A 57,671-nucleotide genomic window follows, 5' to 3' on the forward strand; every position below is an offset into this window, starting at 1 on the left:
GGGCAGGCTTCCCATGGCATGAAAGAGAAAGTCAGCGCCTTGAGGCGCGGCCTAGTAGGGCGGGCTTAGAGCCCGCGTCCCGAGCCACCCGTTTTACGGGTGGAGGCGACTTTTTAGACTTTAGAAGAGGTGCGTCTTTTTTTATACTCAATGTAACAAATAAAGCAGTGCTTTAAGAGAGGAAGGGAAAGTATGAGAAAGAAGATTGTAAGTGCACTTTTATGTCTGGCTATGGTAGCAGGCCTGGTGACAGGATGCAGTGGAGGGAATAGTTCCTCTTCATCCGACAACAAGAAGGATTCCGGTGGAAAAGAAGAGGTAGTTATCTGGGATTACTTTGAAACAGATGCACAGAAAAAAATGATGGAAGATATACTGGAAGGGTTCAACAGCTCCCAGGATGAGTACGAGGCATCTCATGTATATGTTCCATTTGCAGATTATGAAAAGCAGTTGACACTCGGAATGGCATCCGGTGAGCTGCCAGACCTGGTAATCCTGGACGGATGTGGAATGGCATCCTTCATACAGATGGATCTGTTCGGAGATGTATCAGACGCTGACATTGCATGGGATGAATATCTGGAAGGACCTATGGCATCTACCATGGCTGACGGCAAGCATTATGGAATTCCATTTGCAACGAACTGTACTGCCTTATTCTACAACAAGGATATGTTTGATGCGGCAGGCATAGAGTATCCAAATACAGATACTACATGGGAAGAGTTCCGTGAGATGGCAAAAGCGCTGACGAAAGATGGGGTCGCAGGGTTTGGTAACGCAGCGACTGGAACAGATGAGGGGACATTCCAGTGTCTGCAGTGGTTATATACAGCAGGGGGAGACTACCAGAACATCGGAGACGGAATCGATGCCTACAAGTTAATGCAGGAAATGGTGTCAGAAGGCTCCTGGTCAAAGGACTGCGTAAACTGGACACAATCAGATGTCAACAATAACTTTGTGGCAGGCAACCTGGCTATGCAGCAGAACGGCCCATGGCAGATTCCTGGAATCGAGAAAGATGCACCGGATTTGAACTATGGTGTAACAGTCCTTCCTAAAAAAGATGCCAATTCAGAACAGGCAACATCCATTCTCGGCGGTGAGAACATGGGTGCAGTTAAGAAAGACAACATGGACGGAGCAATTGCATTCATGAAATATTATGATCAGACAGATGTCATGGTAAATGCTATGAAAGAGTATGGCTCCTTCCCTCCAAAGACAGAGGCAGCACAGGATTCCTATTGGACAGATGATCCGATTCAGAAAGAATTTATCCAGCAGCTCACAACTTCTATCCCGAGAGGACCAAGTGCATCCTGGCCGGAATATTCAGATGCGATTCAGACAGGCTTCCAGGAAGTTATGACTTCCGCTAAGACACCTGAGAAGGCAGCAGAGGATACCCAGGCAGCAGTAGATAAGGTGAAAGCATCCGAAAAGTAGTATCAGAAAGGGACAGGCCAACCCCTGTCTCTTTTCTTTCATAAACGGTTGTGGCAGGAAGAAGCCACAGGCGCAGACTTTATTAAACAGAGATTCAGAAAGGATGGGATGAGATGAAAAAGGGGAATGACTCTGGAAGAAGAGCCGGATTTATCTTTGCGCTCCCTGCAGCACTTTATATGCTGGTATTTGTGGGCTGGCCTATGATACAGAACTTTATCTTGAGCTTTAAGAATGTAGATGTATATACATTCTCAGATGCTTCAAAACAGGCGTTTGTAGGATTTGCGAATTATAAAGAGCTGTTCGAAGGAAAAGATGCTATATTGACAGCGGCAATCGGAAATACACTGATTTTTACAGTAGCCTCTATTTTCTTCCAGTTTTTTATTGGATTTGGATTGGCACTGCTGTTCAGCAAAAAATTTAAGGGAAGTTCATTCTTTAGGGGTGTAACTATGATTTCCTGGCTGCTGCCTGTTACGGTCGCAGGGCTTCTGTTCAAGTTTATGTTTGCAAGCAAGGGCGGTATCATTAACCAGATGTTTATGTCACTTCATCTGATCGATGCCCCTTTAGAGTGGCTGTTAGACCCGAAGCTTGCGATGATTGCGATTGTAGTGGCAAATATCTGGATCGGGATTCCGTTTAACATGATGCTTCTGATTACGGGACTGACAACGATACCGGAGGAAATCTATGAAAGTTCGAAACTGGATGGGGCAAATAAGTTCCAGACTTTGTTCCGCATAACAATCCCGATGATCCGCCCGGCAATCATGTCTGTGCTGACACTTGGATTTGTCTATACATTCAAGGTATTCGACCTCGTATGGGTCATGACAAAGGGCGGCCCTGTCAATGCCACAGAGCTGGTATCTACATACGCTTATAAATTATCCTTTGAACAGTTCCAGTTCAGCAAGGGTGCCGCAGCGGCGAATATACTGTTCCTGATATTGTTCGTAGTAGGGATTTTCTATATTAAATTGATTAATGATGAGGAAGAGGTGATGTAAGATGAAAAATGAGAAAGGAAATTGGAAGTTTTTTATAATTGGAGCACTTGTTTTTATCATCTTCATTTTCCCATTGTACTGGATGGTCGTCACGGCATTGAAAACACAGGTGGAAATCTTTCAGATTCCGACGCCGTTGTGGCCGAAAGATCTTACACTGGATGCGTTTGCGGCACAGTTGTCCGCCTCCAGCGATACACTGCGCGGATTTAAGAACAGCCTCATCATCGGATGCGGTGCGACGTTAATTTCAACGATTCTCTCCATCCCGGCGGCTTACGGACTTGCAAGATTTAAGTTCAGCGGCAGGAAAGTACTTATCTTATACTTTCTGATGACCCAGATGCTTCCGTCCACTTTGATTCTGACCTCTTTGTATATCATGTTTTCAAACATGGGGCTGCTCAATACTTACCTGGCACCGATTCTGGCAGATGCGACTTTGGGAATCCCATTTAGTATTATCATTCTGAGAACCTATTTCTTGTCCATTCCAAAGGAGCTGGATGAGGCGGCTAAGATTGACGGATGTAACAGCATCACTTCCTTTACCAAGGTCATGCTTCCAATCGCAAAGCCGGGTGTCGTGGTAGCAGCGGTATTTTCCTTTGTGTATGCATGGGGAGATTTGATTTATGGAATCACATTTATGACAGATCCGAATAAGAGGCCGATTACGTCTAGTATCTATAATTACGTACAGCAGTATCAGACCTTGTGGAATGCGACAATGGCATTCGGTATCATTGCGATTCTGCCGGTAGTCCTGATTTTCATCTTTATGCAGAAATATATCGTCAGCGGCCTGACAAATGGAGCAGTGAAGGCATAGGCGCAAAGGAGGAGCAGTACAATGAAATTACATTCTGTAAATTTGCAGAAAATCAAGATTACGGATGAGTTTTGGTCAAAACATGTGAACCTGGTGAAGGACGCGATTATCCCGTACCAGTGGGACGCGATGAATGACAGGATACCGGATGCCGAACCATCCCACTGTCTGGAAAATTTTGCGATTGCTGCGGGTAGGAAAGAAGGGGAATTTTATGGTGCAGTCTTCCAGGATACGGATATTGCAAAATGGCTGGAAGCGGTAGGGTTTACTCTTGCAGCAAATAAAGATCCTGAGTTGGAAAAGACGGCGGATGAGGTAATCGACCTGATTGCCGAGGCACAGCAGGAGGACGGATATCTGGACACATATTTTATTGTTAAGGAACCGGAACGCAGATGGAAAAATTTATGTGAGGGACATGAACTTTATACGGCCGGACATATGATGGAGGCGGCGGTAGCTTACTATCAGGGGACCGGAAAAAAGAAGTTCTTAGAGGTGGTGCTGAAACTGGCAGATCTGCTGTGTGATACGTTTGGAACAGAAGAGGGAAAAATTCACGGCTACCCGGGACATCAGGAGGTAGAGATCGGGCTGATCAAGCTGTATCAGGTGACGGGCGAACAAAAATACCTGAATCTGGCAAAGTATTTTATTGATGCCAGAGGAATCGGGGAAAATTATTTTCTGCAGGAAATGAGTGCTCCCGATTACAAGAATATTTTTCCTGAATTTGCAGGCTATCAGCCGGCCTATTCCCAGTCTGACAGACCGGTCAGAGAGCAGGAGGCGGCAGAGGGCCATGCAGTGCGGGCAGTGTATATGTACAGTGCCATGGCAGATCTGGCATACGAATATAAGGATGAAGAACTGATGGAAAGCTGTGAACGGCTTTGGAAGAATATTGTGCAGAAACAGATGTATATTACGGGGGGGATCGGAGCTTCGGGAATCCTGGAGAGATTCACCACGGACTATGATCTGCCGAATGATTGTAATTATGCGGAATCCTGCGCATCTATCGGTCTTGCGATGTTTGGAATCAGAATGGCAAATATTACAAAGGATGCTTCATATATTGATACGGTAGAAAGAGCCCTTTATAACACCGTGTTAGCGGGAATTGCTTTAGATGGGAAGAGTTTCTTTTATGTAAATCCGCTGGAAGTATGGCCGGATAACTGTATGGACCATACCTCAAAAGAGCATGTGAAGCCTGTCAGGCAGAAATGGTTTGGAGTAGCATGCTGTCCTCCGAATATCGCAAGGACACTTGCTTCTCTGGGGCAGTATATTTACTCTGTCGGAGAAGAGGCAGTGTATGTTAATCTTTTCGTTTCCAATGAAACAGAAATAGAGATTGGTAGAGAGGAAGTTCATGTTTCCATGGAAACAAAATTCCCATTTGACAGTCGGATTTGTATTAAGGTGAAAAATGTCCCTGCAGCCGGAATCAAGCTGGCACTTCGGATACCTGCGTATGCCCAGAGTTATCAGGTCTGCGCTAATGGACAGCAGGTAGAATATCAGGTGGAAAAAGGTTATGCCTACCTGACATTGACAGAGGAGATAGAGGTCACAGTCACATTTGAGGCACCGGCGAAGTTTGTCCGTGCCAATCCAAATGTACGTGCTGACTGCGGAAAGACGGCCATTGTAAAGGGTCCTTTAGTATACTGTCTGGAAGAGGCTGACAATGGGAAGAACCTGTCAGAATTATTTATTCCTACAGATCAGAAGATCGAGGAGGTTCAATCCACGCTATTTGGTGGGATCATACAGCTTGTTCTGAAAGGAAAACGGATGCAGGAGACTGCCTGGAAGGAAGAGGAACTATATGCAGAACATCCTGTCACTCTGTCAGATGTGATACTAAAAGCGGTTCCTTATGCATATTGGAATAACCGGGGGATGGGAGAGATGACAGTATGGGTAAAAGAACTGATATAAAAACCAAAGATGCTGCATTATTACTTTGATTTTAAATAAAATGTATGACCGGACAACAGTTCCTGAACAGCGAATGGAAATTTAATTGACAGTGCCCAGAAGAGTAAGCGAAAGATGATACTATCTGCTGCTTACTCTTCTGGGCATATGTTTTATTCTACAGATCATCCACCAATGCACTGCTCTTCGCATACGCGGTGCTGCGTGCCTCGAAGAAGTCTGTCTTGATCATGTTTGCATTGGAATACTGGCTGACCCATTCCATGCTTTCCGGTTCTTTTTCATGTCCCTCATAAATGGGCGCAAGTCCAAGCCCCCTGCATCTAAGGTTCCCAAGATACTGGATGTAATCGGTGATCATCTCCCGGTTCAGCCCCTGGACCTCATCCCCGATCACGTAATGTCCCCAGCGGATTTCCTGTTCACACCCTTCGCGGATCATCTCTCTGTATTTTTCCTTTTTCTCAAAGGTAAATAATGACGGCTCTTCCTTTTCAAGTTCGTTTAAAATGCTTCGAAACAGCCAGAGGTGAGTGTTCTCATCCCGGTTAATATAGCGGATTTCCTGCACAGACCCTGGCATCCGTCGATTTCTGCCGAGATTATAGAAGAACATAAATCCACTGTAGAAATAGATTCCTTCCAGGATATAATTCGCTACTAAGGTCTGCACCAGCATTTCAGGTGTCTTTTCCTTCTGGAATTCATTGTATAGATTTCCGATAAACTCGTTCCTCTCCAAAAGGTGGGAATCATCTTTCCATTGATACAGGACCAGATTTCGTTCCTGTGGTTCACAGATCGTATCCAGCATATAACTGTAGCTCTGGCTGTGGACCGCTTCCTGGAAAGCCTGAATGGACAGACAGAGATTGATTTCATTTGCCGTAATATACTCGCCGATATTGGGCAGGTTGGCAGTCTGGATGCTGTCCAGGAAAATCAAAAAGGACAGGATCTTATCATATGCTCTGCGCTCCGCCATAGGAAGGAGCTTATAGTCCTTGATATCTACGGTCAGATTGATTTCCTCGGGCACCCAGAAATTATTCATTGCCTGGCGGTACCAGCCGCTGACCCAGTTATATTTCATATGGTTAAAATCGTTCAGATTGGTGGTATTTCCTCCGATCATCCTTCTTTTGGCGGCTTCGGTATCGCCGTTGGGGTTGAATAAAGGCTTCTTTTTTAATTCAGTCATTGCACTTTCTCCTGCTATATAAATTTCTTTCGTTTCAAAAAGTCGGTGGACAATTGAAAAGAGTGAATATGGACTACCAATATCCGCCTTCACTTTCTATGAAGAACACACTTCACATTCCTCAACTTCAAGGCTTCTGGACCTCACATAGTAAATGGTCTTAACGCCCTCCTCCCATGCCAGAAGGTACAGATTCAGTACACCGCGGAAGGTATACTCATTGGTAATGTACAGATTCAAGCTCTGCGCTTGGTCAATATGGCGCTGCCTGATTCCGCAGGCGCGCACAGACCAGGTCTGGTCAATCAGATGTGCGTTCTTATAATACCAGAAGTTCTCCATGGAAAGCTCGGGCGCAACTCTCGGCATCAGCCCATTTTTCTTTTCTTCCAGGAAGTAGCGGTTCATGATAGGGTCAAGCCCTGCGGTCGTTCCTGCGATAATACTGGTACTGCTCGTCGGCGCCACTGCCAGCAGATAACCGTTGCGCAGCCCCTGGGATGCTATCTTTTTAGCAAGCCTGGCCCAGCGGCCCTCCGTCAGCTCTCTTTGCCGGAAATATTCTCCGGTCTGCCAGTCACTTCCATCAAAATAGTCATAGCTGCCTTTTTCCCCTGCAATATTGCTGCTGGCCTCCACGGCGGCGTAATGGATATCGGAAAATACTTTTCCGACAAAATCCAGGTGCTCCTGGCTTTCCCAGCGGATACCGCGCTTTGCGAGCATATGGTGGTACCCACTGACGCCCAGTCCAATGGGTCTGTATTTCTGATTGTTGACCTTAGCATAAGGCACCGGGAAAAAGTTCAGGTCGATCACATTATCCAGTGCGCGCACCGCACTTTCCGTCAGATAAGAAAGCTCCTCGAAATTCTCAACTTGAATATTTCCAAGGCTCAGACTAGCCAGATTACATACAACGAATTCTCCTGGTTTCGTGACTGTGACGACAACCGTCTCACCATCGACTGTTTGGACGGTCTGTTCCACCATCTCAATTTCTTTCATATTCTGTGCAATTTCCGTACAAAGATTACTGCAGTAGATCATGCCCTTGTGCTTGTTCGGATTCGCCCGGTTCACATGGTCTCGGTTGAATACAAAGGGAGTCCCCGTCTCCACGGCGCTGCGGATAATCAGGCGGAGAATGTCCTTGATAGGAATAATACGTTTCTGAATCCGTTCATCCTGGATACAGTCCAGATATTTTTTCTTCCATTCCTCACCAAAAGAATCCTCCAGAGCGTATCCTTTTACCGTCAAAATCTCATGAGGGCACATCAGATACCAGTCGCCCTCGATATTGCTTTGTGCCTGTTCCCAAAAATAATCGGGATAACATACCGCTGGAAACACATCATGGGCTTTCATTCGTTCATCCCCGTTATTGGTCCTTAAGTTTAAAAATTCTGGCAGGTCCCGATGCCATACATCCAGATAAACGGCGATGGCACCCTGACGGACTCCAAGCTGGTCCACTGCCACTGCTGTATCATTTGCCAGGCGGATCCAGCGGATGACGCCTCCGGCAGCTCCTTCGAATCCCCGGATCGCACTGCCGCTTGCCCTTACCTTTCCGAAATACATGCCCATACCGCCGCCGAACTTGCTGACCTTGGAAAAATTATCGATGCTGCGGTAGATTCCGTCCAGACTGTCAGGCACAGTGTCGATAAAGCAGGAAGAAAGCTGATGGTAGGGCTTCCTTGCATTGGACAGCGTGGGAGTAGCCATCGTGACTTTCAGGGTGCTCATCATATCATAGAAGCGCTTTACCCATCCGCTGCGGTCCGTCTTTTCCTTCATGGCGAGATGCATGGCGATTCCCATGAACATCTCCTGCGGCGTCTCCAGAGGTTCCCCCTTTCTGCTGCGGATGACATAGCGGTTGAGCAGCAGATCCAGACCTGAATATGGAAAGAGGTCGTTTCGTTCCATGCAGATCCAGGATTCAAATTTATCAATCTCCTCCTTGGAGTAATTGCCTAAAATATAGTCTCCATACAGGCCAAGATCTGTCAGCCAGCGGATTTTTTCATAAAAGCTTTTGATACCGAATGCTTCCATGGTGTTTTTTACGGAGAGTTCAAATTGGAGCATTCGGAAACGGGAAGCGATCATCTCCCACTTTGGAGCTTCCTGGGTAGTCAATTCCATGGCTGCCTTTATCAGAAATTCCAACTTTTCCGTGGCAGAAAGACCGGGTGTCAGGAAACTATGAAAACGGGAATGCAAGATGTCCATCTTGTATTCCTCCTCAGGAAAATCATGCTGGATCTTTAACAGGACTTCTTGAAGTTTGGGAAGGCCGGGAAATGAAATAGTCTTTGGGTCTGTCATATTCTATATACACCTTTCTGTTATCAATTTTTCTTATTTTATCATAGAGCACTGATTATAAAATACTTATCATAGAACACAGGGAAGAATTATGGGGGCGATTCCTACGGCCCGTGTTCACCGACCAGCGACGGTGTGGATTGTTAATATCTGCTATATCATACAATTTGTAGTGCGATGGAAATATATTAACACAATATGTTGATATATTCAATAATAACAATTCCACCATCATTTTATCTGGGCGTATAGATGTCTATTTGAATACTAGGATATTTCTCTTTCTATCAAGTAAAAACATATTCTGGCTATTCTAACCATAAATATTGACAAGAATGGTTAGAATGGTTAAAATATGGTTAGAATAATACAAAAAAGGAGGAGCATTTATGGTTTTTCGGGAGAGTGAGACGGTCGAATTAAAAGCTGTTGTTGTAGAGGATATTAAAAAGGAAATCATAGCCTTTGCAAATGGACAGGGTGGAAAGCTCTATATAGGTGTTCAGGATAACGGCGAGGTAATTGGCTTGGACGATCCAGATGGCACGGCTCTGCAGATCAGCAATATGGTCCGCGATGCCATTAAGCCAGATCTGACAATGTTCCTTCATTATGAAACTCTGGAAATTGGAGGAAAATGTATAGTTTTCGTGGAGATTCAGCGTGGAACAGAACGTCCTTACTATATTGCTAAAAAAGGGCTGCGTCCAGAAGGTGTCTATGTACGTCAGGGCTATTCATCTGTTCCGGCTACAGATACATTAATTCGAAGAATGATTAAAGAGACAGATGGAGATAGCTTTGAAGAAATGCGTTCCCTGGAGCAGGAATTGACTTTTGATTCAGCACAAAAGGAATTTTCAGATAGAAATCTTCCTTTTGGTCTGGTTCAGATGAAGTCATTGGGGATTTTAAGCCAGGATGATATTTATACAAATCTCGGTCTGCTTCTTTCTGAACAATGTATGCATACTATTAAGACCGCTGTTTTTGAGGGAACAAATCAGAATATATTTAAGGATCGTAAAGAGTTCTCAGGCTCCTTGTTCAGACAAATGAGAGAAGTGTATGATTATATTGATTTTCATAACCAGACACGTTCTACTTTTGATAAACTTCTTCGTATAGATTCGAGAGACTACCCGGAGGCGGCTATTAGAGAGGCACTACTGAATACACTTGTGCATCGGGAATATTCTTTCAGAGCCAGTACACTGATTAGTATTTATGAGGACAGGATTGAATTTACATCAATCGGAGGGCTTGTCCAAGGTGTGACACTGGACGATGTGATGATTGGAATTTCCGTGTGTCGTAACGCAAAGCTTGCAAATATATTTTATCGGCTGGAGCTGATAGAAGCTTATGGCACGGGAATAAGGAAGATTATGGATGCATATGAGGAAAGTGGAAAGAAACCTCAGATTATAACCTCAGATAATGCATTTAAGATTATTTTGCCGAATCTTAATTATCAGGAATCTCAGTATCAAAAACAGCAGGTCATGTCGGAAGAAAATGATAGTGAAAGAATTGTAATTGAACTGGCAAAAGAACAGGGAGCAGTCACCCGAAAGCAGGTGGAGAGACTTCTGGGGATTGGACAGACAACGAGTGGACGTCTTCTTAGAAGGATGACAGAAAGAGGAGAACTTATTCAGGAGGGAAAAGGGAAGAATACACATTATCGATTTCTGTAGTGATTTTAACACCACCATTCTAATTGCCCGACTATAAAAACCAAGGAAGTCATGCTATACTTGATATAAGTAAACATTTACGACAGACAACAGTCAGGGAGGGCGCATTATGTTTGACAGTAAGGAGCAGCTTCGGACATTAAAGCAGATTTTTGTAGAAGAGTTTGAAGCCAAAGAGGATGGTCTGCGGGGCGGAGGTTATTCTACGCTGTTTGAGGTGACATCCATTGATGGGGTAGAGATACCCAGTGACCTTAAGGTAGTGGTTAACTTTGATGACGGCATAAAGCCTGTGTGGTCCAGCGTAGATAACATGCACCGTGTGGATGAGAATTTTAAGGGGAATTTGAATGCATTTGTGTTGCGGAAAAAGAAGGTGCTCAGGAGAGTACATATTACACTTAATCAGAAAACTTATAAAAAAAGGTGGGATATGTGCAGTCTGCGGGGGATTCTGGAGAGTGTTGAGTAGGAATGAGAATAAGACTGCCGGGAGGAGCATAAATGGAAAATATCATATTGTCTTTTAACGTCATCGCCCCGCTATTTTTCCTGATGGTGATAGGATATGTGATAGCTAATTATACGGCCCTTGCTGACAAGTCCCTTCTGAAAAAAGCGAATTCCTTAGTATTTAAAGTATTTCTGCCCTGTATGCTGTTTCGGAATATATACCAGAGCAACATCAGGGAACAGATGCAGGGCGGCTTATGCTTTTTTGCGGCAGGCAGCCTGCTTCTTTTGTTCGTGCTGCTGTGTCTCATTGTACCAAGAGTGGTGAAAAAGGAGAACCAGCAGGGGGTGGTGATCCAGGGGATTTTCAGGAGCAATTACGTTATATTCGGGGTCGCGGTGGTGGAGAATATGTATGGTTCCGCCAATACGGTCACCGCTGCTATCTTGAGTGCGGTCCTGGTACCGATGTATAATTTCCTTGCGGTTATTGCACTTTCTTTTTTCGGTGGGAAGAGGGAACGGGATTTTAAGAAAGTACTTGTAGGGATTCTGAAGAATCCGTTGATTATCGCATCCGTGCTGGGAATTATCGCGTCTCTTCTGGGAGTAAAGCTTCCGCAGGCGGCGGATACGACTCTGAATGATCTGGCAAAACTGGCGACACCCATTGCGTTTCTGATTTTGGGAGGGGATTTTGATTTTTCTAAGGTAAGAGGAAACCTGAAAATCGCAGGAGCCGTGGTTGCGGTCAAGATGGTCATCCTTCCCCTGATCTTTATTCCGATGGTGGTCGCGATGGGATACCGGGATTCCGATCTTCTGGCGGCATTACTGGCTTATCAGACACCGGTCGCAGTGTCCAGTTATGTGATGGCTCAGCAGGCAGAAGCGGACGAACAGCTTGCCGGGCAGCTGGTGGTATTCAGCAGCGTTGTTTCTATATTTACACTGTTTGTTACGATACTGATACTGAGACAGATGGGACTGCTCAGTTGAGGAAAATAATTCACTAAAAATCAAACAAAAAAAGCAATATCTTAACGCACAGTTTTAGTTCGTGTTATACAATAGGCTTAATCGTTGGCAGTATGGTCAATGATTAAGTCTATTTTAATGTGAGGAAAGATTCTACTGACAGAAAGAAGAACACAGGGCAGTTTATTCAAGATGATAGAAGAGGACGATACCATGCAAGAATTAAGAGAGAAATTTATCACAACAGAAGGGGAATACAAGGAAGGCGAAGTGGCAGTCCTTCGGCAGCGGTTCTCATTGGAGAATAAGGGGAGCAGGGTAACCAGAGCGATTTTGACCAGTACGGCCCAGGGAATGTACGAGGCAGACGTGAATGGGATCAAAGTCGGAAAACAGATGTATGCACCAGGATATACGTATTATCCAAGGAGGCTCTTATATCAGGAGAACGACATTACTTCACTATTAAAGGCAGGGGAGAATGAGCTGCGGATCTATCTCGGGCAGGGCTGGTACTGTGGACGTTTCTTGTGTGAGAACAAGACACAGATCTACGGACAAAAACCGGGAGCAGCCTGGATTCTGTGCGTGATCTACGAAGACGGAAGGCAGGAGCAGATCTGTTCCGATATGGATGTGGAAGTACTGGAATCGCCCTATGAATATGCAGGAGAATACGATGGGGAAATTTATCATGCGGGCTTGGAGAACAGTGAAAAGGTAATCGGCCATGTAGTCCTTTACACAGAAAAAATCCCGGATTCTCTGGAGAAAACGCTCATGGAGGTACAGGTACAGGAAGAGATGCCGGTCCAGGTAGTCAGCACTTTAGAAGACGGCAGGACAATTCTGGATTTCGGGCAGAATTTTGCCGGGATTGTGGAGATCGATCCGCAGTACTTTTCCGGGGAGGTTGTGACAATCAGGCATGGAGAAATTTTAAATCCTGATGGGAGTGTATATACCAATAATCTGCGAAAAGCAAAAGCAACGATTGTTTATCATTCTGCGGCCAGAATCAGTGCAGATACAGAATCTAACTTAGATACACAAGTAACCCCGGTAGTTGAGAACCGCGTATCTCACAACATAGGAAAATACCGTCCGCGTTTTACCTATATGGGATTCCGTTACATGGAGCTAAGCGGTGCAGTCTATGTACCAGGGATGATTACCGCCTATGCGGTATATTCCGATATGAAACGGACCGGAGATTTTCACTGCGCGCACCCGATGGTTCAGAAGCTGTACGAGAATCAGGTATGGGGACAAAAGTCGAATTATGTCGAAGTCCCGACCGACTGTCCGCAGAGAGATGAGCGGATGGGTTATACCGGGGACGGTCATGTGTTTGCACTGACAGGAGCCTATAACTTTGATACCCATGATTTCTGGAAGAACTTTCTGACCGACCTGCGCTTAGGACAGTTGGACAATACGGAGGGCTATGTCGGTGCGACTGTACCCGCAACAGGTTCGGCAGGAATTGGATTCATCAGTATGCTTGGCTGGGGCAATGCGGTGACGATTCTGCCGGAAATGATGTACCGGCAGTTCGGTGACGAGGAGGCACTGCCCGGGCAGTATGAGAGTATGAAGCTTTTCGTGGAGGCGGAGATCCGCAAAATGGGGAGAAAAAATCTGTGGATTGGTGCATCCTTAGGCGACTGGCTGGCACCGGGGAGAGATATGGCTTGGCAGGCCATGCATAACAATCCGGTATCCAACTCCTTTATCGTACACGATCTGGAGGTCATCTCCCAGACTGCGGAAAAGCTGGGAAAGAATGAGGACGCATTGAGATACCGTGAGCAGCTTGAGAAGACACGAGCTGCCTATATTAAAAAGTTTGTAAAAAAGGACGGAACGGTTGCAAAAGACTACCAGTCTGCCTATATCATGGCTTTGAAATTTGTGATTCCAAAAGGAGAGCTCCGTGACAAGGTTCTGCAGAAATATGTGGAGAATGTAAAAAAGAACGGTATGGAGACTGGATTTTTCGCTACCGAGCATTTCCTGCCGCTGCTGGTTGAGGCAGGGGAGACACGTCTGGCATATGATATGCTGCTCCAGGAAGGCTGTCCGGGATGGATGTACCAGATCAAAAACGGTGCGACGACTACCTGGGAGCGCTGGGATGCGTTGAAACCGGATGGTACCGTGAACGAGGAAAAGGTACAGACCTCCGGGGAAAACATGGTATCCTTTAACCACTATGCATTTGGAAGTGTGGGGGAATTTTACTACCAGTACATTCTGGGTATCAGACCTTTAGAGCCAGGATTTGCGAAGGTACACTTTGAGCCGTATCCGGATGAGCGGCTGGGGAGTGTGAAGGGGAGCTATGTTTCCCGGCATGGTGAAATTCGGTCAGAGTGGAGCTATGGGGAAGATGGGACCCTGCATATCGTGTTAGAAACACCTGTAGAAACAGAGGTTGTCCTTCCGGATGGACGGAAGGACAACGTGGAGGCAGGAAGATACGAGTATCATATTTTTAGTTAATATGTGTTGTATCAGAGGTATGGGCTCTATTTCGATACTCCATAGGCGTACACCCATATTTTTTACGGAACAGCTGGAAGAAAAAGCTGGTATTCTGATATCCGACAGCAAGGCTGATATCATTTGTTGAAAGCGCCGTGCTCCGGAGAAGTTTTGCTGCCTGTGAGAGCCGCTGCGTCTGGACAAGTTCTTTGTAAGTGGTTCCGGTATGCTGCCGGATGTATGCGGAGAGATAGTTTGGGTGCATGTTAAAAAACTCAGCAGTAGAAGAAAGAGTACAGTGTGCGGAGTTTGTTTCAATATATCGAAGTATGGTGTAAATCTGATCCACAGAAGAGTGATCCAGAACCATGTCATGCTGGAACAGATTTATCATCTCGCAGGTTATAAGTGTAAAGAGGCTGTCTAAAAAAGGACCGGATGTTATGGACGGAGAATAAAATTCACAGAGAAACTGGTTGGCAAGATCTGCCAGCCGGTTTTGTTTTTCCGGGGAAAAGATAATGTATCTGCTGGTCTGCATTGTTGTGTTCAGAGCCTCAATGAAAAAGTGCGTAAGGTAATTCTCCTGAGACAGCCGTTCAAAAAAAGTTCCATTCAGGTATTCGCGCGACAGCAGGAAATTGATAATAATATCATTTTTTGAACATCTCTTAACAGAGTGAGGAGCATTCTGGCTGATCAGGATCATTTGTCCTGCTTTTAGTTCAAAGGTATTGTTATTTATAGTCATTGTGCAGGAACCAGAATAGACATATCCCAGTTCCAGCCACTCATGAATATGTAGAGGCACATTTTCAAAACGATCCTGCTTTACAACGGCAAAATTGTAATAGCTTGGCAGGACTTTTTTTGAAAGAAATAAGGAACGGAGATCTTCAAGATCTGTATCAAAACGGTAACATGGAGCATCAAATTTGCCTTTCACAAGAGAAAATTTAGAATAGTCTTTTTTGATACCGTTAAGGCGCTGTGTTTCTTCGTGAGTATACTGCTTCAGATATTGGTCCAGTGCGGATAAGGTCATCATGAGTTGTTTCCTCTTTTCACTTTTATGAATGAACTGTGGCTGAAAGCGCTGCTGGTTCATTTATTCTATGCCTAAAATATATCATATTTGTTGTAAATATGTATAGGTTAATCTTAAAATCCACCTTAAGTTTCGTCGGTAAATCACTTATGTTTCGTTGATGCAATCTCAAACCCGGTAAAGTAGAATATTAGCTAAGAAAAATGATTGAAGACTACAAGGAGGATTTCATAATGGGCAGAGACATCAAGGGCAAGATTTATGCAGCAAAAATAAATCATATCACAAATCCTGTAGGGTTTTATCTGAAATCGCTGGTGTTTTCCTGGAAAGTGAAAGGGTGCAGGGGGCAGGAGCAGAAGCATGCAAGGATTGTGATCAGTAAGAATAAAACCTTTACAGAGATTTGTCATGATACGGGAGAAGCAAAGCTGGACAGCCTTGCCGCGAGAGTAGAATTTGAAGTAGAACCGTATACAAGATACTACTGGAAAGTTATTGTAACAACAGATGCAGATGAGGTAATCACATCAGAGACACAGTATTTTGAAACCGCAAAAATGGGGGAATCATGGGTAGGAAAATGGATTACCTGTGACAGTAAAGAAGAACGTCATCCAATCTTTTCTAAGGAGATCTGCGTAGAAAAAAAGGTGGAAAAGGCAAGACTGTATATCTGCGGGCTGGGTCTGCATGAAGTATATTTTACCTTAAAGCAGGAGGAAACCCCCGTAAAGATCGGCAATGAGTATCTGGCTCCATACTGCAATAATTATGACCAGTGGATTCAGTATCAGATGTATGATATTACGGAACAGATTGGAAAAGGCGGAGTGTTGTCCGTTCTTCTTGGCAACGGATGGTATAAGGGGCGGTTCGGATTCAGTAACCCAGATCAGAAAGCGTACTACGGAGATACGTGGAAGCTGATCGCAGAGGTACACATAGATTATAAAGACGGAACGAAAGAAGTGATTGGTTCCGACGAGACCTGGACAGTGACAAGAAGTAATATCTTTTTTTCCAATATCTATGACGGCGAGAAAAGAGATGATACATTACCGCCTGTGCCGGAGTCTGCGGCATTGATTGCAGAGGCGCCGAAAGGGAGGATTATGGAACGGCTGTCCCTTCCGGTTACGGCACATGAGCAGATGAAACCGGTGGAACTGATCCATACTCCGGCAGGAGAAAAGGTATTGGATATGGGGCAGGAGATAACGGGAATTTTTCGTCTGCGTGTAAATGAACCAGCGGGAACAACGATCCGGATACAGACAGGAGAGATTCTTCAGGATGGGAACTTCTATAATGAGAACTTAAGGACTGCTCTTTCTGAGTATGTCTATGTTTCCGATGGTACGGAAAAGGTGATCGTTCCGCATTTTACTTATTATGGATACCGCTATGTCAAGGTCAGTGGAGTTACGGATCTGTCATGCGAGGACTTTACGGCAGTTGTACTGCACAGTGATTATGAGAGTATCGGAACAGTCGAAACAGGCAGCAAACTTGTGAATAAACTAATCTCTAATATTGAATGGGGAATGAAGGGAAACTTTCTGGATGTCCCTACAGACTGTCCGCAAAGGGATGAACGGATGGGCTGGACGGGAGATACCCAGGTATTTTCTGCCACTGCAAGTTATCTGGCAGATACATATGCGTTTTATCAGAAGTATTTATATGATCTGTATCAGGAGCAACTTCTGGCAGACGGAATGGTTCCGGAAACCGTACCTACATTTGGACCTGCAAAATGTTCCTGTGTGTGGGGAGATGCTGCCTGTATTATTCCATGGAATGTGTATCTGTTCAGCGGAGACAAGACGATCCTGGAAAACCAGATTGAAAGCATGAAGGCCTGGGTTGACTATATCCGGAGGATTGACGGAGACTGCCATGGATGGAGGCAGGTATTCCATTATGGAGACTGGCTGGCACTTGACCGTGCAGGTACTGCTGCGGACTGTGTGTACGGAGCGACAGATGAAGCATATATTGCAGATATCTACTATGCAGCGAGTGCGCAGATTGTTGCAAAAGCTGCAGGAGTGCTGGGGTTGGAGAAAACAAGACTGGAATATCAGAAAATTGCAGACCATCAATGGCAGGTGGTGAAAGATGAATATTTCACTGCAACAGGCAGATGTGCGGTGAAGACACAGACGGGACTTGTCCTTGCCTTGAAGTATCACCTGTCTAAAGATGAAAAACTGACAAAGCAGATGTTGAAAAAGCTTCTCCGGGACAATAAAAACAAATTAAATACCGGGTTTGTAGGAACACCGCTTTTGTGTAATGTTCTGACTGATCATGGAATGACGGATGCAGCATACAGGCTCCTTCTCAACGAAGAATATCCGGGCTGGCTCCATGAAGTGAGGCTGGGAGCAACAACGGTGTGGGAACGCTGGAATTCACTGGATGAGAATGGACATGTCTCCAGTACAGGGATGAACAGTCTGAATCATTATTCATACGGAGCCATACTGGAATGGATTTTCCGCCATGCAGCCGGGATTGATCTGATGGAGCAGAGTCCGGGAGGCAGAGTGATGCGAATCTCTCCGAAAGTAAATAATGAACTGAAATATGTAAAAGCTGTGTATGATTCAGCAAGCGGATGCTATCAGTGCAGCTGGGTGATATCAGAGGATAATAAAATCACAATATCTATTACGGTTCCATTCGGAGGTAAGGCAGAAGTCATTCTACCCTATGCGTCGGAATCAATATATGAAGATACGGGAAATCCATTATTTGAAACTGTAGAAAATGGAATCTGCTATGTGAACTCCGGGGAATATGAAGTTGCCTATGAAGCATCAGAGCCTTTAAAAAAGAGATACAGCATAGACTCGACTATGGAAGAACTGTTGAATAATCCACATATCCGCACTTTTCTTTCCAAAATGATGGAGGTGGATATGATTCCAGATGCGGCATATGGCCTCTCTCTCAGAAATGTTGCAAAAACATTTGCAGGAGAGATTAAGAATGATGAAGCGCAGATGCTGAATATGGCATTAGCGCAGTTTTGATAAGGAGTAGAGGGATGAAGAATAAAAATCAAAAAGTAAAATTATCCGAAAAAATGGGACTGTTTATGGTATGTGCAGGAAATATCCCGTTTATGTCACTGTTGTCCGCGTATTTTATGATCTATTATACGACTGTGGTGGGACTGGATCCCAAGGCGCTGGCAACATTGTTTTTAGTATCTAAAGTAATGGACGGTATCAGTGATCCGGTCATGGGATTTATCCTAGACAGATTTCCTGTAATGAAGATGGGAAAGTTTCGTCCGATGATCATTCTGGGGACTGTTATCTGTTCCATAAATTACATTCTGCTGTGGTTTGGCGCTGTCTGGAGCCCTGTAGGAAAGTACGCAATCGTTTATATTACCTATTTGCTGCTGGGATGGACATTTGATATCATGGATATATCCAAGAACAGTCTGATACCTGTTATGAGTACAAATGATAAAGAGCGAAACAGCCTGTCTCTTTTCAACGCATTGGGAACATTGGCCGGAGGAGCGGTGATTGGTGTATTAGGACCTGTCATTGTAGCAGATGGGAAATTGGAAAGTTATTATGTATTGATCTTCGGTTCTATGGCAATGACGCTTGGCCTTTCTGTTTTGGGAGCATTATGTGTCAGGGAACGCGTGGGATTTGAGGGGAATGACGAGGAAAAGTATTCCTTGAAAGAGATGCTTCGTTTTCTGAGATATAAGCCTGTATGGGCAGCGTTTGTATCTACTTTGGTCGTGGGTGCAGGAAGTTCAGTGGCTGGTGGAGCCGGTGCATATTTTTATACATATGTTTTAGGAGATATGAAACTTATGTCAGGAGTTTCCATCATAAGTTTGATCACAGCGCCATTTGGAATTGTAATAGGACCGTATCTTGCCAACCGTTTTGGTAAAAAAAAGGTTTATCTGTCAGCGATCATTATATCAACAGCACTTAATCTCCTTCGTTTGATAGATGTGACTTCTATGGTTTTGATATATATCAGCGCCTTTATCGGAGGCGTGGCCGGAGGCTGGATGGTACCTGTCAGCACCAGTATACAGGCAGACAATACCACTTATGTGCAGTACAAAACAGGAAGACGTGTAGAAGCAGCCATTGCTTCGCTTACATCTTTTGTCAGTAAGGTTGCACAAGGGCTTGGAGGAGCCATTCCGGGTTATGTAATCGCAGCATGTGGTTTTGTTACCGGGGCGGCTGTTCAGCCAGAGAGTATCAATTCAGGCATTATTCTTTGCGTACTTGTTCTGCCAACGATATTAGGTGTATTAGGCATCATTATCTTTGGTACACAGTATACGCTGGATCAAAAAGCGGTGGCAGAGATGGATGCAAAAGTTGCTGAAAAAAATAGTAATAACTAATACAGTCAGGGAGGTTGCTATGGAGCTTACAAGACTTAAAGTAAACAGCCAAAACAGACCATGTGTGGACGAAACACCGTATTTTTCATGGGTAATCACCAGTAATAAAAGAAATGTGATGCAGACATCTTATCATATTACGGTGACAGGTCCGGAAGAAGTGATGTGGGATTCAGGAGTGGTAGAAAGCGATAAAAGCATTTTTGTAGAGTATAGTGGTAAGCCGTTGAAAAGTCTCTGTGATTATATCTGGACTGTGGAGGTGACAGACAACACCGGGGAAAGGGCGGCTGCATCCTCATCCTTTGAGACAGGTTTCGTAAATAAAGAGTGGACGGCAGAGTGGGTAAAGTCTCCGATTCCAATGAAAAAGGTGAAGCCCGGAACCGGAGGACAGAATCCGGCAGAGTATTTCCGTAAAGAATTTAGAGTACAGCCTGGTGTCAAACGGGCACGTGTCTATGCAACATGCCATGGAGCTTATCAGCTTAGCATGAATGGAATACGTCCGGATGATAGAGAGTTTGCACCGGAATTTACTGTCTATTCCAAGTATCTGTGTTATCAGACATATGATGTGACCCCGCTTTTGCAGGAGGGAGACAATGCCATAGGAATGCTGGTGGGAGATGGTTGGTATAACAGTGAAAACTTTAAGCCGCGCGACAAGAAGTTCAAAGCAGAGCATGCAGTCTTATTCCAGATAAAGATTGACTATGAAGACGGAACGAGTGAAATGGTACGGTCTGATGGGAAGGTAAAAGTTTCGGAAAGCCCGGTACGGTCTTCTGACTTATTTGCAGGCGAACTTTACGATGCACAGATGGAGCAGGAGGGATGGAATTGTCCTGGATTTGATGACAGCAGGTGGAAAGCCGCTATCCCGTCCGGGAAAACTTATGCAAATCTGGTAGCTCAGTACGGGGAACCGGTACGGCCTGTAAAAGAAGTTCCGGCAGTGGGGATGACAGTCAGTCCAAAAGGTGAGACGATCATTGATTTTGGGCAGAATTTAGCCGGTGTGCTGCGTGTGAAAACAGAGCTGCCAGCCGGAGCAAAGATTGTACTGGATCATTTTGAGACGCTGGATCAATATGGAAATTATTTTAATAATATTTTTCATGCTGAAAAAACAGGACATAAACAAAGTGATATTTATATTTCAAATGGGAAGACTGCGGAGTATATACCGCACTTTACATATCATGGATTCCGCTATGTGAGGGTGACCTGTGATGTTCCAGTGCAGCCGGGGGATTTTACGGCAATCGTTCTGTCCTCAGATAATGAGGATTTGGGTTTTTTTGAAACATCTCATGGAGATATAAACCGACTCTATGAAAATACCAGATGGTCTCAGCGTTCTAACATGCTCTCTATCCCGACAGACTGTCCTCAAAGAGAAAAAGGCGGATGGACCGGGGATATTCAGATTTATGCAAGAACGGCCATGCTCAACGAAAACGTAACACCGTTTCTGACAAGATGGCTGCGAAACATGACCTGTAGTCAACAAAAAAACGGAGCAATACCAAATGTGATACCACTTACCGGCATATATGAACTCTTGGAGAAGTTGAATAGATTTATATATCATAATTATGAACCGGTCGGAGAAGCGGGATGGGGAGATGCGGCCTGTATTATTCCATGGAGCATGTATCAGCTGACAGGAAATATCAGGATATTGAAAGAACAGTATGACACAATGAAAAGATGGTGTGATTATATTATTACTACTGCAGAGAAACGCAGGGGTAAAATGAAACATCCGAAAGAGATTGACCGGTATCTGTGGAATACAGGGCATCAGTATGGAGAATGGCTGATACCAAGCCAGATGGTAAATGGAATGGACCGCAGTTCTGTAAAACGTATCAATACTTCTGTTTACTGTGCTCCGATTTTCGGATGGAATTCCTGCCGGATTATGGAGGAGACGGCGGCGCTTCTGGGACATACTGCAGAGGAACTGTATTATGGTGATATTGCCTCCAGAATGAAATCTGCCATTCAAAAAGGGCTGATTGACGAGGATGGCAGGATGCCCTTGGATATGATGGGAAGTTACGTACTGGCGCTTGCATTTGATCTGGCACCTGAAAAGAAAAAAGAAAGCATAGCCGGACATTTGATCCGCAAGATAGAGGAGAACGGGGACTGCCTTGATACCGGGTTCCTGACGACTCCGTATCTTCTGGATGCGCTTTGTAAGATTGGCAGGATCGACAAAGCGTATAAGATTTTGCTCCAGACAAAATGTCCTTCCTGGCTCTATGAAGTGAAACAGGGAGCGACAACTATCTGGGAAAACTACATTTCTTACAATGAGGATGGTTCACCTATCATAACGAGCCTGAACCATTATGCCTTTGGCTGTGTGGATGACTGGATGTTCCGTAAGATAGGCGGCATTGATATGGCGGCTCCCGGATTTAAGAAAATCGTGATTGCACCGGAACCGGACAATGCGTTTACCAGTGTGAAGCGTACCTATATGAGCGAGTACGGAACAATCGGGGCGCAGTGGAGTATGACGGACGGAAACTTTAAGATAAAAGCAGAGATTCCCTGTAACACAACTGCAGTCGTCCGGCTGCCGGATGGTAGCTCGCATGAGGTAGGAAGCGGGGTATATAACTTTGAATGTCGGGTATAAATGCCGGGAAGCGGCTAAAAAACAGGAAGAAAGAGAAAAAATGAAAACAACAGATCAAAAGCAGGCGGAGATAACTTCAGGTGTAATGGACCTGCAAAGTTTTACTTTAGAATAACATATGTTTACATTTTCAGGAGGTATGATATGGGGAAGTATAAAGGAATCTTCTGGCCGGCTCTGATCGGGCTTGGGCATATTCCAAAAGTAAAAAAAGATCAGTTTTATGATCAGGGTGGAAGATATAAGAGAGCTACCGGTGATGAAAAAATGTCATTTTATTTGAGACATCCGGTATTCCGGAATAATCTGTCGTTATTCTTCAATATGGATGAAAAAACACTCAAGCTGATATCGAGAATGACCTACAGAGAATTCTGCACTTTTTACGGAGACCTCTTTAAGACAGGCAAAAGTACCCGGGTTGACGAAGTGGCAGATGCTTTTAATTACCTGCTTGAACAGGATGAGAAAGGAAATATCAGGATACTATCTGGATTTTATTCTGCAGAGGAAGTTTCAAGGGATCCGGACAAGGCAAGACCGAGGGCTATATTCTATAAAGGCAGTTCTGTTAAACCTGCTGCTATTGTGATACCGGGAGGCGGATTCGATTCAAACGTAAATGAATATGAGGGTTTTCCCTATGCTATGGAACTCCATAAGGCAGGCTATTCTGTCTTTATTTACAATCACAGAGTAGGAGAACAGCTCCATGTGAAAGATTCTCAGAAAAAGGGGGAAGAAGCGGTTAGGGATACAGTGGTATTTTTAGAATGGCTCTTGGAGCATGAAAAAGAACTGGGTATTTCTATGAAAGGTTATGCAGTTTTTGGAAGTTCGGCAGGCGGTTTGATAGCGACTGCACTTACGTTCAGCAATTATGGGGACTGCAGCAGCAAGCGTGGGTTCCCAAGACCATGTATGATCGCCCCCATTTACGGATTGGACTGGAATATCGAGGTCCGACCGGAGGATGCGGGCGTAGTGGTATTTACAAGAGTCGGAGAAGGGGATGCTTTTGGATTTGATGGAGCAGCAGGAAAATTTCAGGAGATAAAAGCCGTACTCGGAGAAGAAAATTTTGATGCAAAACTGCTCTCAAATTTTCCTCATGGTTCCGGGCTTGGACTGCACACAGACGGAGAGGGATGGATGAAAGAAGCGATAGAGTTTTGGGAAACTCATCAAAAGAAATAAAAAGACAGTATTGAAAAAAACTGACCGGGAATTATGGCTGGTCAGTTTTTGTTTGGTTTAATGGTACCGTTATCGGAACTATTATTATATCTTCATATTCTTTTTCCGATATCCCCCCGGCGATTGTCCGGTAATCTTCTGAAAGGTATCTGAAAAGTAACTCCTTGAACTGAAAGAAAGTTCATTGCTGATCTCCAGAATGCTCATATTGGTACTGCTTAAAAGCGTCTGTGCTTTCCGTATTTTTTCACGCTTGATATACTCACTGATGCTATACCCGGTTTCCTGTTTGAATTTTCGTGAGAAATAGTATTCCGTATACCCCGCACGCTGTGAAAGAAACTCAATCGAAAGTTTTTCGTTTACATGTACAGAAATATAATCACAGCAGTTCTGGACAGTCTTTGAAATCGCAGAGTTCACTCTGGCCTGGCGGACGCGCTGCATGTAATCCTCAAGCATGGTGCGGCACAGGTTCGTGGTCTCGGAGATTGTTCCCGCATCTTCGCATCTCTGTGTATAGTAATCGCACAGTGTATAGGAGATGGAAGGGGAGAGACCTCCTTCAATAGCGGCCCGGGAGCACAGGGTCAAAAGTACAATCAGATTATTCTTGGAATGGCGCAGGGAATCTCCTGCGTCAAATTTGACTCCGCTGCTTAAAGAACTCGATTTTTCCAGGGCATCTTTATAATTGGGATTTCCTTCGCGGAACATCTGGACGAGCATCTGCTCTGAGGCCCAGATTCCCCGGTGTTCGTCAGAAATATTGCGGATATCCTCAGGGCTGTCTTCCTCCTGAAGCATTGCCGGATATTGCAGGTCCTGGGAGGAAATCTTTTCCCCGGTAATGCAGTAATGCAGCATGATTGCGTACTGGAAAAGCAGATTGGTCGGCAGGATGGGGATTTCGTCAAGCTGTTTCAGGACAGCGAGTTTTGCCTGTACGGACAGGTTATGCTGATCCAGCTTTTCCTTTAACTTTTGGTAGGAATTACGTCCTGAAAAGGTCGGCCCGATGATATGGATCTTCTGCAGTCTGTCCTCCTCCCATTCAAAATCGGCAATCCATAGTATATTGAGGAAACTATCCATGACAAACGGGTGGTGTCCGTTCTGGGCATACTTAAGAAGTTGTTCCGACTGGTTGATCATGAAAAAGCTGTTTCCGTCAATCATTTCTTCCGGGCAGTTGGTGTGAAGGAGCGTAAGGTCCGGCGTATAGCTCCAGAGATACAGCTTATGGCTGCAGCTGATCAGTTCCTGGAATAATTTAAGATTCGTCTGGATATCCATTATTCATCACCTTCGTAAAGATATTCTGTAAGGAGTGCGTAATCCTCATCAAGTTCGCAGCGTACGACTCCCGTATTCCAATAATGCGGCTGTCTGGCAATTGAGCAGAAAACATACTGGCTCAGTGCGGAGGAAAGATTTAAGACATCCCCTTCAATCGTTTCGTAGTAAACTTCTCCGTGACATTTCTTTATCTGCATCAGAAATTTCGTGATTTCAATATCTGTTCTTAAGTGTTTCACTTTTCATTCCCTCCTCTCGGGGTTTGTATCCATGTCCTTATAAGAATCGTGTTACATTCCTATATTATATTATACAAGAGGAAAGAAGTGTCCAGAAATTAGCGATTTTATTTGAAAAATAGTCTGCAGAGAAATAGAAAACTAATTTTAAAATAAAATAGCAAATTTACGAACACAATGCAAAAATAAAACCAGTATAATCAAAATCAGCAGGAATTCAGAGAGACTTTGTTGTATTTCTGGTGAAATGGGAGTCACGTTCTGAATCCAACAGGCTGAATTACAGGATATCTCTTACAGGTATCGACCATTTTATAAAGAATAAGTGAGGATACGAGAAATGAAAAAGTTTGCAAAGAATTTTATGCTTGGTGCGGCCACAGCGGCGCATCAGGTGGAAGGCAACAATATCCACAGTGATTACTGGGCACAGGAGCAGCTTCCGCACTCTATGTTCAATGAGCCATCACTGGATGCGGTGGATCATTACAACCGATATACGGAAGATATCCGCCTTCTGGCAGAGGCAGGGCTGAATGCATACCGTTTTTCCATCGAGTGGGCGCGAATTCAGCCAAAGCCGGATGCGTGGGATGAGAAGGAAGTAGAGCATTATAGAGCGGTTTTAAAGTGCTGTCATGAGAATGGAGTGAAGCCGATCGTTACCATGCATCATTTTTCTTCCCCTAAATGGCTGATTTCCCAGGGAGGCTGGGAGAATCCGGAGACGGTGAAGAAGTTCGCAGCATATTGTAAGCGGCTGGTTAGTGAGCTGGGGGATCAGATGGAATATGTCTGTACGATCAATGAGGCAAATATGAGACTGCAGCTGGCGGCTCTGATGCAGGATATGATGAAGCGGATGCAGGCACACAGTGATCAGGAGGGTACAGGCGGCAAAAAATCAGAGAGTGACGTGCAGGTCGGAATCAATATGAATCAGGAAAATATGATGCTCAGTATGATGGAAACAGCACAGGCATTTGGAATCCAGGACCCGCGGAAAGTACATACCTTTGTTTCGCAGTGCACCCCAGAGGGTGACCTTCTGGTCATGCGCGCCCATGAGGCGGCCAGAGATGCCATGAAAGAGGCCTGTCCTCATCTGAAAATCGGCCTGACCTTATCTCTTCATGACATGCAGCCGTATCCGGGGGGAGAGACATTTGCCGGGAAGGAATGGGATGATGAGTTTCTTCATTATCTTCCTTTTATTAAAAATGATGATTTCCTCGGTGTACAGTGCTACACGAGAAAACATTTTGACAAGGATGGAGTGACACAGCCTGCAGCTGACGTGAGGCGGACGCAGATGGGATATGAAGATTATCCTTCTGCAATCGCGAATGTGGTCAGAAAAGTGGCAGAGGATTTCAAAGGAGATCTGATTGTAACGGAAAATGGGATCGCCACAGAGGATGATGCCAGACGCTGTGAATTTGTGAAAGAGGCCGCAGAGGGAATCCAGGCATGCATCGAAGACGGAATTCCGGTGAAAGGGTATATGTACTGGTTACTTCTGGATAATTTCGAATGGCAGAAGGGATATGGTATGACATTCGGGCTGATCGCGGTAGACAGAAGCACGCAGACACGTACAGCGAAGGAAAGCCTGTCGGTACTGGGGTGCTTGATTGAGAGATAAGTAATATCTGTAATTACCTGGTTTATATCACGGTCAGGAAATAAGAGCAGAGAGTAAAGATAAAGGGAACTCATAGGAGTGGAGGAAGAGTCATGGGAAAGAAAAAGAAATTGACACAGAGTGAAATTGATGGTGTACAGTACCGTCACGTGAAGACCTGGCGGATCGCACTTGCGCAGCTGAACGCCGGGGCCAGTATGTGTTTTTATGTTTTAATGGGAATGGCGAGCTATGTTGCCAATGCAGGATATGGAATCGCAGTTGCCGTGGCAGGCGTTATTTTAACGGCAACCCGGGTATTTGACGGAATCACTGACCCAATTATTGCGCTGGTGATTGATAAGGTGAATACAAAGTTTGGAAAACTGAGAATTTTCCTGCTTATCGGGTGGCTGATCGAAAGTCTGGCGGTCCTGATGATGTTCAGCTGGGGCAGCGGGAAGAATCATGGAATCGTGTTTTTTGTCCTGACCTATATGGTCTATGTCATCGGCTATACGATCAACAGCGTAACCGGAAATATCATCCCGCCTGTTATGGTCAATGATCCGAAGCAGCGTCCGATGTTCGGGGTATGGGGAACGGTGTACAATTATCTGGTGCCGATGATGATGTCTCTGGTCGTCACCATGGTGATTCTTCCGAAATTCGGCAACCAGTACAGCGTGCCGATGCTGCGGGTGAACAGTATTTTCTGCGTGGCAGTGTCCTTCGTGCTTGTCCTTTTGTGCTGTATTGGAGTGTCCAGCGCAGATAAGCCGGAAAATTTCCAGGGAATTTCCGTGAAAGGAAAAGAAGAACGTGTAACCCTGCGTGATATGGCAAGACTTTTAAAGGGAAACCGTGCGATGCAGATGTATATTGTGTCTGCAGCATCCGATAAACTGGCCCAGCAGACCGGAAGCCAGGCGGTTGTCAGCACGATGCTGTTCGGTATCCTGATCGGAAATATGCAGCTGGGGACATTGATCAGTGTCATTGCAATGCTGCCGTCTATTATATTTGCAATCCTCGGGGCCAAATATGCAGGAAAACATGGGAACAAGGAGTCCATGGTCACATGGACGCGGGTAGCTCTGGTTGTAGCAGTGATCAGTGTCTTGTTCTGTAGTTTTGCGGATTTAAAGAAAGTAACAGTAGCCGCTGTGCCGACAATTCTGTTTTTCCTCTTAACTTTTGCACTGAATGGGTCTAAAATGTGTATAACTACAGCGACAGGAGCGATGTGTGCGGATATCATTGATTTTGAACTGGACCGCTCCGGAAAATTCCTTCCGGCAGCAGTGACTGCGACCTACAGTTTCATCGATAAATGTATTTCCTCACTCGGCTCAACGATCGCAGCAGGATGTGTGGCCCTGATCGGTTTCAGGACCGTGATGCCTCAGCCGACAGATGAGGCGACCATACCGATTCTTGTGATGACCATGTTCTTATATTATGGACTGCCGATCATCGGATGGATCTGTACACTTGTGGCAATGAAGTTCAGCCCGCTTTCAAAGGAAAAGATGGTGGAGGTGCAGAAAAATATCCAGGCGAAGAAACAGGCTGCACAGGAAGAGTTTATAGAAAAATATGAAAAAGCATAGCCTCTGGCTGCGGCAGGAGGTAGAAGATATATTTTGCAGCAGAAAAAGCAGACAGCATGAACGTGTTCTGCCTCAGAATCTGCTGCAGGAGAATATCTGGAAAGGAAAATAATGAGGAAAACAATTTTACTGGATACAGGATGGAAGTTTGTTAAAACTGCTTCTGATGTGGAGGCAGCGGTAAATTCATGCGGGGAGGATATCTCACTCCCCCATACATGGAATGCGGTGGACGGTCAGGACGGCGGAAACGATTATTACCGCGGCACCTGCTGGTATACCCGGAAACTGGAAGTGCCGGCACGAAAGGACGATCAGGAAGTATGGCTGGAATTCAATGGAGCGGCAATGACGGCACAGGTCTGGTTGAATGGGGAACTGCTTGCCAGGCATGAGGGCGGATATTCTACATTCCGTGTCAATATCACAGAACATCTTCAGGAAGAAAATGTACTGGCAGTATCTGTGGACAATTCCGATAATGACAGCGTATATCCGCAGAAAGCAGATTTTACCTTTTACGGCGGACTGTACAGAGAGGTAAATCTTCTGATCGTACCGAAAGCACACTTTGCGCTTGGGTACGCGGGCGGTCCGGGTATGAAAGTGACAACGGCGGTAAAACTGGGCGGCGGTGAGAGCTGCGGGTGTGATGGAAAAGATGGAAATAAACTACAGTTTGGCGGCTGCGAGGAATCGGATCGGGAGCTGAAACCCGGCAGTGCCAGGATCACGGTGGAAGCATGGACAGAAGGTCCGGCAGAGTCCGTAGAGTTCACGATTGATGGACAGTCTAAGAGTGCAGTAGTTACAGACGGATATGCCAAAGCCGTATTTATCATAGAAAATGTACATCTCTGGGATGGTACGAACGACCCGTATCTCTACACTGCGCAGGCAAAACTGGACAGCGGGGATGAAATTTCTACAAGGTTCGGATGTCGTGTGATACGGTTCGACCCGCAGGAGGGATTTTTCCTGAACGGGCGCAGTTATCCCCTGCGCGGAGTATCCCGCCATCAGGACCGTGCAGGCGCAGGCAACGCCCTGACACCAGAGATGCACCGGGAGGATATGGAGATTATTAAGGAAATCGGAGCGAATACGCTTCGCCTTGCCCATTACCAGCACAGCCAGTATTTCTATGACCTGTGTGATGAAGCAGGAATGATTGTGTGGGCTGAGATCCCATATATTACGTTGCATATGGAAAATGGGGTAGAAAACACCCTGAGCCAGATGAAGGAGCTGATCATTCAGAATTATAATCACCCCTCTATTGTCTGCTGGGGATTGTCAAATGAAATCACAGCCAGCGGCGGAGTGACGGAATCTTTGATGGAAAATCACAGAAAACTGAATGATCTGTGCCACTCTTTAGATTTCACCAGACCGACGACCATGGCTCATGTATTTATGCTGGAAACGGACAGCCCGCTGCTGGCAATACCGGATATCGGAAGCTACAACCTGTATTTTGGCTGGTATCTGGGAGAATTGTCACAGAACGACAGCTTTTTTGATGCCTATCATCAGACCTACCCGGACCGCTGCATCGGATTTTCCGAGTATGGTGCTGATGCGAATCCGGCGTTCCAGTCTGCGCAGCCGGAAAGAGGGGATTACACGGAGAGCTATCAGTGCGTTTACCATGAGCATATCCTGGATATGATCGAAAAGAGGCCGTATCTGTGGGCAACCCATGTGTGGAATCTCTTTGATTTCGCGGCAGATGGACGTGACGAGGGTGGAAAGAATGGCGTGAACCAGAAAGGTCTTGTCACGATGGACCGCCAGCTGAAAAAGGATGCCTTTTATCTGTATAAAGCACACTGGAGCAGCGATCCGTTCGTACACATCTGTGGCAGACGGTATGCAGACAGGGCAGAAGAGACAACAGAGATCAAAGTATATTCCAATCAGCCGCAAGTGACTTTATATGTAGATGGAAAACTGGTTGAAACACAGAATGGAAACTATATCTTTAGATTCCAGGTGCCCATTTCCGGGGAGCACTGCGTGGAAGCAAAAGCCGGGCAGACAGAAGGTGGTATGGAGACGGCTAGTATAGAGACAACTAGTATAGAGACGACGGGGATGAAGACGACTAGTAAAGAGACGGCCAGCATAGAGACAACGGGTATGAAGATGGCAGATAAAGTGATGATGGATGACATCCGCATCAGAAAGGTTGATAAACCGAATCCGGAGTACTGTTTTATTCAGGACGGTGGAATTGTGAACTGGTTTGATAAGGAAGATTTTAAGGAGGGGTATTTTTCCATCAAGGATACACTGGCAGCCTTACAGAGCAATCCGCAGACAGGTGCGATTGTCGGTCAGATGATGGCCGGTGCGGCAGCCAGCCGTGGAGACGTGGCGGAGAGTGTGAAAGACAATCCGAATCTGCTCAAAATGATGGGAAGTATGACTCTGGAAAGTATGTTAAAGCAGGCGCAGGATGCGGTGACACCGGAACAGATCCGCGGCCTGAACAGTGCACTGCAGCAGATTAAGAAGCCAGAATAGTAACAACAAGTTGGATAAGCCAGAGCAGGTAAGGCGCAGCAAAGCAGATAGGAGTGAATAATATGCCAGTCAGAGCAGTACAGCAGTTTCAGCTCCGCACCGTGATGGGGACGGAGAAAAGGCAGCAGAGACAATGCAGTTGATGAAAGCAGCAGGTTACAATGGAATCGAGCTGAACGGATTTATGATCAAGAAGATGCCGATGATTGTCCGGGTCCTGACCAGGATGGCAGGGATGCCCATGGGCAAGAGCGGCAATCTGGACTGGAAAAAACTGATTGCGCAGTCCGGTCTTGAGGTAGTCAGTATCCATGAAGACCTGGGCAGTATCCTGCGGGCACCTGAGGAGATCATAGAGGAAACCAAAACATTTCATACGAAATATATTGTGATCACAGGGATGCATCAGTTTGACTATTCAGATAAAAATGCGGTTCTGGAATTGACGGAAAAGCTGAATAAAGCTGGAAAGCTCCTGAAAGAAGGAGGTGTTTCTCTGCTGTACCATAATCATAATTGCGAATTTCGCAAGGTGGAGCCCGGGAAGACGGCGTATGACCTGATCCTGGAAAAGACAGACCCGGAATATGTAAACTTTGAATTCGACTCCTACTGGCCGACAGAAGCCGGGGTAGATGCACTGGAGATGATGGAGCGTCTGGGGGAGAGGATGAAGCTGTACCATATCAATGACCGCGGAACAAGAATCAAAGGAAAGACGGGATCAATCCTGAAATCAGACAGCATGGAGCTGGGATATGGAAATATGAATCTGAAGGCTATGGTGGAGACGGCGAAGAAGTATGGGGTAGAAGCGGTCATACTGGAAAGCCATAAGAACTGGATTGAGAAGTCACCGGTGAAGTCCTTCCAGGTGAGCGCGGAATTTATGAATAAGTATGTATAAAAGATGAGAAAATAAAGACGATAATAATAAATACCCACAGGACATCCCTTAACACATGTCCTGTGGGTATTTTGGGATACTAATGGTAATACGGTCTACATTTAGCAGGAAAAGTGTGATATACTTTTCATACAAATAACTGATTGAAAGGAAGTGATAACATGGCATTTAAACCGTTGCCCATCGGTATAGATAACTTTCAGGAAATGATAGAAAAAGGTTATTATTACGTAGATAAGACTCTGTTTATTAAGGAACTGTTGGACATGAAAGGAAAGGTAAATCTGTTTACCCGTCCGAGAAGATTTGGCAAGACCCTTAATATGAATATGCTCCAATGCTTTTTTGAAAGAGGATATTGCGATGCAGAACGTATTTTTCAGGGGCTTAAGATTATGGGAGAAGGTGAGAACTATACCAGGCAGATGTCACAATATCCTGTGATTGCGCTTTCACTCAAATCTATGAAACAGGCTACGTATGAGTTATCTTATATACAAATGAAGAAAATCATCGCTGGGGAGTTTAGAAGGCATGATGCTGTCCTGCAATCAGATAAATTAACAGAATCAGAAAAGAAGCGGTTTCAGGATATCCGGGATGTTCGGGGAGAAGAGGCAGATTATTTGGATGCACTGGAATTTTTATCTGGGTGCATGTTCAAATGCTACGATCAGAAATGTTTAATTTTGATAGATGAATATGATGTGCCATTGGAAAGTTCTTATTTCGGCGGTTTTTATGACCGAATGGTCCCGGTAATCCGGTCTTTGTTCGAATCGGCATTAAAGACCAATGAAAATCTGGAATTTGCAGTGATTACAGGGTGTCTCAGAATTTCCAAAGAGAGCATATTTACCGGATTGAATAACCTTAAGATTGTCTCAATTACGAATCCAGTCTATGCGGAACATTTTGGTTTTACGGAAAAAGAAGTGATGGACATGCTGAAGTTCTATGACCGTACATGCTGCATGGATATTGCTAAAAAGTGGTACGACGGTTATCTTTTTGGAAAGACAGAGGTCTACAACCCATGGAGTGTCGTTAATTATGTTGAGCAGGCGTGGGTAGATGTAAATACATTTCCGCAGCCGTTCTGGTCAAATACCAGCTCTAACAGTATTGTGCGCACCTTGGTAGAACGGGCGGACATACGGGTAAGACAGGAGCTGGAGTCTCTGATTCAGGGAGACAGTATAGAGAAACCAATACATGAAGATATAACGTATGAGGATATCGGGGCAGATAAGACGCAGGATAATCTGTGGAACTTTTTGTTTTTTACAGGATATCTGAAAAAAACGCAGGAGCGGGTGGAAGGAAATGTCCGTTATATTTCCATGGCAATTCCGAATGAAGAAGTAAAGTATATTTATAAGAATACGATATTGGGCTGGTTTGATCAAACAATCAGGAAGAAGGATCTGTCACCATTTTATAAGAGTATCATAAAAGGTGACGCAGCGGGCGTAGAGAAGACGGTCACAGAGATTCTCCGGGAGGGTATTAGTTTTTATGATACTAGGGAGAGTTTTTATCATGGATTTATACTTGGGCTTTTGAAGGGGATGAAGGACTATTATGTCTATTCCAACAGGGAGGCTGGAGACGGCAGATATGATATCTGTCTGAAGAGCCTGGATGTAATGAGACCTGCTGTGATTCTGGAGTTGAAATCAGCATCCAGTTTTGGAGAGATGGAAGCAAAGAGCTTAGAGGCTATCAGCCAGATTGAGATGAAACATTACGAACAGGAGCTGGTACAGGACGGATATCAGAAGGTATTATGCTACGGAATTGCATTTTATAAAAAGAACTGTAGGGTGGCAGTGACAGAAGTTTGTAGTCTAAATTTCAGATAGTGTTGCCACAAAATAAAGAAGAGCTTGCTGATTTTTATGAAATAGCAATCTCTTCTCTATTTACAACATTATTATTTCAATCCACAGGTGTTATCCTGACAAATTTATTATAGCATATTAAATTTAAAAGTTCAATAAAGTTGTTAATAGAATTGACAGGATAGGGGAATTATGCTATATTTATTTCAAGGGACAATCGTGTTACAGGGTGGATTTGAACCCATTCTACATAGGAAAGAGGTGGTGCGTATGAAGAACAAATTCAGCTTTTCGGACCTGATGCAGTTCGGATTATTTTTAATAGCGCTACTGACTTTCATTTACTTGATTAGTCATTAGTAACGTATAGAAAAACCACCCTTGAACTGAACTTTGGCAGGTCAGGGTGGTGTTTTCGACTTCTTTCACAGGTCAAATCACTCGTGGTGGTGATTCCTTTTTTATATTTGTATCATAGCTGATTTAAGGATATTATTCAAGTTTTTTCAATGTATCAGTGGTCAACAAATAAAACAATGAATCGCTATAGGAATTCAATATAATTCTCCGCCTAAGTCCTCCAACTTAGTAATAAATTTCCTTAGCCAATATCTGGCAGATATTTCAAAAAGTATTTAGATAATAGTATATTGTCCATTTTAGTCAATCCCCTTCAACAGATAATCTATAGAATTCCCAACAACTTAGGAAAAATTTGTATATTTACGAAACAAAAAACAACGAAAGTGTGATTTTGTCCATATATAACCAAATTTTATCTATAGAATCGCTTAGAGCTAAGTTGATATAATCTGTCTATCGAAACGCGAAGGAGAGTCCAATATGAGATTAAAAAATTATTACGAAGATCCTGATATTCTGCATGTGGGAACTACCAAAGAAAGGGCGTATTATATCCCGCAGAAACCAGAGAATCTGCCTTCAAAAATGTTATTAAATGGGGACTGGCGCTTTTATTATGGAGAGGATCCAGAGGAGATTCCGGAGGGATTTTATGAAAAGGGATATCCCTCAGAGGAGTGGCATACCATTCCAGTTCCAGGCTGTTGGCAGAATTACGGGTATGACACACATCAGTATGTATGTAACTACTACCCGTTTCCTTACCGCCCGCCTTATGTGCCAAAGCAAAATCCCTGCGGAGCTTACATACGGGAATTTGTCCTGGAAGCTTCCTCAATAGGAAAAAGGCAGTATCTTAACTTTGAGGGAGTAGATTCTTGCTTTTATGTCTGGGTAAATGGAGAATTTGCAGGATATAGCCAGGTATCACATTCAACAAGTGAATTCGAAATTACAGACTTGGTAACAGAAGGGTCTAATACGCTGGCTGTCCTTGTCTTGAAATGGTGCGATGGAAGCTACCTCGAAGATCAGGACAAATTCAGGATGTCAGGTATATTCCGGGATGTTTACCTGTTAGAAAGACCGCAGAACCATATACAGGATATCTTCATACAGGCAAAATTAGATGACAGTTTAAAAACAGGAGTGCTGGAAGCCAATTGGGAGAGTACAGAAGGGGACCTGGAGATAAACGCCGTACTCCAGGCGTCAGACGGAAATATACTGGCGGAGGAAAAAGTGAATGCAGGCTGCTTGAGGTTTCCAGTGGATGATCCGGTCCTATGGAACGCAGAACAGCCCAGGCTGTACACACTTACGCTGGATTCAGGAGAAGAGCGTATTGTTCAGCAGATCGGATTCCGGAAAATTGAGATCATTGATTCCGTTGTCTATCTGAATAAGGTTCCTGTTAAGATGCGCGGAGTCAACCATCATGATTCAGACCCGGTAACAGGATTTGTCATGGACCGGGAACAGGTCTTAAAAGATCTGGCCCTGATGAAGCAGCATAATATCAATGCAATACGGACGAGCCATTATCCGAGTTCTCCATGGTTTATGGAAATGTGTGACCAGTATGGTTTTTATGTACTGGATGAGGCAGACCTGGAATCACACGGGGCGGCAGAGTTTTATGGAGGCTCCCGTGAGGAAACATATGGCGATGTAATCCAGAACCCTATCTTTTACCAGGCTGTCCAGGACCGTGTCAGACGCTGTGTACACCGGGATAAAAACCGGACAAGCGTAATCATCTGGTCTCTGGGAAATGAGTCAGGCTATGGTGTCAGCATGGAAGACGCAGGCCGCTGGGTAAAAGAATTTGATCCGGACAGGCTTTTGCAGTATGAGGGCAGTATATGGGAGACCGGCGGCCACAAAAATGATACGTCCATGCTGGATCTTTACACAACAATGTATGACTCCACTTTTGATATTGAAAAATATCTGAATAATCCTGACTGGAAGAAACCATATATGATGATCGAATATGCACATGCTATGGGAAATGGGCCTGGAGATTTAGAGGATTATCAGAAGATATTTGATGGAAATCCAAGGGTATTCGGAGGATTTGTGTGGGAATGGTGTGACCATGGAGTCTATATGGGAACAGCAGATAACGGAAAGGCAAAATATTATTACGGCGGAGATTTTCAAGAAGAGCTCCATGATGATAACTTCTGTATGGACGGGCTGGTTTACCCGGACCGCACACCACATACGGGATTAAAGGAACTTAAGAATGTACTTCGCCCGATCAGGGCATTCCTGAAAGACAAAGAGAACAAAGAAGTAGAGCTTGAAAATAAGATGGATTTTACTGCTCTGGAGGATCGGTTATATATACACTATACCGTAGAACAGGATGGTGCAGTTATATGCGAAAAGGATTTATATCCTTTGAACCACCCGGCTCATGAAAAGAGAAGCTATCACTTAGATTATACGGTTCCGTCATCAGGTATCTGTACATTAACTTTAGAATATAAAACTCTCAAAAAAGAGGACTTTATAGAAAAAGATACAGTAGTTGGATTTGATCAGTTTTTTCTGCAGAAAGGAGGACACAAAATTAAGACAACGGATTCAGGCAGTATACGGACAGAAGAACTGAAGCATTACATCTACGTGGAAGGAGATGATTTTACCTATCGTTTTGACAAATATGCAGGGGCATTTGACCAGATCATCTGCAGCGGGTGCATCTATACAACGAAACCGATACAGTACAATGTATGGAGGGCTCCGACCGATAATGACAGGCTGGCAAAACTGGAATGGCAGAAAGCCGGATATGACAGGATTCAGGCATGTGTAAAAGAAACGGAAGTAAAACAGTTGGAAAATGCCGTACAGATCTGTGTTTCCCTGGAGCTGGCAGCAGCACATATACAGCCATGTGTAGAGGCACAAGTGCAATGGAACGTATATGCAGATGGGACAATCAGTACGGATATCAAGGCAGAACGTAATATGGAAATGCCGTTTCTGCCAAGATTTGGAATCCGTATGTTCCTGCCAAAGAGCTTTTCAGAGGCATCTTATCTGGGATATGGACCAATGGAATCCTATCTAGATAAGCACCAGGCATCCAGATTCGGGCGTTTTTCTGCAAAGGTAAAGGATCTGCATGAGGATTACATCAAACCACAGGAAAACGGAAGCCACTACCATACATACGAGGTATCATTATCAAATGGTACGGGAGACCAGATCGAAGTATATTCCGAAGATACTTTTTCTATGCAGGTACTTCCTTATACTCAGGAAGAGCTGTCTGCAAAGAAGCACAATTTTGAACTGGAGGAACATACAGAGACGGTTCTGTGCCTCGATTATAAAATGAGCGGTGTTGGTTCTCAAAGCTGTGGACCAGAACTGAAAGAGGAATATCGATTAAAGGAAGAGAGAATGAATTATCAGTTAATGATACGTTTTAAGTCACTGAGGAGGAAATAATATGAAGATTAAAAGCTTTTTCACAAAGGAAAATATTTGTTTCACCATTATACAGACGGCATATTGGGCAGGCTTCTGCATTCTGTTTGCGTACCTCAGCCCATATATTCTGAGTCTGGGATGCTCCAATACTCAGCTGGGTGTGATCATATCCGCGAATTCCCTGGCAAGTATTATTGGACAGCCGGTTTTCGGTTATATTTGTGACCGGTCAGGTTCTATTAAAAAAGTAATGATAGGCAGTCTGCTTGGAGGCAGTGTACTTGCAGCCATTTTCTATCTGACTGGCAGCAGCTATCTGGCTATTTTATTCTTTTCAACCGTGATCTCCTTTATTATCCAGGCAGTGTATCCGTTGATCGATAACTGGACTGTTCTGGATGCACAGGTGAATCCGACAACAAACTATGGTATCACACGAGGAATTGCATCCTTAGGATATGCTGCGACATCAGCGATCGTAGGTGGATTTTTCGATAAGCACGGATTTCAGTGGATGTTCATACTTTTTATTGCTATGATGGTGATAGCAGCTCTTGGCTGTATGGGTCCTAAAGATACAAATAATTCTGTAGAGAAAGAAAAAGTGAAATTTACAGATTTGAAGTTACTGGCAACAAATTATGGATATGTAGCATTTGTAGTTGTAGCAACTCTTTTATATGTAGCATTCCGGTCAGCACACGGTTTCCTGGCAACCTTGATGACACAGGTCGGAGGCAGCACAGAGCAGCTGGGATATGCCTGGTCAGTACTGGGATTAAGTGAGGTGCCTGCATTATTCCTGGCAGGAATCATTCTGAGAAAGATGAAAGATTCACATTTGCTGTTTGTCTCCATGTGCTTCTTTGTATTGAGAGTCTTACTTCCATCTTTCGCAGTAACACCGACACAGCTGATCTGGATGACTGCTCTGCAGGGACTTTCTTATGGATTATTCCTTCCGGCATCTGTATCATTTATTGCCCGGATCACGAAGAGAGAACTGTCCAGTACAGCACAGACCTTCGCCGTTGCCATGTATGCAGGTGTAGGAAATACAGTTGCCGGAGTCGTAGGTGGTGTATTAGTAGATTCCATTGGTGTAGTGAATGTATACCGAATCGCAGAAATCATTATTGCAGTACTTGCAGTTGTTTTCGGGATGGTTGTAGTATCACTGGATAAAAAGGAAAAAGCAGCACAGGCTGCAGCGGAGTAAAAAATGTAACGTCTGCGAAAAATAAAGAAATCCATAGGCACAAGAAAGAGTAGAGGAGAGAGTGATGTCTGTTATCGATTTTATCATTGTGATAGTTTATTTGGGGATACTTCTGGGACTTGGCGTCAGGCTGAGCAGAGGGAATGAGACACAGGATGATTATTTTATTGCGGGACGTTCTATGGCATGGCTGCCGGTAGCTTTATCGGTGGCCGCCACTACAATAAGCGGTAACGGCTTTATTGGAGGACCGGGCTGGTCATACCAGTCCGGTCTTAGGGCATTTATGATGAACGCCAGCATACCGTTGGTCCTGGCGCTTGCCTGCAGCTGTTTTCTTCCATTTTTGTACCACATTCGAATTACATCATGTTATGAATATCTGCAGAAACGTTTTGGGGCTGCCAGCAGAACGCTTGGGGCAGTCGGGTTTTTAGCAACCGCCTTGATTCAGGTCAGCTCCATGGTATATATCCCATCGCTGATCATCAGCCAGTTGACAGGCTGGAATATTAAAGTAGTTTTAATCGTCATCGTGATTGTATCTACAGTTTATACCCTGCTGGGAGGGATCAAAGCTGTAATCTGGACGGATGTCATTCAGATGGTGATTGTATGGGGCGGATTGTTTGCGGTCATTTTTCTGGCACTTAAGAATTTGGATATCGGTTTCATGGAGACGATCCAGGTGGCACGGGAAGCCGGAAAATTAAATGCGCTGGATTTTTCCATGGATCTGAACCTGGAAAATGGATTCTGGGTTACACTACTGGGCGGCGGAATTCTGTGGATGCAGTATTATATATCAGATCAATCACAGGTACAGAGGCTTTTTTCAGCAAAATCCGTAACAGAGGTAAAACGGTCTCTTTTGACAAGCGGTATTCTGATGAATGTCATGTATTTCGTATTCATGATCATTGGGCTTATTATGTTCTCTGTATTCCAGGGAAGGACTTTTGATAATACAAACCAGATCATGATCCAATTTATAGCGGACAGGGTACCGGCCGGTGTGATGGGATGCATTATAGCAGGTATCTTTGCCGCTGCGATGTCGAGCGTGGATTCTCTTTTGAACTCCATGGCAACCGTCTTTATAAAAGATATTTATGAAAAATGGGTGCTGAAAGGTAAGAAGACTGCATCCTTGACAGTATCCCGGAATTTTACCCTGGTCATGGCCGTATTCGTTGTTTTATTTGCTACGCTGGGATTCTTGAATACAACGGCATCTGTCTTAGCAGTGGTAGGAAGTTATATTTCTTATCTGTGCGGAGCGATTTTGGGAATGTTCCTGCTGGGAATGCTCACCAAGAGGGCCAATGATCTTGGAGTGTCGATCGGTTTTGCGGCTGGAGTATTGGGAACAGTTGTATTGTCTAAGGTCTGTCCGGTCAACTATCTCTGGTATAATGTGACAGGCTTGCTGATCACGATGGCAGCAGGATATTTGGCAAGTCTTTTGAAACCGGGGAAAAACCTGGCAGAGACAGAGCGGTATACTCTTTTGGGATGCAGAAGAGAGATTTTAGGGGCGAGTACAGCACATACAGATAAAAAACTGCTCCAGGAGATCCCCTGCCATATGGATAAGTATAGCTGGGGGCTGATTCTGTTTTTCGTGATCCAGTATCTTGTATTGGGGACATTCAGATAAATATAATCAGGAGTCATGCAGGAACTGGCGTACTTTTGGACACAAATACGCCAGAGAGCATTTGGATTATGAGGAAAATCAATGAGGTGAAATGGGGCGATACATTTTACCTCATTGATTTCTTTTTATATTCATTTGGAGAACAGCCTGTCTTTTTCTTAAAGATGCGGCTGAAGTAAAGCGGGTCCAAATATCCTACCAGCTCAGCAACTTCGGAGATCTGAAAGGAGTTATTAGCCAAAAGATCCTTTGCCTTTTCGATTCTCATATCCACCAGATATGCCTGGGGAGAAGAACCGGTAAAGTCTTTAAAGCACCGGATAAACCAGTTATAGGTCATGTGATATTTATCTGCAAGATCCCGAATCACAATAGGTTCTTTATAATTTTCATGTATATACAGGACGGCAGAAGCAATATCTTTATGGCGGTTAGAATAGTGGGATTTCTGCTTTTCACGGGCACGGTTCAACAAGAGGCAGAGCTGTTGCAGCATCAAAACATTCATTTCACAGAAATCATTTTCCAAAAGCTGGGTTTCATGAATGACACTGTTAAACAAAGAAATCAGAGCACTGTCAACGCCGATATACAGGACAGATTCACCCCAGAGACTGTATTGTCTCAGAAGAGCTTCCGCCTGATGTCCGGTAAAATGAATCCAGTAGACTTCCGGCTGCTCTTCCAGGCGGTAATAGTAAAACTGGGGTTCGCCAGGATAGTATATGATAATATTCCCAGCGGATACGGACTGGTATTTCCCGTGGATTAAAAAATGTCCGGTCCCTTTCGTTATATAAAGAATCTGATAGTCCGGGCGTCCCTTCAAACGGGTGGTCTCCAGATAGTTTAATTTGACCAGCTTATAATGCCCTGCGCTGTTAACAAGCAGGGGAACGGTTTTATCTTCTAATCCATCAGGACCTGGGCGATAGTATCCAGTTATGCTGATTATGGGAATCACATCCTTTCGAGTGAGATAAACAGGCAGCGCAAAAATAAAATTAGTTTTATTATAGCACTTACGGGATAAATGATATAGTTATATTTGATAGATAAAACGAAGAAAAACGAAATGGAACACAGGTACCTAAGTAGACAAGATTGTCAAATTATTCACCTGCCATAAATAATTTATAAAATATGACCTGTACCACTTCCATTTTGATCAAATATTTTGTATAATATCTCTAATATACATAAAAGACACGATGGGGGTGGAACTGTGAAGAAGACGGGAGCAGTTCTGGCGGCAGCAGGTATGTCAACCAGGATGCATGATTTTAAGCCGATGCTGCCTTTTGGAGATTCAACAATCATAATGCACATTGTATCGATGCTGAAGAACCTTGATTTAGATCCGATTGTAGTAGTGACGGGTTATCGGGCCGACGAGGTGGAAGAGCATCTTTTTCAGACAGGCGTTCGTTTTTTAAAAAACGAACAATATGAAAAAACAGAAATGTTTGATTCTATCAAAATGGGAATTCATGAGATCTCAGGAGATTGCGAACGAATTCTGATTATGCCCATTGATCTGCCGGCTATCAAGCCTGAGACGCTGAGGCAGGTACTGATGATCGATGCGGAAATCGTACGAACGGTCTGCCATGACAGACCCGGACATCCGATTGTCTTACGCAGCGATGTGGCAGAAAAGTTATGTCAGTATCAGGGCGACAAAGGATTGCGGGGAGCGGTCAGGGATTCCGGGCTTCCGGTTACGAAGGTGGAAGTAGAGGACGAGGGAGTATGCCGGGGCGTGAACACGGAAGATGAGTATCAGGAACTTCTGGAATGGAATTATCAGAGAGGAGAGGGATATCCCATCCGGCCTCAGGTAAAAGTCAGGCTGACTGCAAACAAACCATTTTTCGGACCGGGGGTCTATGATCTTCTGAACCTGGTCGGACAGACAGGCTCTCTGCAGGAGGCATGCCATCACATGAACCTTTCTTACAGCAAAGGAAGTAAGATGGTCAAGGAAGCAGAGCGGCAGCTTGGATTTTCCATTACAGAGCGCTGGGCAGGCGGTCCCGGAGGAGGCGGTTCCAGGCTGACGGAGGAAGGCCTGAGACTTTTGGAGAATTACAGCCGGATGGTATCAGAGGTACAGGAGAGCACAGAACAGATTTACCGGAAGTATTTTGGCAAAGGATTTCGCCAGGAATTTACCGGGAATAAGAAAGGATAGGAAGAAGGAAGGACAGGAAAAGAAATGAAATTAGTCAGGACAGAAGATGCAGTAGGGCATATTTTATGCCATGATATCACACAGATCATCCCCGGAGTGACCAAGGATGCAGTATTCAGAAAGGGCCACGTAGTGACCAGGGAGGACATCCCGGTTCTTTTGTCTGTGGGAAAAGAGCATCTGTACATATGGGAAAAGCAGGAAGGAATGCTGCATGAAAATGAGGCGGCTGAGGTACTCAGGGAAATCAGCCAGGGCGCGAACATGCACCCGACAGAGGCAAAAGAAGGAAAAATCGAACTGATTGCAGACTGTGACGGATTATTGAAAGTAGATTCTGCCACCATGAAAAAGGTCAACAGTCTCGGAGAGATGATGATTGCAAGCCGCCACGGGAATTTCCCGGTGAAAAAGGGCGACAAGATTGCGGGAACGCGTGTCATCCCTCTGATCATTGAGAAGGAAAAGATGGAGAGGGCGAAGGAAACTGCCGGGGAGACTCCGATTTTCGAGGTCCTGCCTTTCAGTCATAAAAAAGTGGGGATCGTGACAACGGGAAGTGAAGTTTACCATCACCGGATCGAAGACTCATTTACCCCGGTGATCCGGGAAAAACTTGCGGAATATGACACAGAGGTCGTGGGACACGAGATCTGCAATGATGACCATGAGATGATTACTGGAGCTATCATGAAACTGTTGGAAATGGGATGTGACATGGTCGTGTGCACGGGCGGTATGAGCGTGGACCCGGATGATCGCACACCGCTGGCAATCAAGAACACAGGGGCCGAGATCGTAAGCTACGGGGCACCGGTACTGCCGGGGGCAATGTTCCTTCTGGCATATTACGACGGGAAGATTCCGGTCATGGGGCTGCCGGGCTGTGTAATGTACGCAAAGCGGACTATTTTTGATCTGGTCCTGCCGAGGCTCATGTGCGGGGAAAAATTAAGACCAGAGGATTTAAGCTGTCTGGGAGAAGGCGGTCTGTGCCTGTCCTGTCCGGTATGCACATTCCCGAACTGTGGATTTGGAAAAGCGGGGGCTTAGAATATGGAAGACCTTTATGGGAGAAAGATAGATTATATGAGGATTTCGATTACAGACCGCTGTAACCTGCGGTGCCGGTACTGTATGCCGAACGGGATCGAGTGGATTCCCATGGACGAAATCCTGACATACGAGGAGATTGAAACAGTCTGCCGTGTGGCAGTGTCAGTCGGAATCAACAAGTTCAAGATCACAGGGGGAGAACCTCTCGTGAGAAAGGGCTGCCCGGAATTGATCGGGAATATCAAGAGGATTCCAGGGGTGGAGCAGGTGACCATCACGACAAACGGAATTCTGCTAAAGGAGCAGCTCGACAGGCTGATCCTGGCGGGTGTGGATGCAGTGAATGTAAGTCTGGATACCCTGGATCAGGAAAAGTTTAAGCAGATCACCGGATTTGATATGCTGGATCAGGTAGAAGCCTCTATTAAAAGTGCCGTAGATAAGGGACTCAGGGTGAAAATAAATACAGTCCTTCAAAAAGACGTGAATGACGAGGAGTGGCCGGGATTGATGAAACTGGCAAAAGATCACCGCCTGGATGTTCGTTTTATTGAAATGATGCCGATCGGGTATGGAAAAAAGAGCAGGATGATATCCAACAGCGATCTTCTGGCACAGATGCAGCAGCTTTATCCGGGGATGGAGCCGGATGAAAAAAGACACGGGAACGGCCCGGCGGTCTATTATAAGATACCGGGATTTGAGGGAAGCATCGGATTTATCAGCGCCATCCATGGCAAGTTCTGCGGAAGCTGCAACCGAATCAGGATGACTTCCACCGGGGAACTCAAGGCCTGCCTGTGCTATCAGGATTCCGATTCCCTGCGGGATGCGGTCAGAAAAGGCGATGAAGACGAAGTCAGGAGACTTCTTGAACTGACAATCAGTAAGAAACCGGAAATGCACTGTTTTGAAACAGTAGATTCTGTCACAGAAAGCAGACAGATGGTAAAAATAGGAGGATAGGGAAATGGGAAAAGTTTTAGGAATCTGTATCAGTGAGAAGCGCGGAACACAGAAGCATGAAGTGCAGGAAGCGAATATTGTAGAAGGCTGGGGCATCGAGGGGGATGCGCACGGCGGTAACTGGCACCGTCAGATCAGTCTCTTATCGTTCGAGAAAATAGAAGCGTTCCGTGCAAAAGGCGCTGACGTTGATTTTGGAGCATTCGGGGAAAATCTGATTGTAGAAGGATATGATCTTCGGACGCTGCCTCTGGGAAGCAAATTCAGGATCGGAGATGCACTGCTGGAACTGACACAGATCGGAAAGGAATGTCACAGCCACTGCGAGATTTTCAAGAAGATGGGTGAATGCATCATGCCGAGGGAAGGTGTGTTCACAAAAGTACTGCACGGCGGACATATTCAGCCGGGAGACGAAGTGGAATTGATTCTGCCCGAGGAGTAAAGTTTAGAGAATTGCGGATACATCCGTCCGCTTTTCTTTGTGACCGTAATGTTTTTGAAAATATAACGGTTTTGAAAAGCAGTAAGGCAGGTTCTTAATATCCGTTTTGAGATATTATGAAAGGATCTATGGGCAGAAAAATCTGACATAGAGGGAGGAAAAGTTATGAAAAAAAGAGTTTTAGCAGCAATGATGGCAGCGATGATGGTGTTCAGCTTGGCTGGATGCAGTGGTTCTTCTGACAAAAAAGCAGATGACAGCAAAAAAACGGAAGGTTCGAAGGAAGATGCAGGGGATGACCAAAAGGAAGATACTGCTGCGGGGAAGAAGGAAGCCGGAAAAGAGGAATTTGAAGAGACGGAGATTCAGGTATTCATAGCAGCCAGTCTGAATACCGTTATGACGGAGCTTGCGGACAAATACAATGAAAAACAGCCGAATGTGAAGATTACTTACAATGCCGACAGTTCCGGTACTCTTTTGACACAGATTGAAGAAGGATATGAATGTGACCTTTTCTTCTCAGCGGCACAGAAGCAGATGGATGCATTGGAGAAGGATGGGCTTGTAAAGGATGGTACAAGGGCCAATGTGTTGAATAATCAGGTCGTTGTCGTAACCTTGAAGGACAGCGGTACAAAGGTGACGGGCCTTGAAAATCTGAAAGACGCTAAGAGCATCGCACTGGCAGGGGGGAGTGTTCCGGTCGGAAAATATACCAGACAGGCACTGATCAATCTGGGAATTCTGGAAAAAACGGATGAACCAGACGCCATTACAACGCAGCAGATTTCAGAAGCGCTCGGTGGTGTGGAGATCAGTGAGCAGGATAATGTGAGTAAGGTATTGGCAGCAGTCGTGGAAGGCTCTTGTGAAGTAGGAACGACATACTATTCTGATACCTATGGATATGAAGATGATCTTAATATTCTTGAGACGGTAAGCTATGATCTGACCGGAAATGTCATCTACCCAATTTGCCAGGTAGTGAACGACGAGGCGGATGAACTGCAGGCCAAAGCAGCCGCAGATTTTTATGAATTCATTTTGTCAGATGAGGCAAAGACGGTCTTTGATTCTTATTATTTCGATACGAATGTAGAGAGATAGGAGAGACTATAAGCAGAGAAGGTCAGTATAGGAGGGAAGGCACAGCCCGATTCATATCACTCAAGGTAAAAGACAATATAGGTAATGATTACTTAAGGAAATAAACGCAGGGAGGAACGTAAAAATGGAAGAAATTTTAGCAATTCTAAAGGAGCTGGACTGGAGCCCGCTGTATATCTCATTGAAAACGGGAGTTGTGGCTACCATTTTTTCTTTCTTCCTGGGAATATTTGCGGCAAGGAAGGTATTGAAGGCAGGGCCGAAGTTCAAGGCAGTGGCAGACGGAATTCTGACACTGCCTATGGTGCTGCCGCCGACTGTAGCAGGTTTTTTTCTGCTGCTGTTGTTCAGTAGGAGAAGGCCGCTTGGTATCTTTCTGTTCGAGACCTTCGATATCAAGATCGTACAGACATGGACCGGATGCATCATCGCGGCGACAGTCATTGCCTTTCCACTGATGTACCGCAATGCGAGGGCAGCTTTTGAACAGATCGATGTGAATCTGATCTATGCGGCGCGGACACTGGGGATGAGTGAAATTCAGATTTTCTGGAAGGTGGCTGTTCCGTCAGCAGGACCAGGAATCATGTCGGGAACCATCCTCACCTTTGCAAGGGCGATGGGAGAATATGGAGCGACCTCCATGCTTGCAGGAAATATCCCAGGTAAAACGGGAACCATTTCCCAAAGAATCGCTATGGTGATTCAGGATGGAAATTATCTGACGGCAGGGGTGTGGGTCGTGATTGTCATGTTGATCGCGTTCGGAATTATTTTTCTCATGAACCTGTTAAGCGGCAGGAATATGAAGCAAGTAAAACGGTGGTAGGAGAATATAAGGGATGGCTGTTGATATTGAATTTCAAAAGAAACTGGGAAATTTTACACTGAATATGTGCCTGAAAAGTGAAAGCAGGAGGATTGGTATCCTGGGTGCTTCCGGCTGTGGTAAGAGTATGACTTTAAAAAGCATAGCAGGGATTGTGACGCCGGATGAAGGCAGGATCATGATAGATGGGAAGGTCGTTTTTGACTCTTCAAGAAAGCTGAATCTAAAACCACAGGCCCGCAATGTCGGGTATCTGTTCCAGAACTATGCCTTATTTCCGACCATGACGGTCAAGGCCAATATTGCTGCGGGATTAAAGGGGACGAAGCTGCAGAAGAGCCGGCGGGTGGAAGAGATGGTGAAAAAATTCCAGTTGGAGGGACTAGGAGACCGTCTGCCCGGCGACCTGTCAGGGGGACAGCAGCAGAGGGTCGCACTTGCCAGAATCATGGCATATGAGCCGGATGTCATCCTGCTGGATGAGCCATTCTCTGCATTAGATGTGTTCTTGAAAGACAGGCTGCAGCAGGAGATGATAGAAATTCTTTCGGATTATGCCGGAACGGTCATACTCGTTTCCCATAGCAGAGATGAAATCTACCGATTTAGTGATGAACTGTTGATCATGGATGCTGGAAATGCCATCTGTTTTGGAAAGACAAGGGAGATTTTCGCAGATCCACAATGGAAGGATGCTGCAAGGCTCACGGGATGCAAAAATATTGCAGAGATAAGGCGTCTGGGAGATCATATGATCGAGGTACCGAATTGGGGAATTACACTTCGTATGACAAGAACAGTTCCCCAGGATATACGATACCTTGGAGTACGCGCACATGATTTCGTGCCAATCTGGGGGCAAGAGGTAAAAAATAGCATTCCTGTAGAGGTCAGGAGCGTGGCAGAGCTGCAGTTCGAGAAGAAATATTTTCTAAAAGGTGCCGTGGAGGAGGCCGAGGAAATCTGCTGGTTCGTGCAGAGAGAGCTTTGGGAAGTGCTGGATCAGAAGGGAATGCCGGATTACCTGGGAATCCCGGAGGAGAAGGTATTGCTGTTGAGATGACGGGGGGACTTAAAACACAGACATTTGTTTTTGTGGACTGTTTATTTGAAGTATAGTAAACTAGGTTTAAAGAAAGGCAAAAGCGGTAGGAGCGGATGCAGGAGGAACCACAAGAATGAAGCTGTTGATTGCAGATGATGAAAAGCTGACCAGGGTCGGCCTTTATGAGAGTATACCCTGGAAGGAACTGCATATTGATGAGGTATATCTGGCAGATGACGGGGTACATGGACTGGAGCTTGTAAAAAGGCACCAGCCGGAGATTATCCTGTCAGATGTCCGCATGCCCCGCATGGATGGAATCACCATGGCAGAAAAAATACAGGAGCTATATCCAGATACCTGTATTATTTTTATGAGCGGATATTCCGACAAGGAATATCTCAAAGCAGCGATTAAGCTGAAAGCTATCAGTTATGTAGAGAAGCCGATCAACCATCTGGAAGTAAAGGAGGCCGTGGAGGAAGCGGTCCGAAATATCGAACGGATTCGGCGCAGCAGGCATTCAGAGCTTCTGCAGTATCAGGAGAAGAGCAGCAGACTTGCGCTCTATATCACCCAGGATGGAAAATCCCAGGAGGAGGCATTGCAGATACAAGAAGAGCTGCAGCTTCCGATTGGTGAGAGTACATACTTTACCACCTGTATTGTAGAATTTATGACACCGATTTCCGAGCTGCCTGGTCAAAAGCTTAAAAAGGCACTGGAGGAATTTGCGGGGGCCGCAGAGCTGCATAAATATAGAATCCTACATGCTTACAAGAGCGATTCCTATCTCTTGATTCATTTTTATAGCGATCATGCAGATTATGAGCAGGGATTTGAACGGTGCATTGAAATATTAAAAGAAACTGCAGGCTGTTTTGGAGATTTCTTCATTGCTGTCGGTAAAAGGGTCTGTGGAATCCAGAAAGCATATCTTTCTTATAATAGTGCGGCAGCGGCCCTTCAGAGAGGATTTTTTAATGAACTGAATACGGTTCTTAGGGAGGGAAGGCCGGAGAAATTTCAGGCGCTTTTAACGGATATGTCTCCCAGGCTGCGCCAGGTGATTTCATCCAAGGACCGCAGACAGGCCCTGGAAGTGGCGGATTCTGTGTATCAGAGTCTGTATGACTGCCGTACCATGCTGGCCGGCCAGGTCAAGGACATTTATTATAAGTATTTCATGCAGCTTGAGAATGCTCTGGACCGGAATCAGATTCTGTCAGAGAATAACGTGCCGGATGCGAATGACACAATATGGGGAAGAATCTCAAAATGTAAGACATTGAAGGAGCTTCACGAGATCTTCTGCCGCCAGATCGACGAATTATTCGATGCTTTGGAGGAGGGGGAACACGAGAATCCTGTCATCTTTAGAATCAAAGATTTTATCAGGAAAAATATCTCCAATGAGGCCTTGTCAGTCAAAGATATCAGCGAATACGCTCATCTGTCTCCCAGCTATGCCTGCACTCTGTTTAAGAATGAGACGGGGAAAACATTGAACCAGTATATTACGGAGTTCAGGATGGAGCTGGCAAAGCAGCTCTTGGAGGATTCACGTTATACCATCCACGAGATTTCATCCAGAGTGGGATATAGTGATGGGAATTATTTTAGCAAGACATTTAAAAAGGCAATGGGGCTTACCCCTTCTGAATACAGGGAGAAGATGTTAAGATGATAGGTCCGTTCCGAAAAATGACAAAATACTATACGGACGACATGGGGCTGAGGAAGAAACTGACGATTTCACATCTGGTAGTCGTTATCATTCCTCTGATTTTGGTGTCCATTTTTTTATATTCCAGCTTTTACGATATGGTGATTAAAAATATGATCGCATCGGAGCAGACCTTATCCGTACAGACCAGCGATACCCTCAAGGCAACGATCAGTCAGGCGGCTTATGCAGCGAACTCGATCCTGGACAGTCAGGTCACACGGGAGCTGTTCGGGGAAGAGGGGGATCTGTCTGTTGTGGAGAGTGTGGACGGACAGAAGATCGTCAACTACTATCAGACGATTTTAGCGATGATTGATGGGGAACTGATAACAGATATCCGTATCTATTATGATGCGCCCTATACCCGGCTATCAGACTTTAATATGCTGGAAACGCCAGTTTTTCAGCCGTTAGAGAAAATGACCAGCTCATATTGGTATGGAATCCTCAGTACTACAGCGGATTCTGCACTTTTCTGTCCTTCTCTTTACCTGTCTTTGACAGAAATTAGGGAGAATGGTGAACTGGCCTATATCACCCGTGTTCCTTATGGTGAGGGAAAGGGCGATGCTGCGTTCATTGCAGTCTATTTCTCCAAAGATAAGATTCAGAATATTTTAAGTCAGAATATCACAGTAAATGACAGTGCGGCCTATATTCTCAACGAAAAATCCACTTTGATCGCGGCCTCTGATGCGGCGTTGACTGGGGAGTATTTTACAGAACTTGACCGAATCAAGGAACTCACCCAGACGGAGAATAATTTCGTGACTGCACCTTTTCTCGAACAGAAGCTTTATCTGGGATATCATGTGATTGACAATAGTGACTGGTATATGATATCTGTGATTCCATCCAGTACGGTCATGCAAAAGGGAAAGGTGCTGATTTTTGAGTTCCTGGGGCTTTATTTAGTCGTAGTGATTCTGGCATTCATAGTGGCATACCGTCTGTCCGGCTCGATTGTAAAACGGATTTCTGCGGTGGTAAAGCAGATGCAGAAGGTGAAGCTGAACCGCCCGGAGCGGATTCAGGCGGTCCAGGAGACACAGGATGAGATCGGAGGGCTGGTCCACACTTATAACTATATGACAGACGAGATCAATACATTGATGGAGCAGCAGGAGAGGACGGCCAAAGAGCTGCGGCTCACAGAATTTGCCGCCTTACAGGCACAGATCAATCCGCACTTTCTATATAATTCATTGGATATGATCAACTGGCACACCCAGAAGGGGGAAAAGGAGGAGGCCGCAAAGGCGATTCAGGCGCTTTCTAAGTTCTATAAGCTGACCTTAAGCAAGAAGAATGCTGCAGTTACGATGGCGGTGGAACTGGAGCATGTGTCACTTTATGTGGAGCTCCAAAATATGCGCTATGATGATAAAATCGAGCTGTTGATCGATATTCCGCCGGATATGCTGGGCTGTATGATTCCGCGCCTGACCTTTCAGCCAATTGTGGAAAATGCGATCCTGCACGGAATCATGAGGAAGCCGGAGAAAGAGGGAAATATCGTAATTACAGGATGGAGAGAGGGAACGGATTTGGTATACCTCATTTCAGATGATGGTGTGGGGATGGAGCAAGAAGTGCTGAATCAAATTCTCACGGGGGAAGGTAAGAGCAGCAAAGGGACGAGGATCGGTGTCTATAACACGCACCGCAGACTTCAATTGTTATATGGGGAATCTTATGGGCTGACTTATGAAAGTACGGTACATCAGGGAACCGATGTGTATATCAGGATACCGGAAATGGGAGCAGATTATGAAGAGTATCATACGATGGAAAGCACTGACAGCAGCCTTCCTGGCAGCAGCGGGGATGCTGCTGATAATGGGATGCAGCAGGAAAGATGAGGGAAGGACTTACGCGATTGTTACGAAGTCTGCCCAGAATGAGTACAATGATCTGATTGTGCAGGGATTTAAAGAGGTCATAGAGGAAGAGGGCGGAAGCTGTCTGGTAGAACAGCCGGAATCTGCAACAGCCGAATCGCAGATCAGGATCGTGGAAGAATTGATCCAGCGGGAGGTAGATGCCATTGCGATTGCAGCTAACGACTCCGACGGACTGGAAAAGGTACTGGCAGAAGCCATGGAGAAAGGAATTCAGGTTTCCACGTTTGATTCGGATTCCAATGCAAAAAGCAGGAAGGTATTTGTGAACCAGGCCTTGGAGGAGGAAGTCGGAAAGGTTCTGATGGAGGCAGTCTATGATATGGCAGAACAGGAGGGGCAATGGGCCATCTTATCGTCCACCAGCCAGGCGGCCAATCAAAACGTCTGGATCAATGCCATGAAGGCGGAGGTCGAGAAGGAAAAGTACCGGGATATGCGCCTGGTCGACATTGTATACGGAAATGATGATTATGAGGTCTCTGTCAAAGCGGCTGAAAAGCTGCTTAAGGAACATCCTGACTTAAAGGTGATCTGTTCGCCGACCGCAGTCGGGATTAAGGCAGCCTGCCAGGTTGTTTCTCAGGCAGCGGACAGAGAGGTGAAGGTGACTGGATTGGGGATACCATCAGATATCGCTGAATATGTAGGGAATCAGGAAGAAGGAAAGCCCTGTCCCTATCTGTATCTTTGGAATCCCAGGGAGATGGGGCGTTTATCCGCTTATGTGTCCCTGAATCTGGTAGATGGAACCATATCGGGCGAGGTAGGGGAAACCTTTACAACGGCGCATAACGAAGAGTTCGTGATTACCCAATCTACCAACAAAGGCAGTCAGGTAGTGCTTGGGGAGCCCCTGTATATTGGCCCGGATAACATTGCATATTGGAAAGAAAAATTATAAGAAGAAAATAGAACCAAAAAATAGAAGGAAAAATAGAAAGAAAAATATTTTACCGGGTATCGAAATATTTTACGGTAGTTCATCTGAAAATCCAGTGTTAAGATTTGATTACATCAAAGAACGGACAGATTCGTTTGTAGGTTTTCGTTGTATATCATGAGGACAAGGAGAGGGAAGAAAGATGGATTACAGAGCAAAAGCAGCTGCCATACCGGCAGAGGACAGGCCCATAGCAAAGAAAAGATTATCCGGGCTTGGGAATTTCTTTGGTATTTATGGAGGAGAACATATTGCCGCGACAGAATTTGTCATTGGGGCGACCCTGGTTACATGGGGAGTCAAGGCGACAGATATTTTCATAGGTCTGATTATTGGAAATATTCTGGCAACCCTTACATATGCGCTGATCTGCGCACCGATTGCAGTTGACACAAGAGTTACATTGTATTCTTACCTGGGCAAGACACTGGGACCGTACATCCAGAAGATCTATAATTTCGTCTGGGGACTGGCATCTATAGCCATGGCAGCTTCTATGCTGACGGTATCGGCATCGGCCGTGAGAGAAATCTTCGGGATTGCCATTCAGACAGAATGGTATCCAACAGATATTAAGTTTATCGCAGTGGTCGTTGTGTTAGGAATCATCGTTACATTAGTTGCAGCAAATGGATTTGAAGCGGTGGCAAAGTTTTCATCTGTCTGTGCACCATGGATGATCGTTGTATTTGCAGCAGGTATTTTTGTAGGAATTCCACAGCTTATGACAGCTACAGGTGGAAGCGGAGTGCATTCCTTTTCTGACTTCATGACCCTTTTGAACACCAGTGTATGGAATGGTCAGGTGATGGAAGGCGGACAGAAGTTAAGTATCCTGCATGTCATCGGATTTGCATGGATGTGCAATCTGGCTTACCACGGTGGACTGAATGATATGGCACTTTTCCGTTACGCAAAAAGTGCAAAATATGGATTTGTTACTTCATATGGAATGTTCGTAGGACATTTCTTCGCATGGGGAAGCGCCGGAGTCATGGGAGCAACGGCAGCGATTCTTTTGAATCAGTCCCTTCTGGTATTGGATTCAGGAGCGATTACCAGTGTTGTATTAGGCGGGACAGGTCTGCTGGCAGTCATCATTGCCGGATGGACAACTGCCAATCCGAATATTTACCGTGCGAGCCTTGCATTCCAGACATTGTTTGGAAAAGTTTCGATAAAGAAGCTGACCTATGTGGTGGGAGTGGTCATGACAATTGCGGCCTGCTTCCCAATCACAGCGAATATTATGGTCATTGTAAATATTATTGTATTAGTGGTACCGGCTATCGGAGCAATCGTATTTGCAGAACACTGGATCATCCCGAAAGTCGGCGGCACCAGATACTGGTCTAAGTTCAAAGGCTGGAAGATGAACTATGCGGCATTGATTTCCTGGGGACTTTCTCTGGCGTTCGTAATCTTTGGAACAGTAACCAAAGTGATTCATTCCTATTTCCTGTTCCTGCCGACATACTTTATCGCCATGATTTCTTATGTGATTCTGGCAAACCTGATGGGTGCCCGTGCAGATTACAAAGAGCAGGAGGCAGAAGAGAAGGCAGTACAGATGGAGCTGGAAAAGCTGATCGAGGAGGAAGACGAAGAGCCGGAACGTGTGCCGAGATATGCGGCTGCACAGAAGACTGCGGCAGGGATTTCTTATGTGGTACTGGGTGTCTTGGCAGTGTTAACACTGGCGGTGTTCTTTTCCGAGGGCGTGACTGTTGAGATGTATAAGACCTTCTCCTTCCCAATCACACTTGTTTACTTTGCATTTGGTGGAATCGCTACTTACCTGAAGTACGGACTGACCGATGAGGTGGGAGAAAAGGCAAAGAAGCAGACGGAAGTGGATGAACTTGTAGGAGAGGTAGTACTGTAAATTTGGAGTTTGAGTTCGAAGAAATATTGTAGAAGAGGGAAGAATCCCCTAGGTTTAATAAAATATAGACCTGTACCATAACAGGATCAGAAGAAGTTCAGTGAAAAGAGAATGTCCTTTCACTGGACTTTTTTCTTTTGCAAAAAAGAATTCTTAATTGGATAATCCATGTTTTTGCCTTGATTTTCTATCCAAACGAAAATACATATATGATATCGTAAGTATATCGAAAGAAACATAAGAACAGGCTTCATCAAGGAGGGTAATTATGAATACGGAGGAACTTAAAGAAATCGCGGATCGTCTGAGAATGACGGCAGTCGATATGGTATACAAGGGAAAAGATGGTCATCCCGGCCCGGCGCTGTCTATTGCAGATATCGTAACGGTTCTGTATTTTGATAAGATGAAAATCGATCCTGATGCTCCCGATTGGGAGGACAGAGACAGATTCATACTTTCAAAAGGACATGCCTGCCCCATTTATTATGCGGCTCTGTCAGAAAAAGGATACTTTGGTGATAAGGTGCAGGATTTCCATTTAAGAGGACTCGGAAGCAAATTCCAGGGACATCCGGTCATGAATAAGACCAGAGGAGTCGATATGACATCAGGATCTCTGGGAAATGGGATTTCAATAGGAAGCGGTATGGCACTAGCCGGAAAGTATAAGAAGAAGGATTACTATGTGTATGTGATTACCGGGGACGGAGAACTGCAGGAGGGAATCTGCTGGGAAGGAATCAATACAGCAGCGGCTCATGAATTAGACAATTTGATTGTTTTCGTTGATAAAAATGGCTGGCAGAGCGGCGGTACGGTGGAAGGGACCATCGGTTCCAATAATATCAAGGAGAGATTTGAGGCATTTCAATGGCATGCACAGGAGATAGACGGACACAACATCGAAGCAATTCGGCAGGCGATAGAGGAAGCAAAATCGACGAAGGGAAGGCCGAGTGTCATTGTATGTGATTGTATCAAGGGCAAGGGCGTCCCTTATATGGAAAACAACAATGCATGGCACAAAGGGGTCCCGACAGAGGAAGAATATAAAATTGCGGCAGAGGCTTTGGGAGGTGTGAAATAATGGCAGAGTTTAAAGGAACAAGAGAGGCGTTTGCGCAGGCAGTTATGGAGCTTGCAGAACAGGATGACAGAGTCATGTTCGTTTCACCTGACTCCTTAAAAGCGATGCGTGCAGTAAAATTTGCTGAGCGTTTTCCAGAGGAATACGTAGAAGTTGGGATTTCAGAGCAGAATGCAGTCGATATGGCAGCAGGACTTGCGGCTTCCAGTCTGGTCCCGTTCGTAGCCACATACGGAGGCTTCTTGACAATGAGGGCATGTGAGCAGATGAGAACTTTTGTTGCATATCCTAATTTGAATGTCAAGTTTGTTGGAATTAACTCCGGTCTTTTAGGTGGAGAACGTGAAGGAGTGACCCATCAGTTCTATGAAGATTTAGGAATTCTTTCTAATATTCCTAACTTTACAATTTTAACGCCGGCAGATGGCAATCAGGCATATCATGCAGTGAAGATGGCATACGAGATTGATGGACCAGTCTATGTGAGGGCTGGAAGCGGAAGAGAGAAGGATGTATATCCTGAAAGTGCACCATTTAACAAAGAGGGGATTACCGTTTTAAGAAGATATGGAAATGATGCATTACTTTTATCGAATGGATTTGTTTTAGACAGGGTTCTTGAAGCCGCCGAGGTGCTAAAGGCGCAAGGGATTTTGGTCACAGTGGGGGATATCAATATCCTTTACGGAAAGAATCCTGAGGCCATCATAAGAGAAATATCGGCGAGTGAAAGAATTGTTACGGTTGAAGACCATAATATTAACGGCGGCATGGGGGCATACATCAGTAAACTTTCTGTAGAGAATGCTCCGAAAAGAATTACACGGCTGGGGTTGACCTCATTTGGGGAATCCGGGCCCGCTAAGGAGCTTGCAGACGCCTATGGATTGTCTGTAGAAAACATCGTAGAAACGGTGAAACATATAGGAAAATAAAATAGCGACAAAAGAAAGGAATGAGTGAAATGGAAAAAATAGTAGTAAGTGTGATAGGTGCAGGGGGCAAGATGGGGACAAGAACAAGCAACAATCTTGCTAAAAAGCCGGAGGCGTTTGAATTGCTGATGGTAGAAGCCTCCCCGGCAGGGATTCAAAGTATCAAAGAAAGAGGGTTTGAACCAGTCAGTGCCGAGGAGGCGCTGGAAAAATCAGATGTTGTTGTCTTTGCAGTTCCTGACACCTTGATTGGAAAGCTGTCAGCAGTCTATGTACCCAAGCTAAAACCGGGCAGCGGGTTCATCATTTTGGATCCGGCGGCAGCAGTTGCAAAGGAATTGACATTACGTGAGGACTGTACCTTTGGTGTGGCACATCCCTGCCATCCATCTTATTTCTTAGATCAGGATACATATGAAGCGCGTCAGGACCGGTTCGGCGGACTGGGAGGAAAGCAGGATATTGTCATGTCGAAGATCCAGGGAGATGATGAGCGGTTCGCGCAGTGCGTAGAGGTTGCAAAACAGATGTATGCCCCAGTGGAGCATGCTTATGTAATGACATCAGAACAGATTGCCTTTTTGGAACCGACGCTGGTAGAGCTGTTGGGAGCGACCTGCCTCTATGCTATGGCTGAGACCGTAGATGAGGCAGAGAAGAGAGGGATTCCCAGAGAAGCGGCAGTATCTTTTCTGACAGGCCATATTTATAATCTGTCTGCGAATTTTCTGGGTTATATTCCAGGCAACCCTCCGGTTTCAGATGCATGTAAGGTGGCAATCAGTCTGGGAAATCGTTTAGTAATGAGAGAGGATTGGAAACAGATTTGGGAGGATGAGGTTCTCGATAAAGTGATAGCAACAATGCTTCATCCAGAAAATCCACAGATCTGACAGGAGGGGAAGAATGAAAATTGTAGTATTAGATGGATATACGTTAAATCCTGGAGATTTAAGCTGGGAGCCTCTGGAGAGATTTGGGGAATGTACGGTTTATGACAGGACACCCTGGAATGATGATGATGAAATCATCCGAAGAATCGGAAATGCCGATATCGTATTCACAA

42 protein-coding genes (1 of these 42 running past the window's edge) are annotated in these 57,671 nt (G+C 45.0%); 36 read left to right on the top strand and 6 right to left on the bottom strand.

Annotated elements, in window-relative coordinates; translation table 11 throughout:
• Positions 1-192 precede the first annotated feature (192 nt).
• The 4 genes from HGO97_RS18175 (at position 193) to HGO97_RS18190 (ending at position 5,259) form a co-directional block, all read left to right on the top strand.
• A complete protein-coding gene (locus tag HGO97_RS18175) occupies positions 193-1,455 on the top strand; it encodes an ABC transporter substrate-binding protein (protein ID WP_168866761.1) in 1,263 nt (420 codons plus the stop codon).
• A gap of 113 nt (positions 1,456-1,568) precedes the next feature.
• Positions 1,569-2,474: a carbohydrate ABC transporter permease gene (locus tag HGO97_RS18180; RefSeq protein WP_216244351.1), complete on the top strand. Its 906-nt coding sequence runs from the start codon at positions 1,569-1,571 to the stop codon at positions 2,472-2,474.
• 1 nt (position 2,475) lies between these two features.
• Positions 2,476-3,306 carry a carbohydrate ABC transporter permease gene (locus HGO97_RS18185; protein WP_216244352.1) on the top strand — a complete coding sequence of 277 codons (831 nt, stop codon included), beginning with the start codon at positions 2,476-2,478 and terminating at the stop codon, positions 3,304-3,306.
• A gap of 21 nt (positions 3,307-3,327) precedes the next feature.
• Entirely contained in the window at positions 3,328-5,259 is a 1,932-nt protein-coding gene (locus tag HGO97_RS18190; RefSeq protein ID WP_216244353.1) for a glycoside hydrolase family 127 protein, read from the top strand.
• A gap of 157 nt (positions 5,260-5,416) precedes the next feature.
• Here HGO97_RS18190 and HGO97_RS18195 read toward each other — a convergent pair whose 3' ends face one another.
• Positions 5,417-6,460 (bottom strand): ribonucleotide-diphosphate reductase subunit beta, encoded by a 1,044-nt coding sequence (locus tag HGO97_RS18195; RefSeq protein WP_216244354.1) that lies wholly within the window; start codon positions 6,458-6,460, stop codon positions 5,417-5,419.
• A gap of 96 nt (positions 6,461-6,556) precedes the next feature.
• The gene (locus tag HGO97_RS18200) at positions 6,557-8,800 is read right to left on the bottom strand and encodes a ribonucleoside-diphosphate reductase subunit alpha (RefSeq protein ID WP_216244355.1); all 2,244 of its coding nucleotides are present in this window, start codon (positions 8,798-8,800) and stop codon (positions 6,557-6,559) included.
• Between the two features lie 389 nt (positions 8,801-9,189).
• On the opposite strand from HGO97_RS18200, the gene HGO97_RS18205 reads away from it, so the two are divergent.
• From HGO97_RS18205 to HGO97_RS18220, 4 genes are all read left to right on the top strand, one after another.
• Positions 9,190-10,500 (top strand): DUF977 family protein, encoded by a 1,311-nt coding sequence (locus tag HGO97_RS18205; protein WP_216244356.1) that lies wholly within the window; start codon positions 9,190-9,192, stop codon positions 10,498-10,500.
• Positions 10,501-10,609: 109 nt separating this feature from the next.
• A complete protein-coding gene (locus tag HGO97_RS18210) occupies positions 10,610-10,972 on the top strand; it encodes a hypothetical protein (protein WP_216244357.1) in 363 nt (120 codons plus the stop codon).
• 32 nt (positions 10,973-11,004) lie between these two features.
• Positions 11,005-11,952 (top strand): AEC family transporter, encoded by a 948-nt coding sequence (locus HGO97_RS18215; RefSeq protein ID WP_216244358.1) that lies wholly within the window; start codon positions 11,005-11,007, stop codon positions 11,950-11,952.
• 192 nt (positions 11,953-12,144) lie between these two features.
• Positions 12,145-14,436, top strand: a complete 2,292-nt coding sequence (locus tag HGO97_RS18220; protein ID WP_216244359.1) for an alpha-L-rhamnosidase — start codon at positions 12,145-12,147, stop codon at positions 14,434-14,436.
• Here the strand turns inward: HGO97_RS18220 and HGO97_RS18225 are convergent.
• The gene (locus HGO97_RS18225; RefSeq protein ID WP_216244360.1) at positions 14,429-15,466 is read right to left on the bottom strand and encodes an AraC family transcriptional regulator; all 1,038 of its coding nucleotides are present in this window, start codon (positions 15,464-15,466) and stop codon (positions 14,429-14,431) included. The two genes, HGO97_RS18220 and HGO97_RS18225, sit on opposite strands and share 8 nt — an antisense overlap.
• Before the next feature lie 233 nt (positions 15,467-15,699).
• Between HGO97_RS18225 and HGO97_RS18230 the strand changes: the two genes are divergently transcribed.
• The 4 genes from HGO97_RS18230 (at position 15,700) to HGO97_RS18245 (ending at position 23,730) form a co-directional block, all read left to right on the top strand.
• Positions 15,700-18,510 carry an alpha-L-rhamnosidase gene (locus HGO97_RS18230; RefSeq protein ID WP_216244361.1) on the top strand — a complete coding sequence of 937 codons (2,811 nt, stop codon included), beginning with the start codon at positions 15,700-15,702 and terminating at the stop codon, positions 18,508-18,510.
• A gap of 14 nt (positions 18,511-18,524) precedes the next feature.
• A complete protein-coding gene (locus HGO97_RS18235; RefSeq protein WP_216244362.1) occupies positions 18,525-19,874 on the top strand; it encodes an MFS transporter in 1,350 nt (449 codons plus the stop codon).
• Positions 19,875-19,893: 19 nt separating this feature from the next.
• Positions 19,894-22,533 (top strand): alpha-L-rhamnosidase, encoded by a 2,640-nt coding sequence (locus HGO97_RS18240; protein WP_216244363.1) that lies wholly within the window; start codon positions 19,894-19,896, stop codon positions 22,531-22,533.
• Positions 22,534-22,677: 144 nt separating this feature from the next.
• Complete coding sequence (locus HGO97_RS18245; protein ID WP_216244364.1) at positions 22,678-23,730, top strand: alpha/beta hydrolase; 1,053 nt, start codon at positions 22,678-22,680, stop codon at positions 23,728-23,730.
• A gap of 84 nt (positions 23,731-23,814) precedes the next feature.
• Here HGO97_RS18245 and HGO97_RS18250 read toward each other — a convergent pair whose 3' ends face one another.
• Together HGO97_RS18250 and HGO97_RS18255 are read right to left on the bottom strand one after the other, a co-directional pair.
• A complete protein-coding gene (locus HGO97_RS18250) occupies positions 23,815-25,026 on the bottom strand; it encodes a helix-turn-helix domain-containing protein (RefSeq protein WP_216244365.1) in 1,212 nt (403 codons plus the stop codon).
• Positions 25,026-25,268, bottom strand: coding sequence for a polya polymerase (locus HGO97_RS18255; protein ID WP_216244366.1), 243 nt, complete (start codon positions 25,266-25,268; stop codon positions 25,026-25,028). The genes HGO97_RS18250 and HGO97_RS18255 overlap by 1 nt, the downstream gene beginning before the upstream one ends.
• A gap of 340 nt (positions 25,269-25,608) precedes the next feature.
• Here HGO97_RS18255 and HGO97_RS18260 point away from each other — a divergent pair, with 340 nt between their 5' ends.
• The 9 genes from HGO97_RS18260 (at position 25,609) to HGO97_RS18295 (ending at position 40,477) form a co-directional block, all read left to right on the top strand.
• The gene (locus HGO97_RS18260) at positions 25,609-26,913 is read left to right on the top strand and encodes a glycoside hydrolase family 1 protein (protein ID WP_216244367.1); all 1,305 of its coding nucleotides are present in this window, start codon (positions 25,609-25,611) and stop codon (positions 26,911-26,913) included.
• Between the two features lie 92 nt (positions 26,914-27,005).
• Positions 27,006-28,505, top strand: coding sequence for an MFS transporter (locus HGO97_RS18265; RefSeq protein WP_216244368.1), 1,500 nt, complete (start codon positions 27,006-27,008; stop codon positions 28,503-28,505).
• Positions 28,492-28,617 (top strand): hypothetical protein, encoded by a 126-nt coding sequence (locus HGO97_RS24065; protein WP_281419976.1) that lies wholly within the window; start codon positions 28,492-28,494, stop codon positions 28,615-28,617. Before HGO97_RS18265 ends, HGO97_RS24065 begins: the two co-directional genes overlap by 14 nt.
• Entirely contained in the window at positions 28,617-31,034 is a 2,418-nt protein-coding gene (locus HGO97_RS18270; RefSeq protein ID WP_216244369.1) for a glycoside hydrolase family 2 protein, read from the top strand. Before HGO97_RS24065 ends, HGO97_RS18270 begins: the two co-directional genes overlap by 1 nt.
• A gap of 133 nt (positions 31,035-31,167) precedes the next feature.
• Positions 31,168-31,941, top strand: coding sequence for a sugar phosphate isomerase/epimerase family protein (locus tag HGO97_RS18275; RefSeq protein ID WP_330654295.1), 774 nt, complete (start codon positions 31,168-31,170; stop codon positions 31,939-31,941).
• Between the two features lie 161 nt (positions 31,942-32,102).
• Positions 32,103-33,806: an AAA family ATPase gene (locus tag HGO97_RS18280; protein ID WP_216244370.1), complete on the top strand. Its 1,704-nt coding sequence runs from the start codon at positions 32,103-32,105 to the stop codon at positions 33,804-33,806.
• Positions 33,807-34,628: 822 nt separating this feature from the next.
• Positions 34,629-37,616: a glycoside hydrolase family 2 TIM barrel-domain containing protein gene (locus HGO97_RS18285; RefSeq protein ID WP_216244371.1), complete on the top strand. Its 2,988-nt coding sequence runs from the start codon at positions 34,629-34,631 to the stop codon at positions 37,614-37,616.
• Position 37,617: 1 nt separating this feature from the next.
• Complete coding sequence (locus HGO97_RS18290; RefSeq protein WP_216244372.1) at positions 37,618-38,817, top strand: MFS transporter; 1,200 nt, start codon at positions 37,618-37,620, stop codon at positions 38,815-38,817.
• A 64-nt stretch (positions 38,818-38,881) separates the two neighbouring features.
• A complete protein-coding gene (locus tag HGO97_RS18295; RefSeq protein ID WP_216244373.1) occupies positions 38,882-40,477 on the top strand; it encodes a sodium:solute symporter family transporter in 1,596 nt (531 codons plus the stop codon).
• Between the two features lie 106 nt (positions 40,478-40,583).
• Here the strand turns inward: HGO97_RS18295 and HGO97_RS18300 are convergent, their stop codons facing one another.
• Entirely contained in the window at positions 40,584-41,306 is a 723-nt protein-coding gene (locus tag HGO97_RS18300) for a helix-turn-helix domain-containing protein (protein ID WP_216244374.1), read from the bottom strand.
• 396 nt (positions 41,307-41,702) lie between these two features.
• Here HGO97_RS18300 and HGO97_RS18305 point away from each other — a divergent pair, with 396 nt between their 5' ends.
• The 15 genes from HGO97_RS18305 to HGO97_RS18375 form a co-directional block, all read left to right on the top strand.
• Positions 41,703-42,671: an NTP transferase domain-containing protein gene (locus HGO97_RS18305; RefSeq protein WP_216244375.1), complete on the top strand. Its 969-nt coding sequence runs from the start codon at positions 41,703-41,705 to the stop codon at positions 42,669-42,671.
• A 24-nt stretch (positions 42,672-42,695) separates the two neighbouring features.
• Positions 42,696-43,724 carry a molybdopterin-binding protein gene (locus HGO97_RS18310; protein ID WP_216244376.1) on the top strand — a complete coding sequence of 343 codons (1,029 nt, stop codon included), beginning with the start codon at positions 42,696-42,698 and terminating at the stop codon, positions 43,722-43,724.
• 3 nt (positions 43,725-43,727) lie between these two features.
• Positions 43,728-44,693, top strand: coding sequence for a GTP 3',8-cyclase MoaA (moaA, locus tag HGO97_RS18315; RefSeq protein ID WP_216244377.1), 966 nt, complete (start codon positions 43,728-43,730; stop codon positions 44,691-44,693).
• Positions 44,694-44,697: 4 nt separating this feature from the next.
• Complete coding sequence (locus HGO97_RS18320) at positions 44,698-45,138, top strand: MOSC domain-containing protein (protein WP_216244378.1); 441 nt, start codon at positions 44,698-44,700, stop codon at positions 45,136-45,138.
• Positions 45,139-45,303: 165 nt separating this feature from the next.
• Entirely contained in the window at positions 45,304-46,248 is a 945-nt protein-coding gene (gene modA / locus HGO97_RS18325) for a molybdate ABC transporter substrate-binding protein (RefSeq protein ID WP_216244379.1), read from the top strand.
• Positions 46,249-46,372: 124 nt separating this feature from the next.
• Complete coding sequence (modB, locus tag HGO97_RS18330; RefSeq protein WP_216244381.1) at positions 46,373-47,077, top strand: molybdate ABC transporter permease subunit; 705 nt, start codon at positions 46,373-46,375, stop codon at positions 47,075-47,077.
• A gap of 13 nt (positions 47,078-47,090) precedes the next feature.
• Positions 47,091-48,140, top strand: a complete 1,050-nt coding sequence (locus tag HGO97_RS18335) for a sulfate/molybdate ABC transporter ATP-binding protein (protein ID WP_216244382.1) — start codon at positions 47,091-47,093, stop codon at positions 48,138-48,140.
• 115 nt (positions 48,141-48,255) lie between these two features.
• Positions 48,256-49,809 (top strand): response regulator, encoded by a 1,554-nt coding sequence (locus HGO97_RS18340; RefSeq protein WP_216244383.1) that lies wholly within the window; start codon positions 48,256-48,258, stop codon positions 49,807-49,809.
• Between the two features lie 17 nt (positions 49,810-49,826).
• Positions 49,827-51,713, top strand: coding sequence for a sensor histidine kinase (locus HGO97_RS18345; RefSeq protein ID WP_216244384.1), 1,887 nt, complete (start codon positions 49,827-49,829; stop codon positions 51,711-51,713).
• The gene (locus tag HGO97_RS18350) at positions 51,622-52,656 is read left to right on the top strand and encodes a substrate-binding domain-containing protein (RefSeq protein WP_216244385.1); all 1,035 of its coding nucleotides are present in this window, start codon (positions 51,622-51,624) and stop codon (positions 52,654-52,656) included. The genes HGO97_RS18345 and HGO97_RS18350 overlap by 92 nt, the downstream gene beginning before the upstream one ends.
• A gap of 181 nt (positions 52,657-52,837) precedes the next feature.
• The gene (locus tag HGO97_RS18355) at positions 52,838-54,580 is read left to right on the top strand and encodes a purine-cytosine permease family protein (protein ID WP_216244386.1); all 1,743 of its coding nucleotides are present in this window, start codon (positions 52,838-52,840) and stop codon (positions 54,578-54,580) included.
• A gap of 268 nt (positions 54,581-54,848) precedes the next feature.
• On the top strand, positions 54,849-55,670 hold the full coding sequence (locus HGO97_RS18360) for a transketolase (RefSeq protein WP_216244387.1): 822 nt from the start codon (positions 54,849-54,851) through the stop codon (positions 55,668-55,670).
• Entirely contained in the window at positions 55,670-56,605 is a 936-nt protein-coding gene (locus tag HGO97_RS18365; protein ID WP_216244388.1) for a transketolase family protein, read from the top strand. The genes HGO97_RS18360 and HGO97_RS18365 overlap by 1 nt, the downstream gene beginning before the upstream one ends.
• Before the next feature lie 29 nt (positions 56,606-56,634).
• Complete coding sequence (locus HGO97_RS18370) at positions 56,635-57,498, top strand: phosphogluconate dehydrogenase C-terminal domain-containing protein (protein WP_216244389.1); 864 nt, start codon at positions 56,635-56,637, stop codon at positions 57,496-57,498.
• Positions 57,499-57,511: 13 nt separating this feature from the next.
• Positions 57,512-57,671 carry the start of a D-2-hydroxyacid dehydrogenase gene (locus HGO97_RS18375; protein ID WP_216244390.1) on the top strand. Its footprint extends 809 nt past the window's final position, so the window shows 160 of its 969 coding nt (coding positions 1-160); it begins with the start codon at positions 57,512-57,514; its stop codon lies off the right edge, out of view.

The sequence above is a fragment of the Faecalicatena faecalis genome (assembly GCF_012524165.2).
Lineage (GTDB): Bacteria > Bacillota > Clostridia > Lachnospirales > Lachnospiraceae > Faecalicatena_A > Faecalicatena_A faecalis.

Coding starts and splice junctions, on each gene's coding strand:
- HGO97_RS18310 (WP_216244376.1), top strand. CDS start 42,696: ATGAAATTAGTCAGGACAGAAGATGCAGTAGGGCATATTTTATGCCAT.
- HGO97_RS18190 (WP_216244353.1), top strand. CDS start 3,328: ATGAAATTACATTCTGTAAATTTGCAGAAAATCAAGATTACGGATGAG.
- HGO97_RS18245 (WP_216244364.1), top strand. CDS start 22,678: ATGGGGAAGTATAAAGGAATCTTCTGGCCGGCTCTGATCGGGCTTGGG.
- HGO97_RS18280 (WP_216244370.1), top strand. CDS start 32,103: ATGGCATTTAAACCGTTGCCCATCGGTATAGATAACTTTCAGGAAATG.
- HGO97_RS18250 (WP_216244365.1), bottom strand. CDS start 25,026: ATGGATATCCAGACGAATCTTAAATTATTCCAGGAACTGATCAGCTGC.
- HGO97_RS18265 (WP_216244368.1), top strand. CDS start 27,006: ATGGGAAAGAAAAAGAAATTGACACAGAGTGAAATTGATGGTGTACAG.
- HGO97_RS18230 (WP_216244361.1), top strand. CDS start 15,700: ATGGGCAGAGACATCAAGGGCAAGATTTATGCAGCAAAAATAAATCAT.
- HGO97_RS18235 (WP_216244362.1), top strand. CDS start 18,525: ATGAAGAATAAAAATCAAAAAGTAAAATTATCCGAAAAAATGGGACTG.
- HGO97_RS18290 (WP_216244372.1), top strand. CDS start 37,618: ATGAAGATTAAAAGCTTTTTCACAAAGGAAAATATTTGTTTCACCATT.
- HGO97_RS18240 (WP_216244363.1), top strand. CDS start 19,894: ATGGAGCTTACAAGACTTAAAGTAAACAGCCAAAACAGACCATGTGTG.
- HGO97_RS18215 (WP_216244358.1), top strand. CDS start 11,005: ATGGAAAATATCATATTGTCTTTTAACGTCATCGCCCCGCTATTTTTC.
- HGO97_RS18195 (WP_216244354.1), bottom strand. CDS start 6,460: ATGACTGAATTAAAAAAGAAGCCTTTATTCAACCCCAACGGCGATACC.
- HGO97_RS18210 (WP_216244357.1), top strand. CDS start 10,610: ATGTTTGACAGTAAGGAGCAGCTTCGGACATTAAAGCAGATTTTTGTA.
- HGO97_RS18295 (WP_216244373.1), top strand. CDS start 38,882: ATGTCTGTTATCGATTTTATCATTGTGATAGTTTATTTGGGGATACTT.
- HGO97_RS18200 (WP_216244355.1), bottom strand. CDS start 8,800: ATGACAGACCCAAAGACTATTTCATTTCCCGGCCTTCCCAAACTTCAA.
- HGO97_RS18260 (WP_216244367.1), top strand. CDS start 25,609: ATGAAAAAGTTTGCAAAGAATTTTATGCTTGGTGCGGCCACAGCGGCG.
- HGO97_RS18270 (WP_216244369.1), top strand. CDS start 28,617: ATGAGGAAAACAATTTTACTGGATACAGGATGGAAGTTTGTTAAAACT.
- HGO97_RS18345 (WP_216244384.1), top strand. CDS start 49,827: ATGACAAAATACTATACGGACGACATGGGGCTGAGGAAGAAACTGACG.
- HGO97_RS18355 (WP_216244386.1), top strand. CDS start 52,838: ATGGATTACAGAGCAAAAGCAGCTGCCATACCGGCAGAGGACAGGCCC.
- moaA (WP_216244377.1), top strand. CDS start 43,728: ATGGAAGACCTTTATGGGAGAAAGATAGATTATATGAGGATTTCGATT.
- HGO97_RS18220 (WP_216244359.1), top strand. CDS start 12,145: ATGCAAGAATTAAGAGAGAAATTTATCACAACAGAAGGGGAATACAAG.
- HGO97_RS18205 (WP_216244356.1), top strand. CDS start 9,190: ATGGTTTTTCGGGAGAGTGAGACGGTCGAATTAAAAGCTGTTGTTGTA.
- HGO97_RS18285 (WP_216244371.1), top strand. CDS start 34,629: ATGAGATTAAAAAATTATTACGAAGATCCTGATATTCTGCATGTGGGA.
- HGO97_RS18320 (WP_216244378.1), top strand. CDS start 44,698: ATGGGAAAAGTTTTAGGAATCTGTATCAGTGAGAAGCGCGGAACACAG.
- modB (WP_216244381.1), top strand. CDS start 46,373: ATGGAAGAAATTTTAGCAATTCTAAAGGAGCTGGACTGGAGCCCGCTG.
- HGO97_RS18370 (WP_216244389.1), top strand. CDS start 56,635: ATGGAAAAAATAGTAGTAAGTGTGATAGGTGCAGGGGGCAAGATGGGG.
- HGO97_RS18360 (WP_216244387.1), top strand. CDS start 54,849: ATGAATACGGAGGAACTTAAAGAAATCGCGGATCGTCTGAGAATGACG.
- HGO97_RS18335 (WP_216244382.1), top strand. CDS start 47,091: ATGGCTGTTGATATTGAATTTCAAAAGAAACTGGGAAATTTTACACTG.
- HGO97_RS18275 (WP_330654295.1), top strand. CDS start 31,168: ATGCAGTTGATGAAAGCAGCAGGTTACAATGGAATCGAGCTGAACGGA.
- HGO97_RS18350 (WP_216244385.1), top strand. CDS start 51,622: ATGAAGAGTATCATACGATGGAAAGCACTGACAGCAGCCTTCCTGGCA.
- HGO97_RS18225 (WP_216244360.1), bottom strand. CDS start 15,466: ATGATGACCTTATCCGCACTGGACCAATATCTGAAGCAGTATACTCAC.
- HGO97_RS24065 (WP_281419976.1), top strand. CDS start 28,492: ATGAAAAAGCATAGCCTCTGGCTGCGGCAGGAGGTAGAAGATATATTT.
- modA (WP_216244379.1), top strand. CDS start 45,304: ATGAAAAAAAGAGTTTTAGCAGCAATGATGGCAGCGATGATGGTGTTC.
- HGO97_RS18180 (WP_216244351.1), top strand. CDS start 1,569: ATGAAAAAGGGGAATGACTCTGGAAGAAGAGCCGGATTTATCTTTGCG.
- HGO97_RS18340 (WP_216244383.1), top strand. CDS start 48,256: ATGAAGCTGTTGATTGCAGATGATGAAAAGCTGACCAGGGTCGGCCTT.
- HGO97_RS18365 (WP_216244388.1), top strand. CDS start 55,670: ATGGCAGAGTTTAAAGGAACAAGAGAGGCGTTTGCGCAGGCAGTTATG.
- HGO97_RS18175 (WP_168866761.1), top strand. CDS start 193: ATGAGAAAGAAGATTGTAAGTGCACTTTTATGTCTGGCTATGGTAGCA.
- HGO97_RS18185 (WP_216244352.1), top strand. CDS start 2,476: ATGAAAAATGAGAAAGGAAATTGGAAGTTTTTTATAATTGGAGCACTT.